This window comes from Fictibacillus marinisediminis (assembly GCF_023149135.1).
Classification (GTDB): Bacteria; Bacillota; Bacilli; order Bacillales; family Fictibacillaceae; genus Fictibacillus_C; species Fictibacillus_C marinisediminis.
In genome coordinates, this window is sequence record NZ_JAIWJX010000002.1 from 3,560,922 (window position 1) to 3,618,592 (window position 57,671).

A 57,671-nucleotide genomic window follows, 5' to 3' on the forward strand; every position below is an offset into this window, starting at 1 on the left:
TGTGTTCCAAAAATTTCTTTTCCTTTACTGTTAAAATGTAGTTTGTGATGAAATGAACCAAAAAGACAGCTCCTATAAGAGGAACTGTCCTTTCGCTATTTTACTTCCAGGCCCCGAACCACGTGCCCCATTTTCGGAGGAACTGCTCTTTCAGCGATGGAGACTCAATGCCCTTCTGTTTTTTAAATTCATTATAGCCGGCAAACCCGATCAGCAGGATTCCTGCGATCAACAGGTACACCCACCACGGCATGTTGCCCCAGTATGGCCGGGTCTGCACGAGTACATTGACCAGCAGCACGATCAAACCGCTAAAAAAGTAGCTTTTTTGTTTGGAAACAAAGCCATAGAGGATAGCGATAACAGCCAGTGTACCGAGAATAATCGCATCGATAATTTTATAGCTGTACATTGCATCAATCATAAGAATCAATGAGATGACGCCGATCAAGCTGTATTGAACATACATGATCACCTTTTCGCTCAAATTCCACGTCTTTCGCGTCAGCAGATAACTGACCAGGATCCAAGGCAAGACATACAGCTCTGTCATGAGATACTCAGGGAAATCAATCATGTCGATGATCGTATAGTAGGTTAACAGACCAACGAGCAGCGACAGCGTTTGAAGCACTTTTTGTGCGATGGGAACCTCATTGATCCGTCTTGAATGCTGATACAGCAATAACGCAATCAGGGTGAATCCTGTGATAAATACCCATTCCACAGCCTGCATGCAGCCGGTCCATACATAGACCAGCCCCGCTATTCCATAAAAATCAACTTTTTCCTCATTCTCGTGATGATACAGCTTTTCATATAAAAACATTCCGATTGAGGTAAACAGAATACCAATCGAATACCACACGACCGCACGGAGTGGAGAAGAAAGACTGTAAATATCCATCAAATCGGCCATCCCGAGCCCGAAAAAAATCAGCGGGAAGACCGCAGCCGTTCTCCAATATCCTTTAAGAGAATGGAAAAACGCCATGAACACAAAGATGACACCGATATAGAACCAAAGAGAGATTACGTCCCCGCTGTAATAAGAATCAGCCAGGTATTCGGCCATCACCAGAATGGAGAACGGAACGATATACCATCTAAGCCGTTCCTTCCAGGCTTCTGAAAGAACAAAATAAGCAGCCAGCAGCAACAGGCTGTAGACGAGACGGTTCTCGTTAGGAAACCATTCGTTGACCATGAAACCGAATGCCGCGGATAAAACGGTCAGTCCAGCGTACAGACTGTATTTTCTCTCCGCTTCAAACACCGAACGCCATACATATAACCCATACAAAACCGTCAGCAAGAGATACGGCAGCGTTTCACCTGAAGTAATAAAGTTATAGAATACCGCGTACAGCAGAGCCGCTTGGCCGACAACCAGCGCAGGCAGATGGCTTTGGCGTTCCACCCGCTTTAACACTTCATAGGAAACAAAAAGGAGAGCGGCAATCGTGATCAGTGTGAGCCGTTCGCTCAGCGGATCTGCCGTCAAGTGAAGCAGCGCATAAAAAACAAAGAACAATCCTGCCTGCACCACTCCATAACCGACACTTTGTTTAAAATACCGCGTCCCTACGAACATCATAAAACTAAACAGCAAACTGCAGACGAGACGGATCCAGTCGGCTTCCGTGTCAAAGGAGGCAAGAAAACTGATAAGAGAAACGAACATTGCACCGATCAATGCGTATTGACCGAGAATGCGGTCTGTTTTTTTCCAATAATACAGTGCAGCCAGAAGTATTGTTCCCATTCCAATCGCGAGCGCACGATCCGGGTCAGGAATAAGCGCCATTCCCATTGAAAAGCCCGCAAAGAACAGGAAGACCGAGACACCTGCACCAAATACTTTTTGGGAGATGCCCTGCTCGGTCAAATAATGTCTGGCCCCCAGTCCTGTCAGCAGAAGGGCGAGAACAACGGTCTGCCAATACTCAGGAATCAACAGCGTCAATCCGAAACCACCCATCAGGAACGCTCCGCCAACATAAAGGCTGGAACGACGGATCGGCCGGATGAACTGGCCGATTACATACGCAACCAGCCCGGATATTCCGATAGCAAGCGGCCAATACTTTATGCTGGATGGACTGGTGAGATGATACACCTCCAGCGCAGCGCTGAAAATGTAAAAAGGAGCAAGATACGTAAAGAGGCGGAAAGCCGTGTTATAGCTTAAGTAAACAAAGTTACCGGCAATCACGAGATACCCCAGAAGCATCCACACGCTTCCTTCGCCGCTTGAAAGCATCAGCCCTTTTCCTGTAACAAGTAAAAACGCAAGAGCAGAGACAGCCCCGTTGGCGATCTGGTAGTACTTTTTCAAATTGCCCTTCGAATAGCGGGCAACAGCGAGAAGCACCACTGGCACGATTGGAATGAGGACAAGGCTCAGGCCGGCACCAGCCGCTTGTTCAACGAGCTGATAGAGGCCATACGAAACAAAAGCCATAAACAAGAGCTCATACTCCACCCGTTTGTTGACCATTCTCATCGCCAAATACAGAACAGCGGTCAATATCAGGTTAAAGCTCTGAGAAAGCGGCTGTTCAAACGAAATGATAATGAATAACGTGGATAAGATCAGATTGCTTTGAATAAAGATGGGCAAGACCTTTTGAGAAATGTCTGCCTCCTTCGCTTTTCGTACATGAAAAAGATAGATATAACCCGCATTTCCGAGGGCATATGCAAAATAGAACGCGTTCTTCTCAATGCCGAACGCCAAAAGAATAAACGCATAGCCGATAGCTGAAGCAATCAGCGTAAACCAGGCGAACAATTTGGATGAAAACGACTTCGTGAACATCCAATAGATCGGCAGACAGATCAGACTGGTTACCGCCCCCAGCACATACTTACCGTCCCCCGAAAAACTCAGCCAGCTGCCGAACAGCTCAAAATATCCTGCCGACAGAATGGTGATCGGCACGAATAGTGCAAACAGCACAAAGAACGCAAAGGCTGTCTTCGTGATGTGAAGCACCCGCTGTGACAAAGCACCGAGCCCTCCGAATAGAGCGGCGATCCCACCGACAAGCAAGGTTTTCGCCAGAGAACTGAATACGTCCCAGTTGCTCGTTGCGAGGGTAAGCCCGCCAAGCAGAAGAAGCACCACACCCGCTGTCATGAGCAGCGTCAAGTTCCGCTCCCGCTTTTGTTCTGCGGTCAGCGCCGGCTTGGGAGCTGGTGGAGGTACAGGCCTTGGCTTCGGTACAGGCTGAGCCGCTGGCACCGTGCTGGTGATGATCGGCTGTTCCCTCTCAATCTGTTGCGGTTCCTCCGAGCGCTCCGGTTCGGATGTTGCCTGTATATGAGGTTCCTTCCCTTCCGCAATCCTTCTCTGGTCCTTTTCATAGCGGTTGATTCCTTCAACCACTCTTAAGTAATCTTCGTATTTTAAATATCCCTTTTCCTTTAGGTCAAACAAGTCCTTAATCAATTCTGGACCCTTCATGCGACACCCCGCTTTTGCATCGTTATTGCTAAAAACCAACAGATGAACATTTATTCATTCTATGTATCAACCACATTATACATCACTTTTGGAAATAAAAGGGTGCCTATTGCAGACATTTCTACAAAAAATGAGCTTTAGAAGCACAGCTTCTAAAGCTTGGATTCTAACGTTTATAATTCTCGTACCTTCCCGTTGAACCTAAACAACCCATTTAAGTAATCCTTTCTGTTTAAACAAATATAAAACGCCTAATAAAGTAAATCTTTAATAGGCGTTCGAAAAATTATTTAATAAAAGTTTCAATATCCTGATCATTAAAACTAGTATTTAATATGTTGTCTTCTTTTAGTTTCTCTTCGACCATCTTTAAAATATGCAAGAAATGAGTAAGTCTATACATAACAAAAAATCCTCTTTCAAGCGGCAAAGGCATAGTAGTAAATTGCTTCTGCTTATTTTCGTTAATATAACTAATTATTAAGGTTTGATTTTTGTCCATCTCACCATATATTTGCTGAGGTTCAACATCTCTAAAACTGTATAGCCTTTCCTTAATCCCTATATCATCAAAAAGATCTTTTAATTCTTGAGTACTTTTTACATTATGTGCTGGATTATTAGGAGGAAATACCTCGTAGAAATACACTTCTTTTAAAACATTTATAAAAAAATGTGTAATCGCAGACTCTTCATCCGAAAAAACTTTTACATTAGTTTTCTCCGGAGGTGTCCGCCTTTCAAAATTAATGACTGAATACTCCCAATTACCATTTATATTTTCAATTTGACTGTAGGCCTCATAGTCTCCTTTTATTTTGTAAGATGTTATCGGGATTAATTTTTATCTTAATATTTAGCTCGTCACAAGCCTCTAATAATTGGTTCCTATTCACCGTTATCACATTCCCAGGTCGCATGGAGAGCGAGATAATCCCATTTTAACGCACCTTTAATCTCACTGCACTAGCTCTCCAGTTTACCGATATCCGAGGCCAGCGCTTCCAGTTCATCCGGCTTAACGCTTATTTGACTCATCCAGCTTTTCCTGCCTCTCAATCTCGTTTGCTTTTTCCCTGAGCCGCGCAGCTTCTCTTTTCAATGCATCTTTCAACTGTTCTCCCGTACTGGCTGAAGAAAAATGAGTGCTTGCCGCTTCGGACATGATCTGCTTGTAGCTCGCTTTGCTTTTACTTTCCCAGTCTTGTGCTTTGGTCAGTACGTGTACGCGGTCACGTCCGAGGCTATCCAGCTTATGCATTGATTCCGATACCTTGCCGGAATACCAATCCAGCATTTCCGCCTGCATCCTGTATTTTTGCTTGTCAAAAAACATCCGATCACCGCCTGCTTATTCTCTCTCCTCCTATTGTAAAGAAGGCACACGGGCAGAGGCACTAGCCACTTTTACTAAAATCAGGTAATTACTCAGCCTTTTATCCCCATTCCACTGCGACATATTTCCTATTCTCGCCTCATTAGCCATTTATTCCTTGATTCGGCAAATCCAATTGCACTATAGTAGACTCTAGGCTAAATTCCCCTGTCAGCAGGGATTTTTTAACATAAAATTTTGTCGAAAATAGTAGAATTGTTTTGTTTCCAATACCCTTGAAAACCACTAAACTATTATGGGAGATAAAAAGATCTGCTTTATGCGAAGGGAGAACGATCATGTTTTACATCGCATGCTGCCAGCAGCAAGAATTCACTGCGGGTTATGAGGCGGCAACGTTACTATATAATAAGAAGAAAAATATCAGGGTAAGGGGGGAGTTGGATGCCTGAACCTACCCAGAAAAACAAGCGGTATATGCCAGGGATTGACGGGCTGCGGGCGTTCGCTGTTCTCGCCGTCATCGCTTATCACTTAAATCTTGGATGGGCACCTGGCGGATTATTGGGCGTGGGCATCTTTTTCGTTCTATCCGGCTACCTGATCACAGATTTAATCATAGCGGAATACCATCGAACCGGAAAAATCGACTTTAAACAGTTCTGGATCAGACGGGCACGCAGACTCCTGCCGGCTTTACTGTCCATGCTGGCTCTTGTCATTCTTTGGGTCCTTCTTTTTGAACGATCGTTTTTACTGGACCTCTGGGGCAATGTTCTATCTGTCCTTATGTACGTAAGCAACTGGTGGCTCATTTTTCACAAAGTGTCCTATTTCGCACAGTTCGGTCCTCCCTCTCCGCTCAACCATTTATGGTCACTGGCGGTGGAGGAACAGTTCTATCTCATCTGGCCGCTCGTGCTGTTACTCGGCCTTCGCTACATAAAAAATAATAGATTGATTCTCGGGAGCATACTCGTTGCAGCCATCCTTTCCGCCATTGCGATGGCTATGATTTACACACCGGGAGTAGATCCGAGCCGGGTATATTACGGAACAGACACGAGAGCTTTTTCCCTGCTGATCGGAGCCGGACTTGCGATCATTTGGCCAAGCCGAAAGCTGTCCACTCGTCTGCCGAAGGAACAGCGAAAAGCACTCGATATCGTTGGAACGCTCAGTCTCTTTGGGATTTTGCTCTTAATCGGATTCACCAGCCAATTTGATAGTTTCTTATATCGCGGCGGTATGGTCATTCTGTCGATTTTCACCTTATTTGTCGTGGCGGCGCTTGCCCATCCGTCCAGCCGGCTCGGCATGGCCATGGGATGGAAGCCGCTTCGCTGGATTGGTGTCCGGTCGTACGGAATTTACCTTTGGCACTTTCCGGTCATTGTTCTCACCAACCCGGCACAGGAAAATGCCCATCCATCCGCATGGCTCAGAATCGCTCAGTTTGCATTAATCCTTATTCTGGCCACGCTGTCCTGGCACTTTATTGAGGAGCCTATCCGTCAAGGAGCATTGAAACGATGGAGAGCGAAACTGAACATGACGGCACATTCCTGGAAACGTGCGACACTCGTGCAAAAGTCGATCCTTGGCTGCTCAGCAGCAGTAATCGTCGTCATCTTTTTCACGGTTGTCATCCCGCAGCTTCACAAGCTTGAAGCCGGACAGAAAAAGAAAGCCGAGCAGGCCATCATGCATCCTGAGCCTGTAAAACCGAAAGAGAAACCGAAGCATGAACAACCAAAACCGGAAGAGAAGCCAAAACCGAAGCCAGACCAAAAGCCAGACTCGAAACCGTCACCAGTCCCGCCGCCTAAACCGGTGGACGAACGAATCTCAGTGATCGGTGACTCGGTCATGGTGAACGTGGCACCTTATATCAAAGAAAAATTCCCTAAGGCAACGGTTGACGCCAAGATCGGCCGCCAGCTGAAGGATGCTTCAGATGTCATCGATCACATGAAGGCAAACGGAAGCCTGGGACACACAGTCGTCATAGGACTTGGAACGAACGGTCCTTTCTCAAAAGACCAGCTCGTAAACGTGCTCGATAAAGTTGGTAAAGACAAAGAAATCGTACTGATCAACAGCCAGGTTCCCCGTTCGTGGGAAAAGCAAGTGAACCGGACGCTCGCGGAAGTGGCTTCTTCACATCCTCACACGAAGCTTGTGAACTGGAACCAGGCAAGCAATGGACAAACCTCGTACTTTTATAATGACGGTGTCCATCTCAAGCCAAGAGGCGCTTCCGCCTATGCGAAGCTTGTAGAGAGCGCGGTGAACTAGAATAATAGCAGAAAAAGAGAGCAACGGCTTAGCGGCCGTTGCTTTTTTTTATGGCAAAGAAAAAAACTCCGGCTCACATAGGCCAGAGTTCTTAATTCTTCTTATCAAAAAACATACCGTCACCCAAAACCGATGCATACGGATTAGCGTACTGTGCGGAGTGGGTTTTCTTTTGATTCATCAATGTAATGTCATGTTTAATTTCAGCGAGCTGACGGTCGAGCAGTGGCTGAACCACTTCGTTCAGCTGTAGGATAGCGAGCCCCATTCTCTTCTCTTCATCAGTAAAAGTAACAGGAATTTCGCTCAGCAGCGATTCCCGCTGATCCAGCAGCTCATTCAACCGCTCAATGTAGGGTTCGCGCTCTTCTTTCGGAAGACCGCTCGTCACGTGACCGTGCAAGTTATGTGTGATCTCAAGTAAAACGCTGACCGCTCCCATCTTATACTCGTCCTCCCTGCCCATACTGCTGACGGCGGTTGATCTGGATGACTTCCTTCCACGTATCACGGAATTCCGTCACAAAACTCTCCACCTCATCTAAGATCTCGATGCTCCCTTGCACGTTCGCATCAATTAGAAGACGGTTTAAGTAATCGTACATCGGCATCAACGTCTGTGAAACCGGAGCATCCATATTCAATGTCACCATAAGCTCCTGGATGATCTTCTGGGCCTTCAGACAGTTGGTGTTTTTCTCTTGAAGGTTTTTATTATGAATGGCCTGCTTAGCCTGAGTAATAAACTTCAAACAGCCATTATATAGCATCAAAGTCAGTTCACCGGGCGATGCCGTTTGAACCGAGTTATTCTGGTACGACTGGTACGGGTTTGGTAAAGACATCATGTCACTCCCTTAGGTTTTGTTGCTTCGTTATTGTTCGCCGCCAAACTGCTGGGACAAGTAAACACTTTGCTGATTGGAACGTGAGATGGCTTGTTCCATGGCAGTGAATTGACGGTAATAGCGATCTTCTACTTGCGTCAACCTTGTATTGAAATTCGTGATCCGTGTATCCATGTCAATGAGCTGCTTTCCGATAGCAAACTGATTGTTCCCACGAGACGAGTTTCCTGCTTTAGCTTCCACTTTACCCATGATAGAATCAATGGAATCACGAAGACGGTAGGCAATTCCTTTTGTCTCACTTGTAGTCCCCGAATTTGTGAAAAGCTTCTTTACTGCTTCGGGATCTTTTGCGATAGCATCTTTAAGCTTGTTTTCATCTGTAATGGTTAACTTTCCTTTATCAAGGTAGCTGCTAGATGTTTGAATACCGATTTTCGCTAACTGGTCATAGTCCGCTTTGCCGGTATTAACACTCGCATACATATCACTTCGCAGTTGGTTAAGACCACTCGATAAAATAGTATCTCCCCGCAGCATTCCGCTCTTTGCCTTGGCATCCCAAAGCTCAGCTTCTTTATCCGAAAGGTCCTTTCTTTGTTCATCTGTAAGAGGATCATACTTGCGATAACGTTCTTCTGAAACTTTATCATTGATTTTTCCTATAGTTGTATTGTACTGATCAACAAACTTTATGATAGAATCAAAAATGCCCTGTGAGTCAGTTGATGCTGAAATGGTAACCGGGCTTGTTGTGTTGGACTTTAGGGTATATGTCACACCTGAGATCGTAAAAGAGTTAGAAGAACGTGACATGCTTAATCCGTTTAGAGTGAATGTTGCGTCGGTTCCTAAGTTGTTATTAGTGCTAGTTAATTCATTATTTACATTTGAAGTAAAACCCAAATTTTCATATAGATTTTGTGTATTTGTATCCGCAAAAGTAATTTTAGAACCAGCACCGGTCTCTTTATTTGTAATAACTATTTGTCCTGTGCGGCTGTCATAAAATGCACTTACTCCGAGATCTGAATTTGAGAGTTTTTGGGTAAGCGAATCGATGGTTTCTGTAGTCGGGTCAATTGTAATTTCAAAAATTTTATCAGTTGTTCCATCTTTTACAAAATCCGATGTACCAGGCTTTGTTAATTTAAATTTAAGTTTATTATCTGATGGTAAAGTTCCTAAGGATGATAGCTTTGTATCGGCTTGCATAGGATTCGATCCCGTTAAAACAGGTTGTCCAATCCAGGTCCTTGATGTAGCTAACGTTATTTTTTCAATCGTTGTGCTGATATTACCAGAGGAACCATTTGAGGTTGCGGTAACTACAGAATCATTTGTACTTGTTACGGTTTTCTTTAAAAAGGTACTCTGTCTTCCTACTCCATCAAAGATTAGCTGATCAAAATCTTTTAATAGCTTATTCATATCTCGATAGTCATCGCGTTGCCACTCCAAAAGCTGTTTTTTCTGGGTCAACTTGTCTAACGGGATACGCTGTGCCTTCATTAAATCCTTAACCATGGAGTCTATGTCCATACCACTGGCCAGCCCACTAATGCGTGTAGTCATTCACATCATCCTCTCGTTAAATCTTTTTATCAAGAAATAATCCCACATAATCCAGCATCGACGCATACATATCCAAAAACTTTTTTGATGGGATTTCTCGTAAAACTTCCTTTGTTTTATCATCAATAACCTGAACATAGTAGTCATTCAGTTTCTCATGAAGGACAAACTTGGAGGATGTATGAGTTGGTATTAATAGTTCGTTTACACCGTTGATCATTTTACTTAATTGTTGTTTTTCTTGTCTATTAGAATTTACTTCATGGGAGTAAGTTTTATCTTGCATTGTCTCATTATAGAAGTTATTTTGTTTAGGCAACATATTTATTGTAGAACTTGAACTTATTGAATTCATTCCCAAATAAATCTCTCCCGAATAAAAGTTTTTATATTAGTTCTATCGGTTGTAATAATTCAAATTTATAGGAATTGTCATTAATTAAGTGTGATAAAATTATCATAATAATCATTTTTTAGTAACTTTATAATCCTAAAAGAATTGCTTATATATTTTAACGAATAAGATTTCATTCTCAATGTTCAACATTAAATATCGGTACTTCTATCCTCTAAGCATAATAGATAACGAAGCTAAATTATTAAAATTATTTAATTCTAAGAAATCATAAACTTTTTGTAAAAAGCTTTTATTATGTTCAATAGTTCTAGAGAAACACTGTATAAAGTGAATTACAGATTCTTCATCTATTTTTCCTTGGCGGTTTGCTGACACACCTGTTAAGTAAAGTTTTATCAGTGAATACTGTATAACTAAAATGGAGAATTCTTTCATATAGTTATCAGTTTCGTTTAAGGGGAACAATGATTTAAAAACATAATTAACTAGATAGTTTTCAATAATATATGAAAAATTACTAATTGTTAGCTTATAGTATTTATCAATTGATAATTTATAGATTTCTTTCAATTTTTCATCGTTTTTATCTAACTTTAATTGTAAACCATCTAAAAATTCCTCATAAAATTTTGTAAATCCTATGTGATTGATTTTTGCTTGTAAGCGTGAATCAGATATCAATTTTAATAATTTATATTGTAATTCTATTTTTTCCGGTATTTCGTCAAATAAGTTATTTAAACCAGTACTACGAAGGTTATTCTGATACATTTTTATTAGATCATTTATATAATTACTGTCCAAAGAATTGTTTTCTTGAACTTTTTTCAAAAACATTCCGATTAACAGTATTCTTTTCCAAATGTCACATTCTCTATATTGTAAAATTTCAATAATTAACGACCTTATATTCCAATAATGAAATTCTAAAGTTGTATTTTTAAATTGCGTACTGTCAATCTCTCCTTGAAGAGTTCTGTTGTCTGAAGTAATTGGTACAACCTCAAAGTCAATGCCGTCTTTTTGTTTTAGAGCTAATTTAGCAATTTCAGGACACGATGTTGTCCCTGCTCTTTCAAGAAGATTATTCACTTGGTTTGTTACCCTTGGATATATAGCACATGTATTACATAAAGAGCTTTCACCTAATCTGCTATGAATTGTACATAATTTGTCTTCATCTAGAAATCCGCAATTTCCTTCATTATTTAATTGGATATATGCATAAGCATTATCTGACAATGCTTTTTTATTTTTTTTTATTTTCTCTCTCATTTCACTGCTAAAGTCTTTATTTTTTATATTTTTATAATTTTTATATGTTTTTTTATCTATAAGGATTGTCCATCCGCTACAACAAGTATCTTCACAGTTCGGACCTATACAAGAAAATTCTTTCATATATGTTGGCATTAAAATATTTCGTTCCATGTAACAGTAACCACCTTATAAAAAATAGAAGAGCCTTGAAGAAATCCCAAGACTCTCTATAATAATATTACTTTCCTATTTTTATTAACGAAGTAATTGAAGTACACCTTGTGGCTGTTGGTTAGCTTGAGCCAGCATTGCTTGTGCTGCTTGAGAAAGAATAGAATTTTTGTTTGCTCCATCATTTCTTTTGCCATGTCCACATCACGAATACGAGACTCGGCAGCAGTTAGGTTTTCAGAAGATGTATTCAAGTTATTAATAGTATGTTCTAAGCGATTTTGCTTAGCACCTAATTGTGCACGCTCATCTGAAACTTTTTGGATGGCAGTATCAATTGTTTTAATGGCAGTAGATGAAGTTGCCGCATCAGTATCAAGTTTAACAGCATCAACTCCAAGACTTGCAGCATCCATTTTAGCAAAAGTAACATCTAACTTTTGATCTTTGTTTGCTCCAATTTGGAATGTAAATTTACCTGTAGCACCGCCAGAACCATCTAATAATTTCTGAGTATTAAATTCTGTATCAGTTGCAATACGTCCAATTTCTGCAATTAAATCAGCGTTTTCCTTCTGGATTTGGGCTCTGTCATCTGCTGTAGTATTTGTATCATTTGAAGATTGAACAGCAAGTTCACGCATACGCTGAAGAATTGCGTGAGTTTCGTTCAACGCTCCTTCTCCAGTTTGAATCATTGAAATAGCATCTTGTGCATTTCGAGAAGCTTGATCAAGACCACGGATTTGTCCACGCATTTTTTCAGAGATTGCTAGACCTGCTGCATCGTCTCCGGCACGGTTAATCCTAAGACCAGAAGACAACTTTTCCATTGATTTAGATTGTGCGTTAGTTGCACTGTTCAATTGACGGTGCGTGTTTAATGCTGCAATATTGTGATTGATTCTCATTATTTTTCCTCCTTGAAATAACCCGCCCACATCCTTGTGGATGGTTTTTTTGTTTTCAAACAAAAAAGACGATTGCGGCCGTCAAACATCTTTCTCGTTTGCTCATACCTTATATCGTCTCTTTAACAAAATATTTAATAGTTTTTGTAATATTATTTCAAAAACTTTTGAGTCTTTCTATAAGAGCGGCAGATGTATTGGCGGCTGCGCTGTTTTCACTCTTAATCGTCAAATAAACTTCCTTGCGGTGGATATCCACATTCTTGGGTGCATTAATCCCTAGCTTTACCTGATCTCCTTCTACTGCAAGAACAGTAATCTCAATATCTTCCCCTATTTGAATGGCTTCCTTAATTTTTCTTGTGAGTACCAGCATCTTATCCCTCCTGAGACACGGCAATTCCAAGGGAATGCTTCGTAGTATAGTTTTCATCATGAAGGACAACTTGTTTGCCCGTATTTGTTTTTTTATTAATAATCACCGGTGCCTGCAGGTTGGCTGTTGAGGATTCAATCGAGTCTTGGAGGGTAATAATGGCCAATAGGAAGAGATCTTCACGCTGCTCTACCTTAAGAGCTTCAATTACATTCTCCGATAGTGTAAACTCATAATCTTTAAAAAAGAGAAAAGGATCAGTTGTAATAAAAGCGAGCTCGTTTGTAATTACAGACTGCAAAATATTAAAGGGAGTGTCCTCAAAAGGCATTATAATAAATTTTTTCTCTTCTTCAAAACCAGGTATTCCATTTTCAAATGTAATAATATCTTCCTGCTGAATCTCCAGCAGTCCATGAAACTTGCTTTCTATTTTCAAGTTATTCACCACTTTACTTTTTTTCGTCTAACTCAAGACCTGTCACGCTGATAGTAAGAGAAGGCCACTGTTTCATACCTCCATGAACAATTCCCGGTGTGTAGATATGGATTGGTTTATTCACCTTTACCTCAATTTTCGGATGACTAACCTTCCAATTGAGATCCACCTTGCCTGGTTCATAGTTCGTTTTCACACTGTTGGCTGAAGGAATAAATGCGATATTGAATTCCAGCATCGGTGATTCACCGTTTTCCTTCGCCTGGGATGCAATGGCATTCCCTCCATTTTCAATCCTCATCAGTTCGTCACCTTGCTGTGAAAGCCTGGCCATTCCTTCCAGCCAATCGGAATACCCCTTCTGGGCAAATTCTTCAATCCTTCTGGAGATGGATTTTAAATCCATGTCAGCCCGTGCCTGCGACTGATCAATCGTCAGCTTACCTGGAGTCCGTTCTATGTCAAGCTCTGCAGGCCACTGTTCGATGGATAATTCAGCTGCGGGCTGTTCAATTTCCTGAACAGGCTGGGTAATGGACAAGGACAGCTGCCCTCTCACAGATTCCATTTTCAGCTGAGGAATGTTCAATTTTTTTCCCTCCTAAACAAAAGAGCTATCTTAATTGATAGCTCCATTTATTATCGCAGAAAATCCATTAATGATGGCTGAATGATTCTAGCTCCGGCACTTAATGCTGCCCTTTGAACACTCTCCTGCATTTTCAAGTCTGTAATCACTCGTTCCATATCAGCGTCTTCATTATCAGAAAGAATTCTGTTAGCAATGACTTCCTGGTTGCTTACTCGGTCATCAATCAGTTCAATCCTGTTGTATCTCGCGCCAAGATCAGCCCGCTCACTTACGATATTGTTGATATGGCTATCCAATTTATCCAGAAAACCATTGATGGAAGAACCTGAACTCAAAGCCGTTTCCAGATCTTGAATATCACCGAACAAATCTTTTGTAAATACATTTTGCGGTTTGATATTAACAGCCACTTCAATTCCTTGGGATAATTCCAGCTTTACATCATTCGTATTAGTAGAAACTTTACCAGTTGCCAGATCAACAGGCGCGCGGGTCGTATCATTTCCGTTAAAAATATACTTGCCAGACACCTTGGTGTTGGCAATAGAAGCCAAATGGTCTTTTAATTGAGTTATTTCCTTGCCAATCGCCTGCATCTGCGACTCTTCATAGGTTCCATTGCTTGCCTGCACCGTAAGTTCGCGAATCCGCTGCATAACATTAGTCGCTTCATCCAAAGAGCTGTCAGCGCTCTCCGTCCAGCTATATGCCTCTGAAAGGTTGCGTTTGAACTGTTCTACTTCTGTCAGACTTGAACGATAGGACATCCCCTTCATAGCCACAACTGGATCGTCTGAAGGACGACTAATTTTTTTCCCAGTTGAAAGTTGTTCCTGTGTTTTATCCATTCTTTTATAACTATCACTTAAATGTCGAAGCATATTATTCGTTAACATCCCTTGTGTGACCCGCATTCCTTACACCTACCTTCCACCAACACCCATGCCGTTGATAATTTTATCAAGCATCTCATCCACTACAGTGATGTTCCGTGCTGCTGCATTAAATGCATGCTGAAATTGAATTAGATTTGTCATTTCCTCGTCAATTGACACACCTGAAACAGATTGTCTTCGGTTTTCCACAGAGTCTGAAAGAACTAGTGAGTTGTCAGCAAGTCTAGCCGCTTCTTGTGAATCTACTGCCATTTTGCCAATGGCTCCTTCGTAATAGCCTTGTAGCGAAGTTGTTTCTCCACCGTATGGCAGGCTACTGTTTTTCACATTAGCCAGTTTCAGGGCATTGCCTCCATCGCCGCTATATCCGCCAGATCCTGCAGCCACATCATTGCGGTTTGTTAGAATGACTTTAATATCACTAGCGGTTGAACCGGAGAAAAAGTTTTTTCCTGTATTTGTACTTGGCGAGTTGCTGTCCAGACCGTACCCACCGCTGTGTAATCTATTAAACTCTGCAACAAAGCCGGAAGCCATATTATCCAGTTTTTTAATCATATCTGGGTAATCCGTTTTAAGTGAATCTTTTAACCCTTGCAACCTGCCTGACATGTCAGTACCAGCAAGATCTTCTCCTGTCTTCAATGTCAGACTGGTAAGAGAACTCTTATCACTGCTTAGGACCGCTTTTATTTCATTAACTTTTGAAGTATCAGACCCATCCACTAAAGTCCCAATGGCCGTTCCATTTTTATCAAGCAGTTTAATTGTGTATTTGCCCTCGGCCATATCCAGTGACTGGCCGCCGCTGCCCACTTTCTCAACAGAGATGTTTACGATTTGGGAGAGTTTGTCTACTAGGGCATCACGCTGATCATACAAATCATTCGGTAAATATTTATGTGGCTCAATTTCTCCAATCTGTTTGTTTAGGCCATTAATTTGTGTCAACAATGAGTTCGCCTCAAGCACCGTTGTATCCAATTGACTGCCTATATCTTTTTGAATGGAAGTTAGGGAATTAGACAAGTAATTAAAGGTCTCTGCTACTGCTGTACCCCGTTGAAGAACAACTGAGCGTGCCCCACTGTCTTCAGGATGTACCGAGAGGTCCTGCAGCGACTGCCAAAAACGGTCCATTGTTTTGGAAAGCCCGTTATCACTAGGTTCATTCATGATATCTTCCATTTTTTCCATGGCTTCGCTTTTTGCAGACCAATAACCGTATTTGTTATTCTCTCCGCGGAATTGCTGATCAAGATAACCTTCTCTCACCCTTTGAATCGACCCAGCCTGTACACCAGTTCCCATCTGTCCAGGGACTTGCGGGCGGTTCATAGCTGGTGCGGGGTAAGGCTCCGTCTGGGTAAAATTGACCCGTTGGCGGGAGTATCCGGTTGTGTTGGCATTGGCGATGTTCTGCCCGGTCACTTGAAGGGCATATTGCTGGGTTGTCATTCCGCGGCGGGCGGTCTCTAACCCGTGAAACGTTGATACCATGAATGTTCCTCCGTTCTAGGCTTTTGAATCAAACAGGGAGAAGCTCCCAGCTCCCGCATATTCCTTGGCCTGCGGACGGCTGTATGTTACTTTTTCCGGCTCCGGCATGAACATGTTCAATGACATGTTCACAAACTGCAGCGACTGATGGATCAGCTGCTGGTTCAGCTCGTTGCGTTCCTTCAAAAGCATGTATTCTTTAGAAAGCTCATATTGAAGAGCTTCAAGCTGCTCTTTCTCACTTGGAACAGCCTGCTCAATCAGCTCTGACATCGTGAGAGTGCTTGTTCCATTCCGCACTTCTTCAAGCTCCATCAAGGTCTTCACATGTTCGTTCTCTTTAAGCATCAAGGCATCGAGCGCCTTTACGTCACCTGTTTTTAATATCGCTGTTTTCTGTTCAGCGATGCTGTTGAGCTCACGGTGGACGTGGAGAAGCTCGTTTAATAAAGATTTCATGTCCTTTAGCGCCATGAGATCCTCCTAGTTATTCCAGAACTGATAGAACTTCCGGGCGACCTCTCTTGCGTCGGGCTGGTACTGGCCGGAATCAATCTGGGTTTTAATTTCATGTATTTTATCCTGGCGGCTAACTGAAAATTGCTGTGATGATTGAAGTTCCTTCGCTTCAGCTGAGATTTGAATTTCGTCGCTCTGCTTCATCTTTTCCTCGTTTTTGGAATATTGTTGGCTTTGTTTAGTGTATGGGTTAATATTGACATGATTAAAGCTATTGATCTTCATAGGATTCACCTCTTTTAAGCAGGATCGCTCCTGCATTTCCTATTTCTTATATCGGTTTAAAATAACAAAACTGAAGCTATTCACGGAAAATAGGACTTTTGATTAATCGGTATAGTAAGACCTTCCTAGATCAACAAGCTTCTTTTGCGCTTCGAATTCATTGGTTTTGAGATCACCCATGATTTTCTTTTTGCATGAGCTGCAGAGTCGCCCTTCCTGGGTCGGACCCTCACATGTTTCACATGGATAATAAAAATTCGGAAACCCGACCACACGGATTCTGCCCTGGCGGATAAACTTTGTGATTTTCTCTTCATCCACCCCGGTTTGCTGATGAACATCAAGCAAGGTTGCCTGCCGGTTCTCCCGCTTCCTCATATACTGAAACACCTTTTCAAACATCAGCTCTTCTTCCGTGTAGCAAGAATCACATACTGAACGAAGGTGCTGAACATACAAATTTCCACAGCTTGGGCAATTTTTCAATTCTCCCATTCCGATCACCCCTCTAGTATCTCTACCGTAATTATCGGAAGGAAGATTGGAATGTTGATAGACCCTCATCCGAACTAAACAAAAAAAGTGAAAACCTTCCTCAACGCCCGAGTGTCATGGATGAAACCTGCAAAGCACCACCTTCTTTTAAAACCCTTGAAGCCTGTCTGAGCGTCGCCCCCGTTGTATATACGTCATCAACTAGAACAACGCTTTTCCCATAAACCAGCTTACTATTATTAGCAAGCTCAAAAATTGTTTCCTTCATCTCCAGCCGTTCCTGCCTCGACTTCTTGCTCTGCTTTTTTTCGTGCAGGACTCTCTCCAATGCATGTTCAACCTCAACACCAAGCAGTTCTGCCAATAACTGTGTCTGGTTAAATCCCCGCTCGTAATGCCTTTCCTGACTTAGCGGCACAGGAACGACCACAAATCCTTTAAACTCATGCTGATAGATTTTTCTAAACTCCTGCCTAAACCCCATCACCAGCTCGGCATCACCTCTATATTTCAGCCGGCTAATCAGTTCCTTTAAAAAATCGTTGTAGACATACAATGACCGGTTCTTAACGAGAACACCGCGCCAATTGACGTCTTCTTCCCAATGTATACAGTCGTTACATCTATTTTCTTGTCGATATTGCTCGGGAAATAAAGAAAAAGAGCGTCCGCAGATCTCGCATATTTCCCCTTCAATTCTCTCTAAGGATGAGCTGCATCCCTCGCAAAAGTGCATTTCACCAGCAATGCCAAGCACAAAGCTCCAGCTCACCGTCTCGTAAAAACCTTCATCACAATACAGGCAATAATTCATAAACCTGCCTCCCGATTCATCCCTTCAATGTGCCGTTTAGCATCAACCATCGCACTCGTTTTTCCATAATGAAAAAACACAACCTCTCCTGCCGGGTCGTCCTTGCTTCGGCCAGCCCGGCCGGCAATCTGCACGAGAGCACTCTCCGTGAATATATCCTCTTCCGCCCCGAACACCGCCACATCTGTAAAGGGAACTGTTACCCCACGCTCGAGGATCGTCGTTGTCACCAATATGGATATCTCACCCTTCCGGAACTTCATGACCTTCTCTTTACGTTCAGGATCCTCCGCATGCACACCCTCAATACCCGGGAAAACTGCCTGCAATAATGCCACAATTTGATGTAGAGCCACAACAGACGGAACAAACAAAAACCCCTGACGCTTTACTTCCAACTGATGCTCCACCCAGTTCATCACGTTTCCTGGCAATCTGCCTTTCTTCAATCTCTTCTTCCAGTTACCACACCAAACAAACCTTGGGACAGGCAATGGAAAACCGTGAAACCGAAGCGGAATCTTGACATGCGGAAGCCCTCCTGCCACTGCTCTTTTCTTCATCTTCCGTCCCGGGGTTGCACTTAAATAGACGATCAGTGCATCCTTCTTCTTTGCCTGGTGAACCGCATGCTCCAGTGACGAGTCATACGAATACGGAAAAGCATCCACTTCATCAACCACCACAAGATCAAACGCATCCCGATAACGAAACAGCTGATGTGTCGTTGAAACCACTAGCTGAGCCCCATCCAGCTTTTCCTCACTTCCACCATACAAACCTGCCAAAGTAATACCAGGAAACACTTTGCGCAGCCGAGGCAGCAGTTCGAGCACAACATCGGTTCTTGGCGTGGCCAAACAAACTCTCTGTCCAGTCTTCAATGCTCTCTCCAGTCCATAAAAAAGCACCTCTGTTTTCCCAGCTCCGCACACCGCCCAAATCAGCAACTCACCTTTACCCCCAACACGGGAAACCAGCCCATCCGAAGCCTTCCTCTGAGCAGCCGACAACTCACCCGTCCACGTCAAAGCAACCTCATCCAGCTTCCATTCCAGTTCAGCACCGCACCAGCGGACAAGCGGCGTACACTGACTCACCCGCCCCATCACAAGGCACTTCCGGCAGTATACACATTCCTTCTCCTTACACCGAAAACAGGAAAAAGACGAAAACAAACGCGGCTTATCGTTGCCACAACGCTTGCAGACAAACGAACCGCCAGCTTCTTCTATTCCTTTTTCGTAAGCTAAGCAGCCATTAAGATAATGCTCATGAATCACATCAATCGAGTAGGGAAGTTCTTCAAACAAGAGGAGTTTGCCTGATAAAGAGGCTTGTAGTTCAGCAGAAAAGGGGGAAACCTCACTAAAATCGGGGGTATCAAGGACTTGAAGCTTGTGAAAGGAAACAGGTACTGCACTGACATCTGGCGGCTTCAGCACTTCAGGAACCGCCAGACTTTTTCCATCAACAAAAAAAGAGACGAACCTCATGGTGCCGTCTCCTGTTGATAAGGAATTTTCATAAAAATCCCTCCGTATGTTTATTTAATTTTTGGCTCTTTTCTAAAAGATTATTGCTTTTAGGTCATTTTTGTAAAGAACCTTCTTTGATCAGTTGATTGGAGTGCAAGGTGCGAGACTCCTGCGGGGGTAGCGTGACAGGTAAGACCCAAAGGCGCTTGCGCCGTGGGGCTTAACGCACGCCCCGCGGAAAGCGAGCAGCCTGGAACGGAAATCAACCACTCCCAAGAGCAACAAAGGTTACGAAAACAGCCTTTCTAAAAGATTGTGCTTTGGGAACCTTTTTGTAAAGATCCTTCATTGCTCAATTGATTGGAGTGCAAGGTGCGAGACTCCTGCGGGACGAGCGTGACAGGTGAAACCCGCAGGCGCAAGCGCCGAGGGGTTCAGCGCACGCCCCGCGAAAGTAGGCGTTTACGCCGGTAAAAGCGAGCAGCCTGTAACGGAAATCAACCACTTTCAAAAGCAACAAAGGTTATCTAAAAGACTACTCTTTCATCCACGTGATGCCGATCGATCCTTCGCCAAGATGAGTCCCGATAACAGGGCCAAAATAATCTACCGAGACATCAGCACTGGGATATCTCCCCTGAATATCGGCTGCGATTTCCTTCGCTTCCTCTTCACGCTGCGCATTGATCACACTGACTTTGAAACTTTCATCCGGCTTTACCGATTGCTCCATGAGCTGATGAATACGGGCGATCGCTTTTTTCTTCGTACGGATTTTTTCAAAAGGAACGATTCTTTTATCCTGAAAATGAAGCACAGGCTTGATCTGCAGAAGGTTCCCGACGAGAAGCTGGGCTGCGTTCATACGTCCGCCGCGATGCAAGTGATTGAGATCATCGACCACGAAATAGGCGGAAATGCCTCGCTCTTTAATCGAGTTCAATTTCTCCATGATTTCCGTTGCATTTGCTCCCTCTTTCGCCATATCGACTGCTTTATACGTATAAAAGGCTTGCGGGGCGCAGCTGATTTCAGAATCAAACACATGGAAATTGATGCCTTCCACCATGTCTGCGGCGCTTAGAGCGCTTTGGTATGTACCGCTGATGCCGCTCGATAGGGTGATCATGATCGCCTCATCATAATCCTTTGACAATCGTTCGAGCGTGTCTGCCAGTTCGCCGATGGATGGCTGTGACGTTTTAGGAAGGGCTCCTCCCTTGCCAACCATCTCGTAAAAATCATTCTTGTTAAGCTCCACTTCTTCCTTATACGATTCATTGCCAAAAATAACGTTGAGCGGAATCATTACAATGTTTTTTTCGTTTCTGATGTGTTCTGGTATATATGCCGTGCTGTCTGTCATTATCGCTACCTTGCTCATTGTAATTTCCTTTCCTGACAATATTTCGTCCGTTGTCTCATCTACGTTAGTAGTTTACACGAAACAGGGACCGTTTTCATTAAAACGGCGCATTTCTTTATCTCTATTTTTCTTTCTTTCTCCATCTTTCATCCATTTCCTTCCTGAACCTTTTCCTCTTTATCCATGAGCTGACAAAGAGCCAGCGCCCCATAGAGCGGGGATTGATCCTTTAATCCCGCAAGGACAACCTCAGTTGGGCACGGCACAAACTCTTCAAGCATGCTTTTTATTTTTCCGAGGAACCAATTTCCCGACTGAGCAACGCCTCCGCCGATGACGATCGTTTCAGGATTGATAAGGGCAGCAGCATTGACGATGGCCATCCCCATATGAAGGATGCCTTCCCGTATAATGCCCTGGGCGAGCTTGTCTCCCTCCTCCGCGAACCGAAACACATCTGATGCTTTCAGTCTATTTAGCTCTTCTCCAGAAACCTCACCGTCCAGCCGTTTTGCCTCCCGGTAATGGTGTGCGATGGCCACACCGCCCATTTTGCTGCTTAAAAAGCCATATCCGTCCTTGATTGGAATAAATGAACCCATAGCGGCTTCAGGATCGCTGATCATATGGCCCACCTCCCCTGATGCCCAGTGTGCTCCACGGTAGATTTCACCGTTGATCAATAAACCTGCCCCGATGCTCGTTCCGATCATGAATAGCAGGACATTTTTCTTTCCCTGTGCGGCTCCGTAATAGACCTCTCCCAGCAATCCGCCATTTACGTCATTATCGATATGAACAGGTACGCCCAGCATTTCTTCTGCTTCTTTTTTCAGCTCATAATCCTGCCACTTTAGATTCGGGGCATGAAACACCACGCCCTTATCCGGATCAATGACACCTGGTGCCACGATTCCTGCCGAAACAATATCCTCCCAGCTGACATTCTTTTCTTCAGCCATCTCTTTAGCTTGTTTCGCCAATTCTATTAAAACACCGGAATCCACAAATTCCTGTGTCGGAAATTCTCTGTTTGCCAGCATTGTACCATCTGCTTCAAAAAGGGCTGCTTCCACATTGGTACCGCCAATATCTGTTGTTAGGTAATATTTATCTCCCATGTATGCCACCACTCCTGTTTTTCTTACTATTACCCCTGGCAGGATAGAAAAAAACGGTTTAAAAACAGGACATGGTTCTATGGTAAGAGTCTTTCTTAAAGAGGGTTCAATGGACCTAATAATTTTTTTGTAAAAATTTGAGAGTAAAAGAAGGAAAACGTCGAAATTGTAAGAAATTAGTAAAATATATTCATGAATTGGAGGTACTTCATACTATGCAGCATAATCTATATATCGTGGCACTATCTGTCGTCGTTTCCATTGTCTACACATTCGTCGCCTTAGATTTTGTCCGCAGAAGTAACCGTAAAACGATGTCATCCCGCCGTTTGTGGCTGTTCAGCGCTTCATTGACCATGGGGATCGGAATATGGGGTACGCATTTCGTCGGGATGATGTCTTTGAACATGTCTTTGACTGCAGCCCATCATATTCCCGCCATCAGCCAATGCATGCTGATCGCCGTTGCCGGAACCTATGGGGCGTTTTATTTCACCAAATCCTTTCATAAAAAAAGCAGTGTCTTTCTTTCTGCCTTCTTCATGGGCTCATGCATCATCGTCCTTCATTATTTCGGAATGAAAACAGCAGCCATAAACTCCAATCTCCACTATGACTTTTTTGTATCTACCCTTGCTGCTGCAGCCGCTTATCTATTTTCAGGCATTGCGCTCTACCGCCAATTTTCTGCCTCTCAACCCTCATTATTCAACCAATTCATCAATAGTCTGTTTATGGTTTTGGCATTGACAGGATTACATTATATCGGTGAAAAAGCGATGCTGATGAAGTCTCATCCCCTTTTTCTCGTCATGCACGACCCACGCCTTGGAAGTCTTTCTTTGATCGCTACGGCTATTGTAATCGTTGCTTCGCTGTTCATCGCATTGCTGTATGTACTGGGGGCAATGAGTGATCAGCAGCTGAAGCTGAAATCCTTGCAGCTGGATGAAAGCGAACAGCGCAATCACTCCTTGATCGCACTGAATCCAGATGGCGTTTATATGATCGGCAAGGACAGAAGGATTACAGGCGGCAATCATTCTTTAGAAAAGATCACGGGCTATTCTGCAGATGAACTGCAGGGCTCTCTTTATACCTTTCTCCTGGCCCCATCAGAAGCTGAGAAAACAGAAGAGTTTTTTCAGCGTACACTTGCCGGTGAACCGATCAAACGCGAGACACGCATCAAGCATAAAAGCGGAACAGAGTTCGAGGCAGAGATTACAAATATCCCTTATTTTGTTGAGAACAAACTGATCGGCATTATCGGTACGATCAAGGACCTGACAGAATTCAGGATCATGGAAGAGAAATTACGCCTGTCGGAAAAACTAGCCGTTGTCGGAGAACTGGCTGCCGGGGTTGCCCATGAGATCCGCAATCCCCTCACCTCCCTTAAAGGTTTTACACAGATGTTCAAAGACCATCCAAACATTCCTGGCCGTGAAGAATATTTAAATATCATGCTGGAAGAGATTGAATCCATTAATCTCATCACCAATGAATTTATGGTTCTGGCTAAGCCTCATTTAACGATGACAATGCGGATCGACCTGCTCCCCTTGATCAGACAGGTTACCCTGCTTCTGACCGGGCAGGCAAGCCTCAACAATACACAGATCGAGACGCAGTTTTACATTGACAGCGGAACGGTTAAAGGCGAAGAAAACCAGTTAAAGAAAGTGTTTGTTAATGTGATCAAGAACGCGATCGAGGCTATGCCTCATGGCGGAAAGGTAACAATAACCGTTACAGGCATTCAAAACGAAAATCTGCTCATTCAGATCAAGGACGAAGGTGTGGGAATATCTGAAGTCCACTTAAAACAGCTCTTTCATCCTTTTTTTACGACAAAAGAGAATGGCAAGGGACTCGGATTGATGGTCAGCCAAAAGATTCTGGATAACCATATGGGGCATTTACGGTTCACGAGCACGCTTGGCGAGGGGACACTTGCGGAGATCACGCTCCCGGCTGAAAGTGTGACAGAACTTCCAAGCCCGACAGCAAGCTGAAGGGTTTTAGATGAAGGCTGTTTTCTAAAAGATTGTTGCTTTGGGAACATTTCTGTAAAGTGCCTTCATTGACAAGTTGATTGGAGTGCAAGGTGCGAGACTCCAGCGGGACGAGTGTGACAGGTGAAACCCGCAGGCGCTTGCGCCGAGGGGTTCAGCGCACGCCCCGCGGAAAGCGAGCATCCTGGAACGGAGATCAACCGCCCTCAAGAGCTGCAAAGGTTAACAAATAAAAAAAGCCTGGCTCAAACAGAACCGGGCTTCCACAAGCATTTACTATTTTACTTTTACCCAGCCGTTTTTAATGGCTTCAACAACCGCCTGGGTTCGGTCGTTCACGTTCATTTTTTGAAGAATATTGCTCACATGGTTTTTAACCGTTTTCTCAGAGATGAACAGGTCTTCTCCGATACCGCGGTTGCTTTTTCCGTCTGCGAGCAATTGCAGTACTTCACATTCACGGCGTGTCAGGATATGAAGCGGTTTGCGGTACTCAATTTCGTTAAGGCCGATGTTGTTCGGGTTGTTGGCATTGTTCTTCGTTGTTGTAGATAAACGGCGGAACTCATTTAATAGATTGTACGTGATCTTCGGGTGAAGATACGCTCCGCCATCTGCTACGACTTTCACTGCTTCGATCAGGGAGTCAGCATCCATTTCTTTTAACAGGTAGCCGGAAGCCCCTGTCTGAACCGCATGCGTCACATAGGTCTCGTCATCATGGATGGAGAGAATGATCACTTTCGTATCGGGAGCCTTTTCAACCAATCGGCGAGTTGCTTCTACACCATTGATATGCGGCATGTTGATATCCATCAGCACTACATCAGGATGATGCTCGTTCACGATATCCTCGGCTTCTGAACCGTCATCTCCTTCGGCTACAACAGAAAATTCGTCCTCCATATCCAGGATGCGCTTTACGCCTTCCCGGAACAATCGATGGTCATCAATAATTGCAATTCTTGTTTTGTCCGGTGCAGAGGCACTGGATTCATAAACATCTACACTTCTCATTCTGAACCCTCCCGATCTCGTATAGGTATTTGAATATAAACGTTGGTTCCAATGTTTAGACGCGAATTGATTTTCAGAGTGCCTTCCAGCAGCTCCACGCGTTCTCTCATACCGATCAGCCCAAATGAATTGGTCTTTTGCGGTACTGTGGCATCGAAACCTTTACCGTCATCTTTTACAAATAAGGATACATTGCGGTCCGTGAATTCAATTTTCACCGAGATGTTCTTCGGCTCTGCATGCTTGCATGAATTCTGGACAGCTTCTTGAATCAATCGAAATAACGCTATTTCCATCTTCGTATGAAATCTTCGCTCATTCCCCATCGGAACGAGTTCGATCTCAATACCGGTACTTTCCTGGACGTTGCGCAAATATTTTTTTAATGTAGGGACGAGCCCAAGGTCATCAAGCGCCATTGGCCGGAGATCATAGATAATTCTCCTGACTTCCCTTAAGGAGGCTCTGACCATCTCTCTTAAGTCTCTAATTTCAGTTACTGCTGCTTTTGTACCTTTTTCATTAAATACCTTTTCGACCAGCTCGGAACGAATCAACACATTAGCCATAAGCTGGGCCGGACCGTCATGGATCTCCCGTGATACCCGGCGGCGTTCTTCCTCTTGAGCTTCAATGATCTGAAGGCCAAATTCCTGCTTTTGCTTGGCATCTTCCACAAGCTCATTAATTTTCAGTAAATCTCCGCTTAAATAGTTCAGGACAACCGATATCTGGCCGACGAGTGATTCTGCTTTAGACACCGTCTCTTTCAGGCCATTTAAGCGCCTTTCCAAATCGTTTCGTTTTTCCCGCAGCTGTTTTTCAGTCTGGCGGGCAATGGACATTTCGATCTGAATGGCGTTCGCGCTTTCGTATGCGTCGCGAATATCGCCCTCACTGTACTTTTGAAAATGTTTGCTTACTTGAGCGAGCTTTGACCTGGCAATCTTGGACCTTTCTTCAAGCAGGTCCGACCGGTCAATGGCCTCGAGCGCTTTTTCCTTCACATCTTCAAGCTCTTTATTCAGCCGAAGAAACTCCTGCCGAGATTCCTCGCTGATATCGAACACTTGAGTCTGGCTTACTTTAACGGTATTGATGGTTTCTGTAAGAATGCCATCTAAAAGCTTTGGATCGATTTGTGTTTTAGCTGCCATCTTGTAAATATCCTCCAATTAAAACGATAAAGAAGAACAGACTTTAGTTCTAGAACCATCCTACCTAATTTGAACTCAGGTCTTTCTTACCATGAATCCAAATAAAAACATTTATTCCATAAATCTTTCGTATGAAAAAGGAAGTTTATGTCTATTCTGCAAAGAAATTTGTAGGAAGGTTGCTCGCGCCTTATAATGAAGGATAGCACTAAATCCCTTGAATTTGTAGTTTTTTCGGGATAATTTTTATGAGAACTTTACATTTTTCCACTACCATTTATCGTATTGAAATTTATTACTAATTAAAGGTTTTTACTTAAATCCATTATTAAGGAGCACGCTAAAAATGTTATCCAATTATTTTACTGTCAAAGAAACCGGCGAGCATGAGATTGTCATCGAGCGGTCAAGGTTCATTGCTCATATCGCCAGGGCAACGACTGAGGCTGAAGCGATAGAGTTCATTCAACACATCAAAAAAATGCATCATAGCGCCAACCATAACTGTTCCGCCTATCTGATCGGGGAGCATGACAATATCCAAAAAGCGAATGATGACGGAGAGCCGAGCGGCACAGCAGGTGTTCCGATGTTAGAAGTTCTGAAAAAAAGGAAATTAAAAGATGTAGTCGTTGTGGTTACCCGTTACTTCGGCGGCATTAAACTCGGGGCAGGAGGATTGATACGCGCTTACGGAAAGAGCGTGAGCGAAGGATTGAACGCCATCGGGGTCGTTGAACGTAATCTCATGCAAATTGTGCATACTAAAATCGACTACACTCTTCTCGGCAAAGTAGAAAACGATCTAAGGTCCTCTCCCTATATGATCAAAGAGATCAATTACCTCGAACAGGTCGAAATTTTAACTTATGTTGCGGTAAAAGACTTACAAAACTTTAAAGAATACTTAATAAACCTCACAAATGCACATGCTACAATAGAAGACGGTTCATTGGAATATCTGGAAGAAAAAATCTTGTAATTCTATCCCCATTTATTTCAGATATTGTCGAAACCTATGGACTGTAGGGTTGAATTATTGAGAGATCAATTAGGGAACTTTTCCGTTAAAGTGAGGAATAAAACATGAGTTATTATAATGAAGAAAGGCAGCCGACACGGCTTGTCAGAAGGAGAGTCAAGAAAAGGAAACGCCGTCCTTTCCGGCGCTTGATCCGCATTTTTCTTGTTCTCCTTGTGCTTTGTATGCTGGGCGGAGTCGCGTATGCCGGCTTTTTAGCGTATAAGGTTAAATCAACGGCAGACAACAGCTATAAAGGCCTTGCCCATGGCAACAAATCCGATCTTCGCATGGATAAAGTCACAATGGGTAAAGACCCTGTCAACATTCTCCTGATGGGTGTCGAAGACTATAAAGGCTCACCAGGACATTCCGATGCGCTGATGGTACTGACCATCAACCCGGATACCAAGGAAGCATCGATTGTAAGTATCCCGAGGGATACTAGAACATACTTGCCTGATGCGGGACGCAAAGACAAAATCACCCACGCTTATGCCTACGGCAAAAAAGGCCATAAAGAACAGGCTACGATTGATGCGGTAGAGCATTTCCTTGATGTTCCGATCGATTACTATGTACGTACAAACTTCCAGGGCTTCAAAGAAGTTGTTGACTCTGTCGGCGGAATTACAGTAGACGTACCATTCGACTTCTATCAGAAGAACCTGAAAGGCCACAAGATCTACTTCCATAAAGGAAAAATGGATCTGAACGGCGACGAAGCACTAACCTACGTACAAATGCGTAAACAGGATAAACGCGGGGACTTTGGACGCCAGGAACGCCAGCAGCAGGCAATGAAAGCTGTAGCGGACAAAGCGCTGTCCATCAAGTCCATCTCAAGGGCGGACAACCTGCTGAACTCTGTAGGAGACAACGTTCAAACGAATATCTCCTTAAAAGAATTGTTCGGCATGAGAAACTTCTACAAACAAATTCAAAGTAAAGAACTTGAACGTATGAACATCGGTGGACAGGATGAATACATTAATGGTGTTTACTACTTCAGCCCTGATGAGCAAGTTGTTCAAAAAGTAAGAGACCGTATTAGAGAAATCCTTGATTATAAAGGTAAAGGCTCCGCTTCCGCTGACAGCAGCAGTTCTGATGGGACTAGCGAGCAAAGTCAGGGAACTGGAGAATAAGATAATAAATGAAGAAACCCGCTGATTGGCGGGTTTCTTTTTGTGCCTTTTTTTGAAAAATGCTTTAGTTTGCAAGTAAAGTTTAGGTTTTCGCAAGTAATTGGATAAGTTTCGCAAGTATTTTGTGTCGAACCGCAAGTAATCCGACTAATTTCGCAAGTAAAACAGTTATTTTTGCAAGTAAGCGTAACTGGCTGCGCAATTATGCCTTTAAATGAGATGCCTACCACAGTGATAGAGTATAAAAGGAGAGCATACCCCTTCTGTAAGCCTCACATTTCCCTTATTTAACACTTTTTGCACAAGTTTAGGGGGATATAGTTTTCTCCCTGAATAAATTCCTATGCAAACCTGTGAGCCAAACAAAAAAGGTGCCAGGCACCGGCTTTTGACATATGTCAAAAACGGGTGCCTGGCACCTTATATTTAGTTAATCCTTGTCCGGGCTGTTGACCTGCATCGTGCCGATGAACTTCTTGTAGAGGAAGAGCACCGGGCGGTATTTGTGATGGACGAGTCCGATGATCTCTGCGATGACTTCAAGCATCAGCAGAAGTCCGATGATGATCACGACAGAGCCCCACAATGTACTGGATTCAAACACGACGGCAGCGACACTGAACACGATGCTGAGCGCGTAGATCACGAGTACGGTCTTGCGGTGGGACCAGCCCAAGTTGATCAAACGGTGATGCAGATGCCCTTTATCCGGTGCAGAAATCGGCTTTTTGTTCGCCATTCTGCGGATGATGGCAAAGGATGTATCGAAAACCGGCACGCCAAGGATGATGATCGGTACAACGAAACTGAACAGAGTAACGCTCTTATACAGTCCGAGCAGGGACAGAATCGATATGGAGTAGCCGAGGAACAGAGAGCCTGCATCACCCATAAAGATTTTGGCCGGATTAAAGTTGTACATCAGGAAGCCGGCAGTAGAAGCTGCGATGATGAGGGCAAGGGAAAGAATCATCATGTTTCCGTTTAATCCCGCCATGATTGCGATGGTCACCATCACGATGACCGATACACCCGCTGCCAGGCCATCCAGGCCGTCAATCAGATTGATCGCATTGGTGATGGCGATAATCCAGAAGATGGTCGTGATGTATGCCCATGGACCTAAATGAAATGTACCAACAAAAGGTATGGTGATCAATTCAATGGTTAATCCTGTAGAAGCTACGAGAAGTGCCGCAAAAATCTGGCCGACAAGCTTAACTCTCGCACTTAATTCGTATTTATCGTCAATCATGCCGATCACGACAATAAGAACTGCACCTACAATAATCCCGGTTAGCTGCATTTCATACAGGCCCGAGACAAAATATCCGACAACAACGCCAAGGAAGATACCGACTCCGCCCCAGCGAGGCATTAATTTTTGATGTACTTTTCGTTGATTTGGTTTGTCGGTCACATTCAGCCGGACCGCCAGCTTAATGATAAAAGGCATGGCGACCACGACAACCGCGAACGACACAACCGCAGCAATGATCAATTGAACATTCATGTTATCCCTCTTTTTCCAACTCTTCAATGGATTTAAGCAAGGGTCCTCCTGCTTATGTTGCCCAACAACGCCCCATGAAAATTCACATTCATCTTCTTCAGAAATTATATCTCGAAACCGTGATAAACAAAAGTAAAACTATGCTTGTCCGCTGAAGAAGCGGAATTTTCCGCTTCTTCATCTCTTCTCTTTACCACCAAATGAGAGGTTTGAAGCTACTTTTTAAAAATTTCCGGAAGCAGCAGGATTGAGGCGCTAAGCATCAGTCCCACCAGGAGACCCAGCACAGCCTTCCTTTTCGGATCCCCGGCCATGTCTGTCGTATCTACTTTTTCAAGAAGCTTTGGTTCTTTTACTTTCAGCACTCTTGTTTTCAGGTCAAATAAATATTCTTCCTTCTTAATGGTGCCTTCACCAGAGACTTGTGTTCCTTCTACCTTCTTGATTTGATCCTCCAGTGTTGTTTTCCATTTTTCAGTTTGGTGGTTGCTTTCTTTCATGAATTCTTTCACCACTGGCTTCAATTGGGACTTTGCTTTGCTTTTATCCTCATCCATCAATGACAGCGTGATGATCGTATCTGTTTCAGGAACGACCTGAAGCTTGTCTTTCATCGCCTTTTCTTCATCCTTGTTCAAACCTTTAACAGAACGTAAAAACTCTTCGCTCGTAAGGTACTCTTTCGCACTGTCCGGCGTGTTCAGGATGGAGTTTTCAGCTTGTCCCAGCTTCACTTTCGCGGTCGCCTGGGACGTGCTCGGCGCTTTTGAAGCCATAAAGTAGGCGACCACTGTCGTTAAAACAGGAATCAGCAGCAGCAGGATGAATAATTTTTTAAATCGATGCCAGATGCTTTCTGTAATTTCTTTCATTTGCTTGTCCATACACTTACTCCCTTACTTCATTGGTCGATATTGAACCTCATTTTGTTTCACTCTCCAGAAATTAATGTAGCTGATGGAGAATGCGAAAAGCAGCCAGAGGTAGTTTAGCGAAATTTGTGAGCTTGGGCTGATGCAGGAAAGCGAGAAAGCAATCATGCCGCCAAGCAGTCCTTCACTGATTATTTTTTCATAGAGGGTACCCGATTGCCTGAAGATACGGAAAAGCTGCAGGATAACCCAGAGATACAGGAGGACATAACCGGCAAAAATAACAGCTCCGTAATTGACGAGAATCTCGATCCACCAGTTATGGACGTTAATGATTCCCTTTGTCGGAAATTCTGCATAATGCATGAGATAGTATTTAGAGTTCCCCGAACCGATGCCGAATCCAAAACTTTTTTCAAAAAAAAGCAATCCGTTCTTAATGAGGTTGGACCGGATATCGACGGAGGCGATCTCGGCTTGCGAACCACTGGCCAGCAAGCTGTGCAGCATGCCCTCAATCTTTCCGATGGCCGCTGCAAACTTTTCTTTAAACATAACAATACCAGCCGCCAGACCGACGAAGCCAAGAACAACAAGGCTTCTTTTCACTTTCTTGTTTGTTAAAAAGACAAACCAGAAGGCAAGACCCAATGGGATCGCGATAAAATTCGCCCTTGATGACGTAAAGATCATCACATAAAGCGAGAGAAGCATCAACGCAGCCCCCACGGCCTTTAACAGCCAGGATCTTGTACGGTGAACAAAGGCTAAAACGAGAAAGAAACTGACCGAAATAAAGCTGGCAAAATCATTCTCGTTTACAAAAACAGATGTCGGTATTCCTTTTTGATATTCCGCCACCTTGTTGATCCTTGAGATAGCAAGATGGTTGTGCGTGACATGGTTCCAGAGGCCGATCACCGTCAGAACGGCGAACATGCCAAGCCAGATCCAGTACACATGCTTGAATTCCTCCTCCTTTTTCATGAGAAAGACCATAAAAAAGATGAGGGAGATTCCGATGATCAAGAAGATCAGGTCAACCGCACCCATGGAAAAAGAGCGTGTCCAGCTCAGAGAGAACAGGGCGTAAAGCATCCAGAAGAGATGGAAGTACATCACAGGTTTGACCTTTACCCTCTCCCATTCCAATATGTCCTTTTTGAAAAGGGCGAGGTAAAGAACCACAGGCACCATCAAAACGTAAACCATTCGATACGGAAACATCGAGATTGGGCCAACGGGGATATTCATGATTCCCGCGCCCAGGAACGATGAAAAGATCAGAAGATAAAGCAGCAAGTTCATAATAGGAATCTGCTGCACAACTGGTTTGATAGCGATAAAAACAGCCATTAAAGCGACGTATCCTGCAAGTGCCGCTGTCAGAAGAAGCGGTGACTGGACTGGCACTCTGTCGATCAGCCAGCTGCCCGTAATGGCCGCAAAGCATAACGCCAGAATACCCTGTGTAATTTTTGATTGAAAAAGTCTCCGCAAATCAGGCATGTACTTCCCTCCCTTCGCTTTTCCTTCATAGATGCAAGTTTCATCGCTGTTTTCAAGGGAAACACGGGAAGTTTACGCCTCTTGATTTTTCAGCAGCTGGTCGTCTGGCACGCTTTTGAACTTTCTAGCCGGATGGCCGGCCACGAGATCTTGGCTTTCCACATCCTTTGTAACAAGGCTTCCGGCTGCCACAGCTGCTTCTTGTTCAATGACTTTGCCGGGAAGGATCGTGGAGTTGGCTCCGATCCTCCCGCCTTTTTTTACGGTAACGCCTTTAAAATGTTTAAACCGTTCTTTGGACCGGGCCATATAATTGTCATTGGTCGTAACAACACCCGGTGCAATGAACACGAGATCTTCAAGCTCGGAATACGCCGTAATGTAAGCATTGGTTTCAATCTTGCATTTTACTCCGATAACACAGTCGTTCTCGACCGCTGCTCCACGGCCGATAATCGTTTTATGGCCGATCGTCACCCGCTCGCGGATGGTCGCAAGGTCAGCGACGAAGACATCGTCAGCCAGCTCTGCGCTGGCGTAGATGATCGAATTCGTTCCAATCGTTACCCCTGAACCGATTTTTGCGGGCGGCAGTGTTTTTAATTCCGGCAGCGCTGAATTCTTTGCTCTGGCCGGCTGCTTGCCGATGACCGCATTATCCTGGATGATGCAGTTATCTCCGATGGAGACTCCGTCGTAAATGACCACATTATGCCCGATGATCACGTTTGAACCGAGCTGTACATCTTTTCCTAATACCACATTACTCCCCTGGCTGACCGTCAATGAGAACACCCTTTCTTCCTAAAAGCTGAATGCGTTTATGCGAATGATTTTTCTTTTGATTCGTTGACAGGATTTTTGCTGAAATAAGCGGCGATCTGTTCAACGACATACTCCTGCTGCTCCCTCTTCAGTTCAGGGAACATCGGAAGTGAAAGTACTCGGTCTGCCGCTTTTTCTGTTTCAGGCAGGTCACCTTCCTTGTAGCCGAGTTCTTTGAATACGGGCTGAAGGTGCAGCGGTTTTGGATAGTAAATCATAGATCCAATTCCCTGCTCTTTCAAAAACTCCTGCAAACCGGTGCGGTCTGGCACTTGAATCGTGTATTGGTGGAACACATGATAGTTGTGTTCTTCCACAAACGGAGTGACAACGAGATCACCCAGCTTTTCCTTCAACAGTTCCGTGTAGATCGCAGCTTTTTCACGTCGTGCTTCGCTCCATGTGTTCAGATGAGGAAACTTAACGTTCAGGATTCCGGCCTGCAGCTCGTCCAGACGGCTGTTGTACCCCAGGATGTGGTGATAGTATTTCGGCTTGCTGCCGTGAACACGGATCACACGCATCGTTTCAGCAATGTCTTCATCATTCGTGATGATCATGCCGCCGTCACCGTACCCGCCAAGGTTTTTCGTCGGGAAGAAGCTGTAGGTTGCTGTCGTGCCAAGCTCACCGACGTTTTTCCCTTTGTATTTTGAACCGATGGCTTGAGCTGCATCCTCAATGATCGCAAGGTTATGCTTCTTCGCGATTTCAGCGATCGGCTCCATGTCTGCCATCTGGCCGTACAAGTGAACCGGGATGATTGCTTTCGTTTTTTCTGTTACCGCTGCTTCAATTTTCGCCGGATCAATATTGTACGTTTTAGGATCGATGTCAACAAAAACAGGAACAGCTCCTGCACGAGCCACCGCTCCTGCAGTTGCAAAGAACGTAAAAGAAGGAACGATGACCTCATCCCCCTGTTTCACTCCGCATCCAAGCAAAGAAATGTGCAGGGCGTCACTGCCGTTCGCTACCCCCACTCCATGCTTTGCCGCGCTGTATTCTGCTACATCCTGCTCCAGTTTCTTAACGTTATCTCCCAAAATAAAGCGAGATCCTGACATGATATCTTCCAAGCTTGCAAAAATCTCCTCTTTCAGTGATTGGTACTGTTCTGATAGATCAAGCATAGGCACTTTCATCTATGATCCCTCTTTCTTCCTCTATATTTGTATTGCATACTGTTGTTAAAACCTTTTGCTACCGATGTTTAGTCGGGTTTGCCTAGGCGGGGCTCGCTTTGCGAACCCCAGCCTGCGCGCTGAAGGGGAGACTTCGAGTGTCTCTTTTAGCGGCAGTATGCTATGACTTAATTCTCTTTAACACTGAGCTGATACGCCTTAGAAGTTTCCCCAGTTTCCTGGAAGGCGCAGATATCAAGGAAGCGGTCAGCAAGCTTCGTAATATTGTGCTTCTCGTTCACATACCGATAGCTGTTTCTTGAAATCTCTGCTTTTTCTTCTTCACTTAAATTCAATAACTCTTCCAATCCTTCTGCAAACTCTCCCGGCTTTTCAGGAGCAACCGACTTGCCGGCTTTCGCTTCTGCCACAATGTCGTTGGACACATTGCCGGCAAACAGGATCGGTTTTCCGATCAGCAGGTAATCGTTCAGTTTATTTAACGAAATGCCGTATTTATAAAGCTGGGTATCCAGCATGGAAACTAACAATACATCTGCAAGGGCAAGTGTTGGCATCACTTCTTTTTTCGGAATGCCATCAAAGAAATACACGTGCTCATATTCACTGGCGAGATTTTTGAGATTGTCTTTTTCCGGACCGTCTCCGACAAGGACATAGGCTGTTTTCTCCGGAAAGACAAACTTGGCGCTGTTCACGACCGTTTCCAGTGAGTTGGCTACACCGTGGGAGCCAACATACATCGCGACCTGTCCGTGCTTCTCCTTAATCTTGCTGATCTCATCCTCCAGCGAGCTTTTGCCCTCTTTTTCTTCCATACGGTCCATGTTGATGCCGTTCGGGATGACGTGGATAATCTTTTCATCCACACCCATCTCCTTAATGTACTGTGCCGCACCCGGCAGCGTAACGATGATCTGGTCCGCACGTTTATACACGAACTTCTCGATTGCACCGAACATAAGAACTGCGGGGTGGTGCTTCGACATCGAACCGAGCTCGATCAGCGTCCGCGGCCACAAATCCCGGATCTCCACAATGTAAGCAGCCTTCTTCCATTTGCTTAAGAAATAGGCAGCCAGGCAGGCAAACAAGTGAACCGATGAGCCGACGATGGCATCAGGACGCTCTTTTTTCTTCATCCCGCGCCACATCGCCATGAAGAAGAAGGAAATCATGTTCAGGATCCGCATGATCCCGTTCCCTTTGTAAGGCAGGGTCCAGAGCCATTCAAAAATAACGCCGTTCACGTTTTCCTTGTAATTCTTCTTCTGCTTGTTTCTCCAGACAAAGCGATAAGCCAGAAAGCTGCTTGCGAAAATCCGAATCTTATGGTCTTTTTTTACGAGTTCATGGGCAATGTCATAGTGTCTAGTTATTCCTGTTTCCGACGGTTTTAACGCTACGTGATTTAAAATCCATACCTTCATCTGCCTGTTCACCCCATTTTAAAGACCTGTTGTCAGCCATGGCCAACCTTTCGTATAACGCAACCAGCTCTTGGCTTTCTTTTTCCCAGTTGTACTTCTCAATGACGGCCTTCCTGCCGTTTTCACCCATCTGCTTCGCTTCCTCCGGATGTTCCATGATCCATCTCATGGCACCGGCTACCGCGTCAGGATCGAGCGGGTCCACACATAGTCCACAGTGATTCCCGATGACGAAATCCTCCCAGAGCGGGAAGTTGGAAGCGATGGATGGAAGTCCGGCTGCCATGTATTCAAACAATTTGATCGGGTAGGAGACCATGTATCTCGGTTCCGGCCGGATCAGTACGAGCCCGGCGGTGGACTCGTCAAGCACGTCCTTTACTTCGCCTCGGCTGAGCCAGCCTTTATGGTCGACATGGCTCCAGCCTTTCTGCTGCTTCATTTCCTGTTCCAGCTGTTCCGGAGCAAATTTGCCGGCGAGAACAAGCTCGCCTTGTTTTCCTTGCCCGTTCAGAACTTCGATCGCCGAAACCATCTCTTTGATGCCACGAAGTTCCGTGATTCCCCGATATAAAGGAAGCTGCTTTCTTTCCGTTCCGCAGTTTGGCTCTCTGAAGGATTTCCCATCAGTTCTTGCAGGATCGGGAAGTTGTGAACCGTCACCGTGTTGGCGTTATACGTTTTAAAACGCTTCGTGATCGTCGGTGTGGCCGTCACAACGGCATCAAACCTGCTGGCTGCGTATTTCTCCATCTTTTTTACCGAGACTGAGATGTTCTTTCTGAGCAGCTTCGGAATCCACTGTTTGGAGAGGACCTGCTCAGGCACATCTTCATGAACATCATAGATGACTTTCTTGCCTTTCTTTTTTAAGAGAAGACCGATGATCATCAGCTCGGGATCATGGAAATGGTATACATCGGCGTCTACTTCAATCGCCGCCGTATACACGCTTTTTGCAGCAGCAATCATCCGAGAATAGCGGTTGCTTGCCGTTGAGGACACACCAACAACTTTTACGCCGTCTATTATTTTATTTTCGGTATTTGGTGCTATTAAATATACATCGTGTCCCGCAAGAGCTAGCGACCGGCATTCTTTCACAAAAATGCGGATGTCGTCAGCGGGATGGACTGAAGTTAAATGACAGATTTTCACGGCAACGTTCACTACCTTTGGTTTGGGAGTTAACCATTTGCATGGAAAACCAGACCTTGGCTGGCCTGGTTTTTTATTTTTGGTCTAAAGATTGGATCTTTGAAAGATTTTAGTAATCTTCCTTGACAGGTTGATTAAAGTGCAAGGTGCGAGACTCCTCGAAATGAATTTCACATTTTCTTCGTGCGATATACCGCTGCCGAAGCCTTCCTTGTCCTGCGGGAGAAGCGTGACAGGTGAGACCCAAAGGCGCTTGAGCCGAGGGGCTCAGCGCACGCCCCGCGGAAAGCGAGCAGCCTGGAACAGAAATCAACCCTCTCAAGAGCAACAAAGATTACACGTACAACCATCTTATAAGCGTACAAGCTTATAGAAGGTGATACTTTTTCACTTTCGCTGATAAATCTTTCATCGCGTTTCGTGTATCGAACAATACCGGGCTATGTTCAGCGATCAGTTCATAGTCAAATGCTGTATGATCGGTTGTTAATAGAACAAGGTCGGCACTTTCAAGTACTTCTTTGGAAAGGCCATGAGTTTCCACGATACCGCCCATGTAGCGGAACGTGTTAACGTGCGGATCAACAACCGTGTAATTGGCCCCCGCTGCATCCAGCTTTTCAAGAATCGGAATGACTGGTGATTCCCTCATGTCCTCGATGTCTTTTTTATAAGCGACTCCTAGAATAACGACTTTCGCGCCGTTCATCGCTTTCTTTTCCTCATTTAATATTTTCATGCTGCGTTCGATCACGAAGTCAGCCATGCTGTTGTTGATTTCCCCCGCTGTTTCGATCAAGCGGGTATGGTAGTTGTACTCACGTGCTTTCCAAGTGAGGTAGAACGGATCGATCGGAATGCAGTGTCCGCCAAGTCCAGGTCCTGGATAGAAGGCCATGAATCCGTATGGCTTCGTTTTAGCGGCATCAATCACTTCCCAAACATTAATGTTCATCTTGTCGCAAAGGATGGCCATTTCGTTCGCCAGCCCGATGTTAATGTTTCGGAAGGTATTCTCAAGAATTTTCTCCATCTCAGCTACTGAAGGGCTGGATACTTCATGCACTTCACCCTCTAGTACGCCGCGGTATAGAGCAGATGCAACTTTCGTGCACTCTGGCGTCACTCCGCCTACCACTTTCGGGGTGTTCTTCGTGTTGAACACTTTGTTTCCAGGATCGACACGCTCTGGCGAGTATGCGAGGTGAAAGTCCGTACCGCATGTAAAACCAGAAGATTCAAGGATCGGGCGAAGAAGCTCTTCCGTTGTTCCTGGATACGTTGTGCTCTCAAGAACGATCAGCATGCCCTCATGAAGGAACTGGGCGATTTCTTTTCCTGAGCTCTCTACATAGGATGTATCCGGCTGACGGTAAATATCCAAAGGCGTCGGTACGCAAATCGCTACAGCGTCCACTTCTGAGATCAAAGAGTAGTCGGTTGTCGCGCGAATCTGTTTCGTGGAGGTAAGCATCGCAAGCTCTTCGTCCACGACGTCACCGATATAGTTGATCCCGTCATTCACCATTTCGACACGGCTTTCCTGAACGTCAAAGCCGATAACCTTGTAGCCTGCTTTTGCTTTTTCAACGGCAAGCGGCAGTCCGACATACCCAAGGCCTACCACTCCGATGACAGCCTCTTTCGTTTCGATTTTGTTCAACAGTTGTTTTGTTACATCTCGCTGTGTTTTCTGTAGAGTTTCCATTAGTTTAAAACCTCCTGAGGTTGCATATTGACAGGCTGATTGGTTTCTGCTGATTCGTACATGGCAAGGACCAGTTCTAACGCTTTTTTGCCATCTTCACCTGTGACGATCGGCCCCCGGTTTTCTTTTACAGCTTCGACCAAGTCTTCAATGATGCATTGATGGCCGGGCTTTCCGAATGGATCTTCTTCTATCAATTTCTTCAGTTCGGCTGTTTCTTCTTCACTCGTGCCCTCAACGTTCCAGTGCTCTACGTTGACTGCCGTCGGACCGCCGATTTTAATCGTTCCTTTTTCTCCAAAAATGCTAAGTGATTCTTCAAAGTTTTTCGGGTAGATGGTGGTGGCTGTTTCAACGACTCCGAGTGCTCCGCTCGAGAACTTCACGAGGCCGGTGCAGACATCTTCTGCTTCGATGTCCCGGATTCGGGTGGCGCTCATGCTGAATACCTCGTTCACGTCTCCCATCATCCAAAGCATGAGGTCCAGATTGTGAATCGCCTGGTTCATGAGTACTCCGCCGTCCAGCCCTTTCGTTCCTCTCCATGGCGCCTGATCGTAATACGCCTGGTTTCTGTTCCAGCGGACGGTTGCATTGATGTGGCTGATCTTGCCGAGCTTGCCGCTCTCCACCACTTCTTTCAGCTTTTTCATCGCCGGACGGAAACGGTTCGGGTGAACGACCGCCAGCTTCACACCATTGCGTTCACATGCATCAATGATGGCATTTGTATCATCCATTAAAAGAGCAATCGGCTTTTCTACGACTATATGCTTTTTCGCTTCAGCACCCTGTACGGCAAGCGTTGCATGAAAGCCGCTCGGGGTACAAATATTGATAACGTCTATATTCTTGTCAGCCAGCAGCTCCGAGTAATCGGTATACGTTTTGGCATTATACGTTTCCCGGTAGAACTCCATATTTTCCGGGATCATATCACATACAGCGGCGAGTGCTGCTCCTTCTGTCCGGTCAATGGCCTCTGCATGTTTCTTCGCAATATGGCCGCATCCTACAATCGCAAAATTAAGCATCGACAAAACTCCTTTTGATTAAAAACAATAACTTGCTGTTCAATAGATTTCTTCGTTCATTCTATATTATTTCCAAGGAATTTCAGGTAAATTCTCGGTTAAGAGATTGTTAAGCACATTTACAAAAACACGCCGCAGGATAGGGCTTTTTCCGATAAGGCTTGTCGTGCCATGCGGTATAAGATTTACATTTTCTTAACAAAGTAGATTTTGCCTCTGAACGAATCGACCCCCTCAAGAGAAAAGCGCAAGCACCCTGTTTAGGTCCGACAAGCGCTGGAGGTGTTATCCAGCAACACGCTTTTTGTGTTGTGGGGTAAGATCGAAGCGACCTAAGACGAAATTATGTTTTTAAATTTCGTCCTCCGAGGACCTATGCTTAAAACAAGAATCACGTTTTCAGCCCTGGGCGCTGGAGCTAGACATTACTTCCATGCAAGCTGAACTTCGTAGTCCATAAGAAAAGCACCCTCCTGTAAAAGAAGAGTGCTATATATATATTCTTATTGTACGTGCATTTATGTTAAAAACTCTTGAGCGTGCATCTGTTTCACTGTCTCCTGGATACCTTCTGCAAGGGGCACCTCAGGCTTCCAGTTCACAAGCGCCATGAACTTGCGGTTGTCGAGGCAGCTGCGGTAGATATCACCTTCACGCGGCTCTCCGTAAACAGGCTCCAGACTGCTGCCCATTTCCTTCGCCATAACGCGGTACAGCTCGTTCACCGTGATCTCTTCGTTCGCACTGACGTTAAAGATGCCGTCCTTACATAACAGGGCAGCGGTATTGGCCCGGGCCACGTCCTCAACAAAGATAAAATCACGGGTCTGATTGCCGTCGCCATAAATGGAGACCGGCTGTCCGCTCAGCAGCTTATCAAGGAAAATCTTGATAACGCCGCCTTCTCCGTCCTTCGTCTGCTTCGGTCCATAGATGTTGGAATAGCGAAGGATCGAGTAGCCGATGCTGTGTGTTTCGCAAAAGTTGGCGATGTACATTTCACATGTAGCTTTTGAAATCCCGTATGGAGCAGTTGGCTGAAAATGCTCACCCTCTTTGAGCGGCACGTTTTCATTATCGCCATAAATGGCCGCTGTTGATGCGAAGACAAACTTCTTCACATCTAATGCTTTCGCCAGCTCCAGCATTCTGACCGTCCCCTCAATGTTCATCCTCATATCGTTAAGCGGGTCTGCTACGGAAGAAGGCACACTTGTCTGGGCTGCCAGATGGATGATCGCGTCAATCTCATAAGGCTGCAGCCGTTCCGGCAGTGAGGGATCAAGAATATCACTCTGGATGATCACATCTTCCGTGTTTACATTGCTTTCGCTTCCCGTCAGAAAGTTATCCACCAAAATCGGGGTATGCCCTTCCTTCATCAGTGCGTTTTTCGTAAATGTCCCGACGAATCCTGCTCCGCCCGTTACCAATACATTCATGCTAGAATCCTCCCGTCAGTACCTGAGTTTTAGTTTTCGAATAACCGTTCTATAGAGCCGCAGGTCGCTTTTCTTGATCAGCAAAAAGCGGTGATACGGCTCGTTTGTCACTTTTTTGTATAAGACGACCTTTACGAGGAAGCTGACAAAATACGTGATCGTCGCAGAAAATGCGGCTCCGGTCACTCCATACCTCGGAATGAGCACCACGTTCAGCACCAGGTTAAACAGCACGTTGAAGATGGAAAGATACATGTTTAACTCGGGCTTTCCGCGGCCGGCAATGTCATTGGACAGAATCTTCTCGACCGACAGAAGCGCCACACCGGGCAGAGTGATTTGAAGCAGGCTCGCACTGTTCTCATACTGATGGCCGAACAGTGTGACGATCAAATCCTTTGCGACAATAGTCCCAATCAGCGCAATGACTAACGTAATTGCCATAATGTTTCTTGATACGAGAGAAGTGAGATGGTTTCTCTCTTCATCGGTTTCAATGGCTGCGATTTTTGGGTATAGGACATTGGATATAGAAGCCGCAAAGATAGTCAGCCTCTCCCCGATATTCATTGCGGTTACGTAGATCCCTACCGCTGAATCCACCATGAAAAACCCGATGAGGAAAACAACGATACGATAGTTCAAAAAGCTCGCAAAGTTACTGATGTGCGCTTTAAGCCCGTAATTGACGGATTTGCGGAAATACTCCCAAGAGAATCCCCTGATATTAAAACGCAGTCTATGCTTTTTCTTCAGCTGATAGACCATGTAGGCGACATTGATCAAGTTCCCGGCGATGAACGCCATAATCGCCCCTGGAAGGCCAAGCCTGAAAATGAGCACGAAAACAGCGACAAAGCCGAGAATTCCCACCTGGTTCACGACCATAGCCGTATTGAACAGTTTAAAATCCTGCAGCCCCTGAAAGACCGTCTGGAAATATTCGCGCAAAAACATGAACGGCAGCGCCAATAAGCAAAGGTACAGCAAAGTATGCGGAGTATGGTTGAAGAACTTTTCCGAAAAAAAGTAGATCACAATCGCTCCTATTCCCATACTGACCAGGCTCAGCAGCGTACCGATGATGATGTTATTGTTGTAGACCGTATTCAGCTTCACGTCTCCCCTGCTGATGTAATAGATCGTCGACGTGTTGATGCCGAGCGTCAAAAAGGTCAGCAGAACCGTCGGCAGCAGGGTGATCAGTGCATACTTACCCTGTCCAGCAGGACCCAAGATCCGGGCCAGCACAACCAGCAGCAATATGCCGATGACGATATTGGTCACCTGTCTGGAAAAGGTTAAGAAACTGTTTCTGACAAAGCTTCGGTTGCCGTCGCTCATATCACGATCCGCTCCCTTTCTTTACACTTTTTAAAAAGTCTGTGTAATTTTTCTTTGCATCATATTCCTTTTCCCATTTGGCAAAGGCGTTCGAACGGTACTTCATTTTTTGTTCGTCCGGCAGCGCGGCGAATCGCTCGATATCATCCGCCAGCTCAGCAGACGAAACCTCTGACGGGATCAAGAAACCATTGCTTTCATCAACAAGTTCCCTTACACCGCCGACATCTGTCGCGATGACCGGAATCGAAGTACTGAATGCTTCCATAATGGTCACGGGAATTCCTTCACTCTCACTCACGTTCACAAAAAGATCGACCGGCTGTGACTGATAAAATCCAAAGATCTGCTGCTGGGTCCAGTGCCCCTTAAAATCGATGGTGACATGTTCCGGCAGCTCATTTTTCGCTTTGTTCTCGATCTCTTCCCGCTGTTCACCGTCTCCAATATGCGTCCAGTGGATCGGCGATGAGGTTTGTTTTAACGCCTCCACCAACAGATCCAGCCGTTTTACCGGCTTTACGTATGAACAGGAAACCATCCTGAGAATTCGGTCATGTGAAGGGGCTGCGGTAAAGCCAGGTTTTTCAGTCCCGAGCCGGTTCACGAGAAGATGAGCATTCGCGTTTGGATATTTCGTATTAAAATAGTTCTTTCCGTCATCAGAAATCATCCGCACCGAATCGAGGGACGAGATCACTCTTTCCTGAAATGGCAGATAAGGCAGTGAATGCCGGTAATCGTACACGTCCCCTCCGTGGGCGCGGGATACCGCAAAAAGATCCCGGTGCGTTTCCTTCAGCATCGCAAGAGCTACCGCTGAAGGCGTCAGCCAGTACGAATAAAATACGGCATTGCTTATATCAAAATTCGGATCATCCAGCCACTTTCTCTGGATCTCATCACGGATCCGAATCGCATGGCTTAGCCAGTTAGCCACCTGCATCAACCCTTTGCTGCCAAACATACGGGCTTTTGGAAGCTCTCTTGAAAGCCAGCGGCGTCCCTGAGGATCTGCCGTCACACTGTAAAACGTATGAATATATTTTTTTGTGCCTCCAGGCCTTCCGGGCAGCTGGTGGACTTGCACTTTTTCAGAAACAGGCCGCTGCTCTCCGGCTCCATTTACCGCAACAACATCAATCTTTTCAAATAATTGTTCCATATATTTCATTTCGGTTTCTAAAAACTGCTCCCCGGGCAGGTAAGGATAACGGTTGGTTATCAGGATCATGTGCTCTCTTGCTGTTTTTATGCCATTCTGCAATGTGTTCACCATCCTTTGAATCCTGAAGCTCTTAATCATTCTTGCCAAAAAGAGCATGTATAAGGCTGTTCTCTTAATCTTTCGCAGGCCGATTTTTATTTTTGCAATTCCGTTTTTTGCATAAAAAGCCTAACGGAGGCCTGAACTACCATGATAGGGGTCATTTATTAACTCAACTTAAATTTCTCATGAAGCTTTTGTAAATCTTTGTCCGAAATGTCTTTACAGTTACCGGATTCTTCATTAAACTGTAATATTCTTTATATTATTTTTATTGTATTTACACAACTTTAAAGGTATCTTTATTGTATGCTTCCATAAATTTACGTTCCTTATGTCGAGCCATTTCGACAAGGATTACGAAGTTGCATTGTCTGTACGATCCTATTCTGTCACCAGAAAAGAAAATAACAGACCAACAAAACCATAGATATAGATGTAGAGAAGAAAAGGAGATTACTATAGATGGACCGTCAACAAATGCGGAAAAAGAAGAAGAAAAAGAGACGTATAAAGTTTATCGTCTTCCCATTGATTCTGATTCTTTTAGGAACAGTCGGTTTCGGATCTTATTTAACCTATAAATTAGCCAACGCATCATCAAAAGCGCAGGAAACCCTATCACGGGGAGGAAAATCAGAGCTGCGCCTGAATGAAGTTGACCCTGGCAAGGATAACTTTTCCGTCCTTATTGCAGGGATCGATGACAGCAAGCACCGAAAAGGGGAAAAGGGATTTGCAGGCAACCGGACAGACGCCCTCATCCTCGCCACCTTCAACCGTGATAAAAAATCCGTTAAAATGGTGAGCATCCCGCGTGACTCCTACGTTACGATTCCGGGGCGCATCAACAAGGACAAGATCACCCACGCCCACGCGTTCGGCGGCATGGATCTTACCGTGGATACAGTGGAACATCTGTTCAACATCCCGGTCGACTACTATGTAAGAGTAAACTTTGATGCATTCTTGCAGATTGTAGATACACTTGGCGGCGTTGATGTCGACGTACAGAAGAAAATCGTCGAACAGGACAGCAAGGACCGTCCTAGAGCCATCACAATCGAGCCGGGCCAGCAAAGGCTAAACGCTGAGGAAGCTCTCGCATACGCGCGTACGCGTCATGCCGACTCAGACATCATGCGCGGCGACAGGCAAAAACAGATCGTCGAAGGTATCATTAAAGAATCAACACAGATTAAATCGATTCCTAAATACGGCAAGCTTATCGAGAACGTCGGCGACAACATGTCCACCAACTTTACGTTCGGCAACATGCTCGCACTTCTCAAGTACGCGAAATCCGTAGGAGATGTCGAATCGCTTAAATTAGAAGGAACAGACGCAAGAATCAATAATATTTATTACTATTCCTTAAACGAACTATCAGTACAAAATGTGTCCGCCCAGCTGAAAGAGCATCTTGCTTATGACGGCTCAGGCACACAGGACAGCGGAACGGGTACCGGAACAGATTCCAGCAGTACCGATTCCACTACAGATAGCACTTCGGAAGCAAACAACGGAAATTAAGTTTAAGCCGGCCATCGGGGCCGGCTTTTTTCTTTTGGGGTTTGGTTGAGGGCGGTTAAGGTGGGCATGGGCGTGATCGATGAAATAAATGCGTCAAAATCAGTCGAAAGATGTCGAGCTTTTTCTGTTTGAAAATAAAACATGCAGTTTTGAACATAAATTAATTTTTTTGAACATAAAATGGTTGTTTTTGAACATAAATTAGGATTTTTGAAAATAAAAGATACAACGCCATAAAACAACTCTTAATAATCTTTAAAATGCTGTTAAAAATAACCCTGATTCGTAATTTTTACGGTATATAGAGACTGCATTAAAAGAACAAATCCGTATTAGTCCTTATTTTTAATAAAAAATCAGCAAAAATGGACCAAAAATCACTGCAAAATCGCCATACCCGAGGAAAAACCGCCGATACCTCACCACAAATGGCTCTCAGTCACAACAACCAACACAAAAAACCCGAACCTGAACACTGCCCTCAAGCAGCCTCCAGATCCGGGCCCTCATCTAACTATTTAAAAAACTTATCAACAACACGGCTTGCCGCATGCCCGTCTTCCAGTGAACAAAACTTCTCATGAAAGGCTTGATAACGTCCTTCATAGTCATGCTTCACCTGATCAATATTCATGATCGCCGCGGTTACTTCATCCGATGTTCGCAGCAGCGGGCCTGGAGCTTCATTTTCAAAGTCCATATAAAAGCCGCGGAGCTGGTCACGATACATCTCGAAATCATACGTGAAGAACAGAATCGGGCGGTTCATGTTCGCAAAGTCAAACATGACCGAAGAATAGTCAGTGATCAAAACATCCGTCACAAGATAAAGCTCCTGGATATCAGGATAATTCGAGACATTGTACACGAAGTCTCGATATTCTTCCGGAATGTACACTTTATTGCTGACAACGACGTGCATCCTCAGCAGCAGTACATACTCATCGCCGAGTTCTCGCTGCATCTGTTCAAAATCAAACTGCAGCTCGAACGTAAATTTATTGTTTTTCGATGTCTGGTTATCCCGGAAGGTAGGCGCGTAGAGGATAACCTTTTTCCCCTCTGGGATGTTCAGGCGCTGCCGGATACTTTCGGTCAGCTTTTCACGGTCCTCGCGGTAAAAGATATCGTTTCGCGGATAGCCGATCTCCAGCATCTCGCCTTCATAGCGGAACGCGCTGCGGAAGGCTTTCGTTGCATAGGCACTTGGTGAGATGAGATAATCCCATGTTTTCGTCGCCCGATGCACACGCTCAACATAACCTTCATCACGGCCTTCAACCTTTTCGATATCAAACAGCATTTTCTTGAGCGGAGTTCCATGCCACGTCTGGATATACGTCGTTTGCGGACGTTTACCAAGATAGGTCGGGAAGTTCTGATTGTTCACCCAGTAGCCTGCTTTTGCGAGATAGTAATAATAGCTCGGGCTGAGGCGCTTAACAATCTTCGTGTCCTCATCGGAAAATCTAATATTCTTGTTATAGATCCATACCTTCTTATAGTTCAATCCACGGCTGACGATCTCTTCATAAATCGCCCGCGGGCTGTCGGCATACTGCTTGCCTACCCCGCTTTCAAATACAATCAGGTTTGGATCAACAGGCATCAACCGCCGCGCAACATTATAGAACAAACGCATGGTAGGAAAATAATATTTGCTCTTTCGGTACCGTTTAAACAACACCTGAAAGAGCTCACTTTCTTTAAGCTTCACAAACCAGTTCTTACGAGGTTCAAATTCTTGAATCGCTTCATAGATCCGATCATTATGATGCCGATCGCGGTATTTTAAAAACTTAGCCGAACGCTGAATATACTCTTCTTCAGCTTTAAATTGCTGATTCGCATACTTTTCTACTTCATCAAGAATGTCATCCACTTCATAGACAATCTGACCGGGTAAATCGTTTTCAAGATCAAGATGTGAGCGTCTTTTCCCGATAAAACGGTTCTTGTCAAACTGATAATACAAAATGGGTTTATGAAGAAAACTGAAGTCGAAACCGACCGATGAATAATCGGTAATCATCATAGCCGATTCTTTCAAAAGCCGCTGGACATCCACTTCTCCCTGGCTGATGATGCGCACGCGCGTACCTGTAAAATAGGAAGTGAATTTCTGCATGTTAGGGTGAAGGCAGAAGATCAACTCAAAACCCAGTTTATCGGCCAGTTCATGCAGTTTTGGATGATTGATCAGTTCCCGGTATCTTTCAAAATACTCACTTTCCAAAAAGATATCGTCATTGATGATCCAGTCCCGCCATGTAGGGATGATGAGAATCTGGCGTTTCGTCTCCACGTCTCCTGCAAGTAGGCTGTCAAACCTTGAGAGTCCCGTAACTTTAACCTCATCGTAATGGTAGCCAAAGTCGCGGACAATCATATTTTTTTCAAAATCAGAACTGACAAGAAATAGATCTGTATTAAATCCCGGTGCTCTCTTTCCGTAATTGGCGACCATGTTCTTTGTTCCCATAATACCGTGCTGCAAAAAGACTTTTGTTGCTTTAATCGCCTTTTTATAGCTTTTCGTGCGTAATGGAAACAAATAATCAGGATGATGAGACCCAATCACTTTTCTTGCCATAAATGCATGGAATATATGTTCCTTGGACTTATAATAGAGAACATTGCCAAGCGGTTTCACCTGATTTAATTCAGGCGATGTTTCTTCGATCACGTAATACGCTTTTCTTTTCGGATGCTTCTCCCTGAGATATTTAAAGAAATGAAATCCTGTGTCTTGTGCTTTATAAGGCCGCTCACCGACAAGCCATATGTTTTGGCTGCGGTAAAAGGGGCGTAGGAGCCATGACCATCGCTTGATTTTCTTCATGTACCAGTAAGCCTCGTGAGAGAATTCATCTGCCTGAAGGGATAGATTAAATCCTTTAAACGTGAAATACGGGGTCAAAGCATAGATATTCTGTCCTCTTTCAACATAGCCATCTTTTAAGAAGTTCCTCGCTCTAAATCGTGGTTTTCCTATACGGATCAGCAGAGGTTCTTCAGCAAAATCAAAGGTTAGTTCAAAAAAGAAATCATAGATGTCCTGTCCGAACTCCAAATCTTCATAAATCCTTTGAAAGTCAGCTTCCACTTCGTACTTATAACGGTGCATCCCGTATTTATTCAACGTCTGTTCACTTAATTTTTCAGTATTAACCTCTATTCTTACTTCATTATTAGTATCGCGCCCTTTCAGCAGCAATACAGCTTTCTTGATGCTTGCATCCCTTGTAAATAGCTTTCCGTTAAAGAATAGCTGGTGATTGCGGATGACAATCTCATCGATCTGCACCTTTGGCTTGAGCCTGACCATAGCATTGGCAGCTAGCGACACGTTGCCTTTCTTTGTTACGTAAATGAACGTCTGCAGGCCATGATCTTCATAAGGAACGTAATGCAGTACCTCCATCTCGTTAAAACGGCCGAGGCGGACGGGGTAGATGACATCTGTACCTTCATCGTCTCTCGTTTGCAAAACCGCCCGTTCTTCAATCTTTGTAAAGGATTCCTCGGTAAAGTGTTCTTTAGGACGCTGTATATTTAGATACAGATCAAAATTGCTCTTTTCCCCTTCTTTAAAATAGGGAAGAATCTGCTGAATGGAGAATTCAAAAGTGAAATCCGGCGAAGTGCCTCCTTCTGCTACTTTAATCATCTCTCCATCCTCCCTCGAGGAAAGAAGCAGTTCTTTTGCAATAATATCTGGTTTACCCAACCGGCCGGTCAGCCTAATAATTTCGTTGTCCTGATGGATCGTCAAGGCTTGTTTATAAGAGTTTCTTTTTTTTATCTTGGGTTGTGGTCTAAAAGGCTTAATCATACGATTTAGGAAATCCCCTTGTCTCTTCATCATTATTTCTCCTTTTTCTAAATGAACCTTTGTGTTGCCGTAGATCATTATCTATTTTTTCATTTTCGTTTAAAGAAAAATTATGGTTAGAAACTGTATCAAGTTCCCTTATCTTGTCTAAAAAAATAGGATGCATTCTCTTTTTCAAGAGTAGCACCCAATTTATTTTCAGTTATATATTATTTCGTTGATTGTAACTCTTTTTTATCCACTGGCGACTGTCCGCTTTGCTTTCTTTGCACTTGTTCTTTAAATCGTTTCTTCTCTTCTTTTGTCATCGCCTTATATTCTTTTAAAAATGCCTGATACTTCGGAAGAACGTCCTTCATCGGTCCGTAATCCCTGACCTCTCCGTATTCTAGCCAAAGAATCTTTTCACAGAACTTCTTTACCTGTCCCATGGAGTGGCTGATAAAAAAGATCGTTTTTCCACGCTCTTTGAACTCGTTCATCTTGTCAAGACACTTATCGGCAAACGTCTGGTCACCGACAGAAAGCGCTTCGTCAATCACGAGGATGTCAGGATCAACCGTCACAGAAATAGCAAACCCGAGACGTGATTTCATCCCGCTCGAATACTTCTTAACCGGCTGATCGATAAACTTTCCGATTTCCGCAAACTCAATGATCTCTGGTTCAAGCTTTTTGATATCCTGCTTGCTGAACCCAAGCATCAAGCATTTCAGCTCAATGTTTTCACGGCCGGTCAGTTCGTTGTTCAGGCCAGAGGCGATCGCGATGAGCGACACCTCTCCCTTTAAATCGATCGTACCCGACGTCGGCGGGATAATCCCGGAGATCAAGTTGGAAAGCGTTGATTTCCCTGATCCATTCACTCCGACGATGCCGATGACATCGCCTTGATCTGCCTCAAAGCTTATATTTTGAATCGCATAAAAATCTTCGCCATAGCCGTTGGGCAGAATGATGTCCAGCAGCTTTTCAGCAGGCTTTTTATACATTTTAAATTTTTTCGTAACATTGCTTACTACAACAGTTTTACTCATGTCCATCTCTCCGCATCATAAGTAATCCACGAATCGGTTTCTTAATTTTACATGCAGCGTGGAACCAATAAGGAACAGAACCAGCACCAGTCCCCAGAAATACAGCGTGTATTCGAGTTTATCACCGAAAAACCAGCCTTTGCTTAAGAGGGCATCCCGGTATCCTTCTACAATATAAGTAAAAGGATTGGCTTCTACAATCAATTTTAGAAAATGCGGCAATTTTGGATTGTTAAATGGATCCCAAAGAATCGGAGTCACGTAAAACAGCATCCGCATGATGGATTGCACAAACATCTGCACATCGCGTACGATCGTTGACAGTGTCGAGGTGATCAATGACAGTGAAAAAACGAGTGCTACCGCAGCTAGCATGTAATAAGGAAGCTGCAAATAATATAATGAGATCTTCCCTTTTTCAGTAAATTGAAAGATAACTGCTATGATTCCCAATAATATAGCATTCGGATATAGAATCGAAAATATAACATAGCTTGGAATAACACTTAATGGAAAGTTCATCTTCGCGATAATTTTAATTCGTGTATAAATCGATTTTGACCCTTGCAGGATGGCCGGGCTGATAAAAAACCAAATGACAATCCCTGCAACAAGCCATTGAAGAAAAGGTACACCATCGACCGAACGGTTGCTTCGCATTCCCATCCCAAAGACGATCCAATAGACACTGATCTGGATGGCAGGATTCAGGATCTCCCAAAGCATCCCCAAATAGTTATTGTTGTTTTTAATTTTAAGCTCATACATGGATAAACGCATCATCAGGTAAAAGCTGTTAAGTTGTTCTGTTAGTACTTTAAAAGCTGAAATCATTTTCGTAATCCTCTCCCAAAGAGATTGGTTTAGAATACTTTTTGAACGGCTTTGTGAGAAGATTGTCCATTTTCCAGGTAGCAAAATCGTTCATAAAAGTCATTAAAGATCTCTGAATGAATCGTAAATCCGTCTGACTCAAATTTCTCTATTGCTGCAATGACTTCATCTGTTGTCTTCACGAGCGGACCAGGAGCAAGCTGTTCAAAGTCAAAATAGAAGCCCCTCAGCTTATCGCGGTACGATTCGATATCATAAACAAAGAAAATCATCGGCCGCTTCAGGTTCGCATAATCGAAGAACACAGAAGAATAGTCGGTCATCATGACGTCAGATACGAGATAAAGCTCATTGATGTCTCCATGGTAAGAGAAATCATAAGCAAATCCTTCGTATGGCGACAGATCAAAGTTCTCCGCCACAAGATAATGCATCCTTAACACTATAACATAATCTTCCCCAAATTTTTCCTTCAATTGCAGAAGGTCCAGCTCAAGATCAAACTTATATCGTCCTTTGCCATAGAACTGGTCATCGCGCCATGTTGGTGCATAAAGGATAATCTTTTTATCTTGAGGAAGCTGAAGTTTCTCTTTAAGTTCCTTGATGTCCGCAGGATTGTTCTTCGTGTAGAGCACATCGTTCCGCGGATACCCGACTTCCACAACTTCCTTATTGAAATTAAACGCACGGCGGAAAATCTCGGTCGAATAAGCGTTAGGTGATAGAAGATAGTCCCATTTGCTTGATTCTTTATGGAAGTTCGCTTTGTATTTCTTTGTGTTTGTTCCAGGCATATGAACTTCATCCATATCAGCGGCCAGACGCTTAAGCGGTGTTCCATGCCACGTTTGGAAATAAACCGTATGTTTGGCTTTTGGAATCCATAGCGGCATCCTGCTGTTGGTCACCCAATAGCGGGCACGTGCCATCATAAAGAGCCATTTTATTGAGAAGCGTTTGGCATAAGGGATGCCGGCATTCTCAAACTTGCTGATACTTCTGCCGTCAACACTCCAGACAAGCTCAAGTTCAGGACGGTTCTCTTTTAAATATTCGTAGATCGCACGCGGATTACAGCTGTACTGCTTGCCGAGAAAACTTTCAAACATGACCAGGTTCTTCTTAACAGGCAGATAGCCAGCCATCTTAAAGGCAACCATATAGGCTTTTTTCGTCTTTTTGTGCTGTTTTACCTTTGTTATCGTGCGGCGAACTTTCTTTTTCAGCTCTTGCACAAAGCTGTATTGAACCACCTTAATGAGCATCGATCTCGTTTTCTTCCGTGCAATGAGTGAGACCTTCTTCTTTCCGCTGTCCGTATTGAGAATAATATACTTGTTGATCCTTCTTTTAAAAGAAATCAGCTGAAGCGGTATTGCCAAATCTCCTTGATCCGGCCCTGCAGTGTCCTCATCCTCCCACTTGAAATAGAGGCGGAATGTCAATGAATTCTCATCTGTATTGCTGAGATCCTTTACATGGAGGTGTACCTTAAAGCCAGTTGCCTTATATGGCTGCTGCTCCTCCTGATAGTAAGGATTAAGATCTTCCCGTACAACGTTCTCAAACGGAATCACACGTTCCTCAAAGCCTTCAGGGCCTCCGATGACTAACGTTTTTTCCAGTTCTTCATTTTCGTATGGAAAAGGAGAAAAATAGAACCCTTCCAGCGTCACGTTCCCTCTTTTATCAAGCTCCGCATTTTCTACTTTAACAACTGGACCGCGGTCATGGATTTTAAATGAAAGGTTTCCCTTATTCGTCGTATAAGGTGTAATCGCCTGCTTTGTTTCAGGATCGACTATAGAACCGAGCTCAAGGAATGAATGCTTCGTCCTCAAACGGTATTTCTTTTCGATAACTCCAAACTCTTCAATAGTTTCTTCCGGTTCGGGATCATCTTCACTGTCATTTTCGTTTACGCTGTCATTGTCAGCATCCGTTGCTGTTTCTTCTTCAGCAGCTTCCCCTTCGTCTGCGTCATCATCTGCATTAACGTCTCCTGGCTGTTCCTGTTCCTCAGGAGACATTGCTTGCTCCGCATGAATGATGAGGTAAACGTCCCAAACTAGCCCTTTTACCATTTCAGCCTGATCCAGCCTGGATTCAAGGACATAATATTGTTCATTTGCCTCTAACACCATAAAAGGAATCTGCCATTCACGGCCTGACATACGCTCTACAAATAGAAGGTGCCCGGCTAAAGGCTCTTGAAAGACTGAATTGTATTTCAAAAGATATTTCACGATAGCAATATCTTGTTTGAATTCAATATTATGAAGAATACATTTTCTTCTTTTAGTGGGTGCAAAACCTTCTTGGATCTGTAAGTTAGCTTCCGCTTGCATTTACGTTTCTCTCTCTTTCTGTTTCAAGAATATATTCAGCCAACAACCGGCTCGAGTGCCCGAAGTGATATTGGTTCCACATGGCCGAAAATTGCTGAACCTTATTCATGTCATAACCCTTTTCTTTGATTACCTTTACCATCTCGCGGCTGTCAAACACGATCGGCCCCGGGACGAGTTTTTCATAGCTGTCCCAAAGACCCCTTGTTTTACTATACTCCTTTAAATCGTAAGGGTAAAAAATCATCGGTCTGTTTAATAATGAAAATTCATAAGGAATGGAAGAATAATCACTAATTAAAATATCGGTAATCAATAAAATTTCATTAATATCAGAACCGGTGGAATAATCAAATGCAAAGCCGGGATACTGCTCTTCAACATTGATTTTATTCTTAAGTACTGGATGGCTGCGCACCAGAAGCACATATTCTGCTCCAAGTTCACGCTGCAGCATATCAAGATCAAGCTGCAGTTCAAACTCATCCAGCTGGTCATCCCGATAGGTCGGTGCGTACAAAATCACTTTTTTGTCTTTTAGAACTGTATTTTCCCGATATAGTTTTTCTTTAACAGCTTTCGTCCGAATTTCACTAAAAAAAAGATCGGTTCTTGGTACACCGGTCCGTAAAAAATTGGCGGATGAAAGTTGAAAAGCTTCTTTAAATATATCAGCCATCGCGTCCGATCCAACAACGACTTTGTGAAAGTTTTTGTAAACATGTAAAAACCGCTTATGCGCACGCCGGCTTCTAAAGGAAATGGATTCATCCTTCAGTCCAAACGTTTTAATAGCGCCCGCGGCATGCCAAAGCTGTATGCATTCTGTTTCTTTCTTAAAATTGGTGACTGACAGGAAACCAAAATAATTGTCCACCAGGACCACTCTGGAAGTTGCCAGGTGATACGCCGACCTGGCCATGCTCATTATCGAATTTTCAAAGGTGATAAGTTTTGCACTGGGCTGGTAGGGCTGCAATTTAGGTATCGCGTTTTTCGCTGCCAAAAAAACAATATGGCTATCCGGCTGCAGCTTCTTCAATTCTTCATAAAGAAACACGGAGTTATCCCCAAAAGAGACAACAAAGGTTACCTTATTCTTCCGCACAGGAAACAGTTTACAAAATGTAAACTGGAGCTTGAAGTAAAACAGATACAGCCAGATAGCTATTTCTTTAACCATTTTTAACAGTAAATAGATCTTTTTTGATCTGAGAGGTCGAGATTCCGATCGTACGCGGCAAATAAACCACTTCACAATACTCTTTCAAGAAGTCAAATTTCCCTTCCCAGTCATCACCCATTACAAAAATATCGATGTTGTTATCCACGACATCAGAGATTTTTTGGTCCCAAGTCTTTTCCGCAATGACTTCATCCACATAACGGATGGACTCCAAAATCATTTTGCGGTTCTCAAAGCTGTGGTATGATTTTTTATTTTTGATCGCATTGAACTCATCTGCCGATAAACCAACAGTCAGATGGTCACCAAGATCTTTTGCTCTACTTAATAAGTTGATATGCCCCCAATGAAGCAGGTCAAATGTACCGTATGTTAATACCTTTTTCATCTTACAATCCTCTCCTTAAATTGTTCTAGTTGTATTTACCCTATTTCCAATAAATTAATAACAGGTAAATAATTTGTAAATTATATTCATGCTTGTCTATCTCGCTATTAATCTCTTCGCATGGAATTGACGTTTTATTAACTTATTGTAAATGTTTTATGAATAATATAAAGGGAATACAAATTAAAAGCTTCTTTATATAGTAGCGTTAAAGCACTGCGCGGCCGATAATAAGCTCATTTCAGCATTGTGTTAACGAAATCTTAATATACTTTTTACAAACTTAGAAGTTTCATGGTATACTAGGCTTTAAAAGATGTTCCCTTTTGAAACGTCAATACTTATAATATAATCTTTAAGGTCTTTTTACAAGGTCTTAATAAACAATGACATTTATTTCTTGGTCACTCGATTCATGGGAATAAATGCAACTCACACATATAAACAGCTGAGAAATAGCATAGGCATTTAGCTGCAGGCTGGACGTCGGACAAACCTAGTCCTGCTGCAGAGGCTGTGTTTGACTTAATCACTAAAAGTGGGGAATTAATATGAACAATACAGTGAACATATTAGGAATAGACTTTCTAAATACAACGATTAACAACTTTATAAATACACTTCAATCTCACCTTGAGGACCGTAAGAAGGCATTCGTCGTAACGGCGAACCCTGAAGTCGTGATGAAGGCGCGTAAAGAAGAAGATTTTATGAGTGTCATCAAAAACGCGGACTACGTGACAGCAGACGGAATCGGCATCATTAAATCAGCAGGTCTTCTCGGACTTCCGCTCCCTGAGCGCGTGACTGGTTTTGATCTGACCCTTCGCCTGCTAAGCCTTGCGAATGAGAAAAACTACAGTGTTTATCTGCTTGGCGGACAGGACAAGGTGATTGAAAAAGCTGCAGAAGCGATTGAAGCGGAATATCCAAGCGTGACCATCGCCGGTTATCATCATGGATTCTTTGATCTGAACGATGATAAAATCCCGAGCACGATCGAGCACATTAAACCGGACATCGTCCTGGTTGCTCTAGGTGCCGGCCGCCAGGAAGCCTGGATCAGCCAGCATCTTTCCCGCTTCGAGCATGGTATCTTCATGGGTGTCGGCGGCACATTTGATGTTCTTGCCGGAGAAGTGCAGCGTGCACCTGAAGTATGGCAGAAAATGAACCTGGAGTGGTTCTACCGCCTAGTGAAGCAGCCATCACGCTGGAAACGGCAGATCGCTCTTCCGCAATTTGCTTTTAAAGTTCTTCAACTCAAAATGCAGCAGATGACGAAAGTTCCAGTCCGATAAAATTTCATCAAACCATCCCTGGAAAGGAAAGCATTCTTGCTTCTCCTGCCGGGGATTTTTTATTGGACTGTGCAGTGTTTCCAAATATTTATATTTTTATACATTAGATTGGAATTTCTATGATATAATTCGATAGAAAAAATAAAAATTTTGACAATAAACATGTTGTTTCTGTTGCAACCTACAAGAATAGACAATTCTTTTCGACCCTTATGAGAGTATACAGAAACATATCTTGAAATTGATGAGGTGTCATATGCTTTACGTTACACTGTTCGTATGTTTTCTAGCATCGATCATACTAACACCTTTAGTAAAAAAAGCCGCCTTTTTCATCGGAGCGGTCGATAATCCCAACAACCGAAAAGTACATGCGAAAGTGATGCCTCGTGCAGGCGGACTCGCCATTTTTATCAGCTTTTTAATCGGCTTCTGGATTTTACACCCGGAAAGCCCCTATACGATGCCCATCCTAATAGGGTCAGCTATCATTATTATGACCGGTTTACTCGATGATATTTACGAATTATCACCAAAAGTAAAACTCGCTGGGCAGATTGCAGCAGCTCTGTGTGTTGTCGTTTTCGGAGGCATTCAGGTACATTTCATCAACCTTCCCTTCGACGGGCGCCTGGAACTGGGCTGGTTCAGCATTCCGCTAACGGTCCTTTGGATCCTGGCCATCACTAACGCGATCAACCTGATTGACGGTTTGGACGGGCTTGCTGCAGGTGTTTCTTCTATAGTACTGTTTACGATTGCCGCAATGGCCTTTATCATGGGCAACGTCCTTGTTATGGCTGTTGCAGGTATCGTTTTAGCTGGAACTCTTGGATTTTTGTTCTACAACTTTCATCCCGCTAAAATTTTCATGGGGGATACGGGAGCATTGTTCTTAGGGTTTATCATCTCGGTCGTATCACTCCTCGGGTTTAAAAACGTTACATTGTTTTCCCTTGTGGTCCCGGTGATCATCCTTGGTGTTCCCATATCTGATACGATCTTTGCGATCATCAGACGGATTCTGCATAAACAGCCGCTGTCCGCACCAGATAAATCGCATCTGCATCACTGCCTGCTGCGCCTGGGATACTCCCACCGCACAACCGTATTGCTCATCTATGCGATGAGCGCAGTATTCGGAATTGCAGCGATCCTCTTCTCTACATCAACGCTTTGGGGCTCATTGTTCATTATCGCCATACTTACCCTTGGCATTGAGCTTGTTGTCGAGGGAGTCGGACTGGTTGGCCAAAATTACAGACCCGTACTGAACGCCATCAGGCGGCCTAATAAATAGGAAGAAAGTGAAAACCCTCTCTCCTTGGCGGAGAGGGTTTTTTTTGGTGAGTCTGGCTGAGATCGTTTTTGAGATACCCCCAGCCGTATGTTAGTTTCCATAATGTCCGTTTGGCTTGTATTTCTTCGATTTCGGCTTGTATTTTCTTATTTTGGACAGTATTTTCTCTGTTTTGGCGGGTAAATCATGTGTTTTGGACAGTAAATGAGTACTTCAGCTCCAATAAGCCGCTTTGGGTGCCCCTGTGTAAG

General features: G+C 44.1%; 47 protein-coding genes and 2 pseudogenes. 7 read left to right on the forward strand and 42 right to left on the reverse strand.

The features are described from left to right. Positions 1 to 100 precede the first annotated feature (100 nt). The 3 genes from LCY76_RS19000 to LCY76_RS19010 all read right to left on the reverse strand — a co-directional run bounded on the left by LCY76_RS19000 (position 101) and on the right by LCY76_RS19010 (position 4,805). Positions 101 to 3,469 (reverse strand): hypothetical protein, encoded by a 3,369-nt coding sequence (locus LCY76_RS19000; protein ID WP_248253918.1) that lies wholly within the window; start codon positions 3,467 to 3,469, stop codon positions 101 to 103. Between the two features lie 286 nt (positions 3,470 to 3,755). Next, positions 3,756 to 4,118, reverse strand: a complete 363-nt coding sequence (locus LCY76_RS19005; protein WP_248253919.1) for a hypothetical protein — start codon at positions 4,116 to 4,118, stop codon at positions 3,756 to 3,758. A 369-nt stretch (positions 4,119 to 4,487) separates the two neighbouring features. Then, complete coding sequence (locus LCY76_RS19010; protein WP_248253920.1) at positions 4,488 to 4,805, reverse strand: hypothetical protein; 318 nt, start codon at positions 4,803 to 4,805, stop codon at positions 4,488 to 4,490. 444 nt (positions 4,806 to 5,249) lie between these two features. On the opposite strand from LCY76_RS19010, the gene LCY76_RS19015 reads away from it, so the two are divergent. Next, entirely contained in the window at positions 5,250 to 7,103 is a 1,854-nt protein-coding gene (locus LCY76_RS19015) for an acyltransferase family protein (protein ID WP_248253921.1), read from the forward strand. Positions 7,104 to 7,194: 91 nt separating this feature from the next. Here the strand turns inward: LCY76_RS19015 and fliT are convergent, their stop codons facing one another. The 18 genes and pseudogenes from fliT to LCY76_RS19105 all read right to left on the reverse strand — a co-directional run bounded on the left by fliT (position 7,195) and on the right by LCY76_RS19105 (position 22,047). Then, the gene (gene fliT / locus LCY76_RS19020) at positions 7,195 to 7,545 is read right to left on the reverse strand and encodes a flagellar protein FliT (protein WP_248253922.1); all 351 of its coding nucleotides are present in this window, start codon (positions 7,543 to 7,545) and stop codon (positions 7,195 to 7,197) included. A gap of 1 nt (position 7,546) precedes the next feature. Next, positions 7,547 to 7,948, reverse strand: coding sequence for a flagellar export chaperone FliS (gene fliS, locus LCY76_RS19025; protein WP_248253923.1), 402 nt, complete (start codon positions 7,946 to 7,948; stop codon positions 7,547 to 7,549). Positions 7,949 to 7,978: 30 nt separating this feature from the next. Next, the gene (locus tag LCY76_RS19030; protein WP_248253924.1) at positions 7,979 to 9,526 is read right to left on the reverse strand and encodes a flagellar hook-associated protein 2; all 1,548 of its coding nucleotides are present in this window, start codon (positions 9,524 to 9,526) and stop codon (positions 7,979 to 7,981) included. Positions 9,527 to 9,542: 16 nt separating this feature from the next. Further along, positions 9,543 to 9,881, reverse strand: coding sequence for a flagellar protein FlaG (gene flaG / locus LCY76_RS19035; protein WP_248254724.1), 339 nt, complete (start codon positions 9,879 to 9,881; stop codon positions 9,543 to 9,545). Between the two features lie 207 nt (positions 9,882 to 10,088). Then, complete coding sequence (fliB, locus tag LCY76_RS19040) at positions 10,089 to 11,315, reverse strand: flagellin lysine-N-methylase (protein WP_248253925.1); 1,227 nt, start codon at positions 11,313 to 11,315, stop codon at positions 10,089 to 10,091. Between the two features lie 84 nt (positions 11,316 to 11,399). Beyond that, positions 11,400 to 12,226 (reverse strand): annotated as a pseudogene (hag, locus tag LCY76_RS19045) (flagellin Hag). Positions 12,227 to 12,383: 157 nt separating this feature from the next. After that, positions 12,384 to 12,602, reverse strand: a complete 219-nt coding sequence (gene csrA / locus LCY76_RS19050; protein ID WP_248253926.1) for a carbon storage regulator CsrA — start codon at positions 12,600 to 12,602, stop codon at positions 12,384 to 12,386. Between the two features lies 1 nt (position 12,603). Beyond that, positions 12,604 to 13,041, reverse strand: a complete 438-nt coding sequence (gene fliW / locus LCY76_RS19055; protein ID WP_248253927.1) for a flagellar assembly protein FliW — start codon at positions 13,039 to 13,041, stop codon at positions 12,604 to 12,606. 13 nt (positions 13,042 to 13,054) lie between these two features. Continuing rightward, positions 13,055 to 13,630: a DUF6470 family protein gene (locus tag LCY76_RS19060; RefSeq protein WP_248253928.1), complete on the reverse strand. Its 576-nt coding sequence runs from the start codon at positions 13,628 to 13,630 to the stop codon at positions 13,055 to 13,057. 50 nt (positions 13,631 to 13,680) lie between these two features. Continuing rightward, positions 13,681 to 14,547 (reverse strand): flagellar hook-associated protein FlgL, encoded by an 867-nt coding sequence (flgL, locus tag LCY76_RS19065; RefSeq protein ID WP_248253929.1) that lies wholly within the window; start codon positions 14,545 to 14,547, stop codon positions 13,681 to 13,683. 9 nt (positions 14,548 to 14,556) lie between these two features. Continuing rightward, on the reverse strand, positions 14,557 to 16,029 hold the full coding sequence (flgK, locus tag LCY76_RS19070) for a flagellar hook-associated protein FlgK (RefSeq protein ID WP_248253930.1): 1,473 nt from the start codon (positions 16,027 to 16,029) through the stop codon (positions 14,557 to 14,559). Positions 16,030 to 16,044: 15 nt separating this feature from the next. Next, entirely contained in the window at positions 16,045 to 16,503 is a 459-nt protein-coding gene (locus LCY76_RS19075; protein WP_248253931.1) for a flagellar protein FlgN, read from the reverse strand. 9 nt (positions 16,504 to 16,512) lie between these two features. Beyond that, positions 16,513 to 16,773, reverse strand: a complete 261-nt coding sequence (flgM, locus tag LCY76_RS19080) for a flagellar biosynthesis anti-sigma factor FlgM (protein WP_175501764.1) — start codon at positions 16,771 to 16,773, stop codon at positions 16,513 to 16,515. Between the two features lie 102 nt (positions 16,774 to 16,875). Continuing rightward, positions 16,876 to 17,268: a TIGR03826 family flagellar region protein gene (locus LCY76_RS19085; RefSeq protein WP_248253932.1), complete on the reverse strand. Its 393-nt coding sequence runs from the start codon at positions 17,266 to 17,268 to the stop codon at positions 16,876 to 16,878. Positions 17,269 to 17,368: 100 nt separating this feature from the next. Further along, complete coding sequence (locus LCY76_RS19090) at positions 17,369 to 18,082, reverse strand: ComF family protein (RefSeq protein ID WP_248253933.1); 714 nt, start codon at positions 18,080 to 18,082, stop codon at positions 17,369 to 17,371. Beyond that, positions 18,079 to 19,578, reverse strand: a complete 1,500-nt coding sequence (locus tag LCY76_RS19095) for an ATP-dependent helicase ComFA (RefSeq protein WP_248253934.1) — start codon at positions 19,576 to 19,578, stop codon at positions 18,079 to 18,081. Before LCY76_RS19095 ends, LCY76_RS19090 begins: the two co-directional genes overlap by 4 nt. A gap of 517 nt (positions 19,579 to 20,095) precedes the next feature. Continuing rightward, positions 20,096 to 20,944: a DegV family protein gene (locus tag LCY76_RS19100; RefSeq protein ID WP_248253935.1), complete on the reverse strand. Its 849-nt coding sequence runs from the start codon at positions 20,942 to 20,944 to the stop codon at positions 20,096 to 20,098. Between the two features lie 128 nt (positions 20,945 to 21,072). Next, positions 21,073 to 22,047: an ROK family protein gene (locus LCY76_RS19105; protein WP_248253936.1), complete on the reverse strand. Its 975-nt coding sequence runs from the start codon at positions 22,045 to 22,047 to the stop codon at positions 21,073 to 21,075. 215 nt (positions 22,048 to 22,262) lie between these two features. Here LCY76_RS19105 and LCY76_RS19110 point away from each other — a divergent pair, with 215 nt between their 5' ends. Next, a complete protein-coding gene (locus LCY76_RS19110) occupies positions 22,263 to 24,065 on the forward strand; it encodes an ATP-binding protein (RefSeq protein WP_248253937.1) in 1,803 nt (600 codons plus the stop codon). A gap of 276 nt (positions 24,066 to 24,341) precedes the next feature. Here LCY76_RS19110 and LCY76_RS19115 read toward each other — a convergent pair whose 3' ends face one another. Both LCY76_RS19115 and LCY76_RS19120 read right to left on the reverse strand, forming a co-directional pair. Continuing rightward, positions 24,342 to 25,082, reverse strand: a complete 741-nt coding sequence (locus LCY76_RS19115) for a response regulator (protein ID WP_053356968.1) — start codon at positions 25,080 to 25,082, stop codon at positions 24,342 to 24,344. Beyond that, positions 25,079 to 26,239 carry a sensor histidine kinase gene (locus LCY76_RS19120; protein WP_053356967.1) on the reverse strand — a complete coding sequence of 387 codons (1,161 nt, stop codon included), beginning with the start codon at positions 26,237 to 26,239 and terminating at the stop codon, positions 25,079 to 25,081. Before LCY76_RS19120 ends, LCY76_RS19115 begins: the two co-directional genes overlap by 4 nt. A 346-nt stretch (positions 26,240 to 26,585) precedes the next feature. Between LCY76_RS19120 and LCY76_RS19125 the strand changes: the two genes are divergently transcribed. Both LCY76_RS19125 and LCY76_RS19130 read left to right on the forward strand, forming a co-directional pair. Beyond that, a complete protein-coding gene (locus tag LCY76_RS19125) occupies positions 26,586 to 27,221 on the forward strand; it encodes a YigZ family protein (RefSeq protein WP_248253938.1) in 636 nt (211 codons plus the stop codon). 104 nt (positions 27,222 to 27,325) lie between these two features. Then, a complete protein-coding gene (locus LCY76_RS19130) occupies positions 27,326 to 28,408 on the forward strand; it encodes an LCP family protein (RefSeq protein WP_248253939.1) in 1,083 nt (360 codons plus the stop codon). A 430-nt stretch (positions 28,409 to 28,838) separates the two neighbouring features. Here LCY76_RS19130 and LCY76_RS19135 read toward each other — a convergent pair whose 3' ends face one another. The 13 genes from LCY76_RS19135 to LCY76_RS19195 form a co-directional block, all read right to left on the reverse strand. Next, complete coding sequence (locus tag LCY76_RS19135; RefSeq protein WP_248253940.1) at positions 28,839 to 29,921, reverse strand: MraY family glycosyltransferase; 1,083 nt, start codon at positions 29,919 to 29,921, stop codon at positions 28,839 to 28,841. Positions 29,922 to 30,136: 215 nt separating this feature from the next. Further along, positions 30,137 to 30,805, reverse strand: coding sequence for a hypothetical protein (locus LCY76_RS19140; protein ID WP_248253941.1), 669 nt, complete (start codon positions 30,803 to 30,805; stop codon positions 30,137 to 30,139). A gap of 12 nt (positions 30,806 to 30,817) precedes the next feature. Next, the gene (locus tag LCY76_RS19145; RefSeq protein ID WP_248253942.1) at positions 30,818 to 32,302 is read right to left on the reverse strand and encodes an O-antigen ligase family protein; all 1,485 of its coding nucleotides are present in this window, start codon (positions 32,300 to 32,302) and stop codon (positions 30,818 to 30,820) included. Positions 32,303 to 32,374: 72 nt separating this feature from the next. Beyond that, positions 32,375 to 33,064, reverse strand: a complete 690-nt coding sequence (locus LCY76_RS19150) for an N-acetyltransferase (RefSeq protein WP_248253943.1) — start codon at positions 33,062 to 33,064, stop codon at positions 32,375 to 32,377. 59 nt (positions 33,065 to 33,123) lie between these two features. Next, positions 33,124 to 34,272, reverse strand: a complete 1,149-nt coding sequence (locus LCY76_RS19155) for a DegT/DnrJ/EryC1/StrS family aminotransferase (RefSeq protein WP_248253944.1) — start codon at positions 34,270 to 34,272, stop codon at positions 33,124 to 33,126. Positions 34,273 to 34,439: 167 nt separating this feature from the next. Beyond that, on the reverse strand, positions 34,440 to 35,702 hold the full coding sequence (locus LCY76_RS19160) for a glycosyltransferase family 4 protein (protein WP_248253945.1): 1,263 nt from the start codon (positions 35,700 to 35,702) through the stop codon (positions 34,440 to 34,442). Then, positions 35,644 to 36,237: a glycosyltransferase gene (locus tag LCY76_RS19165; protein ID WP_248253946.1), complete on the reverse strand. Its 594-nt coding sequence runs from the start codon at positions 36,235 to 36,237 to the stop codon at positions 35,644 to 35,646. The genes LCY76_RS19160 and LCY76_RS19165 overlap by 59 nt, the downstream gene beginning before the upstream one ends. Then, positions 36,213 to 36,860 (reverse strand): glycosyltransferase, encoded by a 648-nt coding sequence (locus LCY76_RS19170; RefSeq protein ID WP_248253947.1) that lies wholly within the window; start codon positions 36,858 to 36,860, stop codon positions 36,213 to 36,215. Before LCY76_RS19170 ends, LCY76_RS19165 begins: the two co-directional genes overlap by 25 nt. Positions 36,861 to 37,227: 367 nt before the next feature. Next, positions 37,228 to 38,568, reverse strand: coding sequence for a nucleotide sugar dehydrogenase (locus LCY76_RS19175; protein ID WP_248253948.1), 1,341 nt, complete (start codon positions 38,566 to 38,568; stop codon positions 37,228 to 37,230). Next, positions 38,568 to 39,602, reverse strand: a complete 1,035-nt coding sequence (locus tag LCY76_RS19180) for a Gfo/Idh/MocA family protein (protein ID WP_248253949.1) — start codon at positions 39,600 to 39,602, stop codon at positions 38,568 to 38,570. The genes LCY76_RS19175 and LCY76_RS19180 overlap by 1 nt, the downstream gene beginning before the upstream one ends. A gap of 518 nt (positions 39,603 to 40,120) precedes the next feature. Continuing rightward, a complete protein-coding gene (locus LCY76_RS19185) occupies positions 40,121 to 41,044 on the reverse strand; it encodes an NAD-dependent epimerase/dehydratase family protein (protein ID WP_248253950.1) in 924 nt (307 codons plus the stop codon). Positions 41,045 to 41,059: 15 nt separating this feature from the next. Continuing rightward, positions 41,060 to 42,388, reverse strand: coding sequence for a flippase (locus tag LCY76_RS19190; RefSeq protein WP_248253951.1), 1,329 nt, complete (start codon positions 42,386 to 42,388; stop codon positions 41,060 to 41,062). A 1-nt stretch (position 42,389) separates the two neighbouring features. Next, positions 42,390 to 43,667: a glycosyltransferase gene (locus tag LCY76_RS19195; RefSeq protein WP_248253952.1), complete on the reverse strand. Its 1,278-nt coding sequence runs from the start codon at positions 43,665 to 43,667 to the stop codon at positions 42,390 to 42,392. 453 nt (positions 43,668 to 44,120) lie between these two features. Here LCY76_RS19195 and LCY76_RS19200 point away from each other — a divergent pair, with 453 nt between their 5' ends. Then, complete coding sequence (locus tag LCY76_RS19200; RefSeq protein ID WP_248253953.1) at positions 44,121 to 45,188, forward strand: LCP family protein; 1,068 nt, start codon at positions 44,121 to 44,123, stop codon at positions 45,186 to 45,188. Positions 45,189 to 45,702: 514 nt separating this feature from the next. On the opposite strand, the gene LCY76_RS19205 is transcribed toward LCY76_RS19200, so the two are convergent. From LCY76_RS19205 to tagD, 6 genes and pseudogenes are all read right to left on the reverse strand, one after another. After that, positions 45,703 to 49,053: a CDP-glycerol glycerophosphotransferase family protein gene (locus LCY76_RS19205; protein WP_248253954.1), complete on the reverse strand. Its 3,351-nt coding sequence runs from the start codon at positions 49,051 to 49,053 to the stop codon at positions 45,703 to 45,705. 218 nt (positions 49,054 to 49,271) lie between these two features. Then, positions 49,272 to 50,060 (reverse strand): annotated as a pseudogene (gene tagH, locus LCY76_RS19210) (teichoic acids export ABC transporter ATP-binding subunit TagH); the annotation flags it as partial. Positions 50,061 to 50,075: 15 nt separating this feature from the next. Beyond that, positions 50,076 to 50,894, reverse strand: a complete 819-nt coding sequence (locus LCY76_RS19215; protein WP_053356949.1) for an ABC transporter permease — start codon at positions 50,892 to 50,894, stop codon at positions 50,076 to 50,078. 29 nt (positions 50,895 to 50,923) lie between these two features. Continuing rightward, on the reverse strand, positions 50,924 to 53,245 hold the full coding sequence (locus tag LCY76_RS19220; protein WP_248253955.1) for a CDP-glycerol glycerophosphotransferase family protein: 2,322 nt from the start codon (positions 53,243 to 53,245) through the stop codon (positions 50,924 to 50,926). Then, complete coding sequence (locus LCY76_RS19225; RefSeq protein ID WP_272885642.1) at positions 53,229 to 54,428, reverse strand: CDP-glycerol glycerophosphotransferase family protein; 1,200 nt, start codon at positions 54,426 to 54,428, stop codon at positions 53,229 to 53,231. The genes LCY76_RS19220 and LCY76_RS19225 overlap by 17 nt, the downstream gene beginning before the upstream one ends. Next, the gene (gene tagD, locus LCY76_RS19230; protein ID WP_248253957.1) at positions 54,421 to 54,819 is read right to left on the reverse strand and encodes a glycerol-3-phosphate cytidylyltransferase; all 399 of its coding nucleotides are present in this window, start codon (positions 54,817 to 54,819) and stop codon (positions 54,421 to 54,423) included. The genes LCY76_RS19225 and tagD overlap by 8 nt, the downstream gene beginning before the upstream one ends. Before the next feature lie 551 nt (positions 54,820 to 55,370). Here tagD and LCY76_RS19235 point away from each other — a divergent pair. Both LCY76_RS19235 and LCY76_RS19240 read left to right on the forward strand, forming a co-directional pair. Next, the gene (locus LCY76_RS19235; protein WP_248253958.1) at positions 55,371 to 56,120 is read left to right on the forward strand and encodes a WecB/TagA/CpsF family glycosyltransferase; all 750 of its coding nucleotides are present in this window, start codon (positions 55,371 to 55,373) and stop codon (positions 56,118 to 56,120) included. Positions 56,121 to 56,376: 256 nt separating this feature from the next. After that, complete coding sequence (locus LCY76_RS19240; RefSeq protein WP_248253959.1) at positions 56,377 to 57,420, forward strand: glycosyltransferase family 4 protein; 1,044 nt, start codon at positions 56,377 to 56,379, stop codon at positions 57,418 to 57,420. Positions 57,421 to 57,671 lie beyond the last annotated feature (251 nt).

What these genes read in the sequence shown, in the direction of transcription:
- LCY76_RS19075 (WP_248253931.1), bottom strand. Translation starts at nt 16,503, where the DNA reads ATGGCGCTAAAGGACATGAAATCTTTATTAAACGAGCTTCTCCACGTC.
- LCY76_RS19115 (WP_053356968.1), bottom strand. Translation starts at nt 25,082, where the DNA reads ATGAGAAGTGTAGATGTTTATGAATCCAGTGCCTCTGCACCGGACAAA.
- LCY76_RS19120 (WP_053356967.1), bottom strand. Translation starts at nt 26,239, where the DNA reads ATGGCAGCTAAAACACAAATCGATCCAAAGCTTTTAGATGGCATTCTT.
- tagD (WP_248253957.1), bottom strand. Translation starts at nt 54,819, where the DNA reads ATGAAAAAGGTATTAACATACGGTACATTTGACCTGCTTCATTGGGGG.
- LCY76_RS19190 (WP_248253951.1), bottom strand. Translation starts at nt 42,388, where the DNA reads ATGAGCGACGGCAACCGAAGCTTTGTCAGAAACAGTTTCTTAACCTTT.
- LCY76_RS19000 (WP_248253918.1), bottom strand. Translation starts at nt 3,469, where the DNA reads ATGAAGGGTCCAGAATTGATTAAGGACTTGTTTGACCTAAAGGAAAAG.
- LCY76_RS19165 (WP_248253946.1), bottom strand. Translation starts at nt 36,237, where the DNA reads ATGGTTTCGGCGATCGAAGTTCTGAACGGGCAAGGAAAACAAGGCGAG.
- LCY76_RS19110 (WP_248253937.1), top strand. Translation starts at nt 22,263, where the DNA reads ATGCAGCATAATCTATATATCGTGGCACTATCTGTCGTCGTTTCCATT.
- flgK (WP_248253930.1), bottom strand. Translation starts at nt 16,029, where the DNA reads ATGGTATCAACGTTTCACGGGTTAGAGACCGCCCGCCGCGGAATGACA.
- LCY76_RS19130 (WP_248253939.1), top strand. Translation starts at nt 27,326, where the DNA reads ATGAGTTATTATAATGAAGAAAGGCAGCCGACACGGCTTGTCAGAAGG.
- LCY76_RS19215 (WP_053356949.1), bottom strand. Translation starts at nt 50,894, where the DNA reads ATGATTTCAGCTTTTAAAGTACTAACAGAACAACTTAACAGCTTTTAC.
- LCY76_RS19085 (WP_248253932.1), bottom strand. Translation starts at nt 17,268, where the DNA reads ATGGGAGAATTGAAAAATTGCCCAAGCTGTGGAAATTTGTATGTTCAG.
- fliS (WP_248253923.1), bottom strand. Translation starts at nt 7,948, where the DNA reads ATGTCTTTACCAAACCCGTACCAGTCGTACCAGAATAACTCGGTTCAA.
- LCY76_RS19155 (WP_248253944.1), bottom strand. Translation starts at nt 34,272, where the DNA reads ATGAAAGTGCCTATGCTTGATCTATCAGAACAGTACCAATCACTGAAA.
- LCY76_RS19160 (WP_248253945.1), bottom strand. Translation starts at nt 35,702, where the DNA reads ATGAAGGTATGGATTTTAAATCACGTAGCGTTAAAACCGTCGGAAACA.
- LCY76_RS19240 (WP_248253959.1), top strand. Translation starts at nt 56,377, where the DNA reads ATGCTTTACGTTACACTGTTCGTATGTTTTCTAGCATCGATCATACTA.
- LCY76_RS19135 (WP_248253940.1), bottom strand. Translation starts at nt 29,921, where the DNA reads ATGAATGTTCAATTGATCATTGCTGCGGTTGTGTCGTTCGCGGTTGTC.
- csrA (WP_248253926.1), bottom strand. Translation starts at nt 12,602, where the DNA reads ATGCTGGTACTCACAAGAAAAATTAAGGAAGCCATTCAAATAGGGGAA.
- LCY76_RS19140 (WP_248253941.1), bottom strand. Translation starts at nt 30,805, where the DNA reads ATGGACAAGCAAATGAAAGAAATTACAGAAAGCATCTGGCATCGATTT.
- LCY76_RS19195 (WP_248253952.1), bottom strand. Translation starts at nt 43,667, where the DNA reads ATGGTGAACACATTGCAGAATGGCATAAAAACAGCAAGAGAGCACATG.
- LCY76_RS19180 (WP_248253949.1), bottom strand. Translation starts at nt 39,602, where the DNA reads ATGCTTAATTTTGCGATTGTAGGATGCGGCCATATTGCGAAGAAACAT.
- LCY76_RS19205 (WP_248253954.1), bottom strand. Translation starts at nt 49,053, where the DNA reads ATGAAGAGACAAGGGGATTTCCTAAATCGTATGATTAAGCCTTTTAGA.
- fliB (WP_248253925.1), bottom strand. Translation starts at nt 11,315, where the DNA reads ATGGAACGAAATATTTTAATGCCAACATATATGAAAGAATTTTCTTGT.
- LCY76_RS19200 (WP_248253953.1), top strand. Translation starts at nt 44,121, where the DNA reads ATGGACCGTCAACAAATGCGGAAAAAGAAGAAGAAAAAGAGACGTATA.
- LCY76_RS19030 (WP_248253924.1), bottom strand. Translation starts at nt 9,526, where the DNA reads ATGACTACACGCATTAGTGGGCTGGCCAGTGGTATGGACATAGACTCC.
- LCY76_RS19225 (WP_272885642.1), bottom strand. Translation starts at nt 54,428, where the DNA reads ATGGTTAAAGAAATAGCTATCTGGCTGTATCTGTTTTACTTCAAGCTC.
- LCY76_RS19095 (WP_248253934.1), bottom strand. Translation starts at nt 19,578, where the DNA reads ATGAGGTTCGTCTCTTTTTTTGTTGATGGAAAAAGTCTGGCGGTTCCT.
- flgL (WP_248253929.1), bottom strand. Translation starts at nt 14,547, where the DNA reads ATGCGGGTCACACAAGGGATGTTAACGAATAATATGCTTCGACATTTA.
- LCY76_RS19010 (WP_248253920.1), bottom strand. Translation starts at nt 4,805, where the DNA reads ATGTTTTTTGACAAGCAAAAATACAGGATGCAGGCGGAAATGCTGGAT.
- fliT (WP_248253922.1), bottom strand. Translation starts at nt 7,545, where the DNA reads ATGGGAGCGGTCAGCGTTTTACTTGAGATCACACATAACTTGCACGGT.
- LCY76_RS19125 (WP_248253938.1), top strand. Translation starts at nt 26,586, where the DNA reads ATGTTATCCAATTATTTTACTGTCAAAGAAACCGGCGAGCATGAGATT.
- LCY76_RS19105 (WP_248253936.1), bottom strand. Translation starts at nt 22,047, where the DNA reads ATGGGAGATAAATATTACCTAACAACAGATATTGGCGGTACCAATGTG.
- LCY76_RS19145 (WP_248253942.1), bottom strand. Translation starts at nt 32,302, where the DNA reads ATGCCTGATTTGCGGAGACTTTTTCAATCAAAAATTACACAGGGTATT.
- LCY76_RS19015 (WP_248253921.1), top strand. Translation starts at nt 5,250, where the DNA reads ATGCCTGAACCTACCCAGAAAAACAAGCGGTATATGCCAGGGATTGAC.
- flgM (WP_175501764.1), bottom strand. Translation starts at nt 16,773, where the DNA reads ATGAAGATCAATAGCTTTAATCATGTCAATATTAACCCATACACTAAA.
- LCY76_RS19100 (WP_248253935.1), bottom strand. Translation starts at nt 20,944, where the DNA reads ATGAGCAAGGTAGCGATAATGACAGACAGCACGGCATATATACCAGAA.
- LCY76_RS19185 (WP_248253950.1), bottom strand. Translation starts at nt 41,044, where the DNA reads ATGAATGTATTGGTAACGGGCGGAGCAGGATTCGTCGGGACATTTACG.
- LCY76_RS19090 (WP_248253933.1), bottom strand. Translation starts at nt 18,082, where the DNA reads ATGAATTATTGCCTGTATTGTGATGAAGGTTTTTACGAGACGGTGAGC.
- LCY76_RS19235 (WP_248253958.1), top strand. Translation starts at nt 55,371, where the DNA reads ATGAACAATACAGTGAACATATTAGGAATAGACTTTCTAAATACAACG.
- LCY76_RS19220 (WP_248253955.1), bottom strand. Translation starts at nt 53,245, where the DNA reads ATGCAAGCGGAAGCTAACTTACAGATCCAAGAAGGTTTTGCACCCACT.
- LCY76_RS19175 (WP_248253948.1), bottom strand. Translation starts at nt 38,568, where the DNA reads ATGGAAACTCTACAGAAAACACAGCGAGATGTAACAAAACAACTGTTG.
- flaG (WP_248254724.1), bottom strand. Translation starts at nt 9,881, where the DNA reads ATGAATTCAATAAGTTCAAGTTCTACAATAAATATGTTGCCTAAACAA.